The organism is Bifidobacterium sp. LH_417 (assembly GCF_056357035.1).
In genome coordinates, this window is the sequence record NZ_JBKEVI010000015.1 from 1 (window position 1) to 57,671 (window position 57,671).

At 65.3% G+C, this 57,671-nt stretch carries 42 protein-coding genes, 1 tRNA gene and 1 pseudogene (1 of these 44 running past the window's edge); 19 read left to right on the forward strand and 25 right to left on the reverse strand.

Translation table 11 applies throughout. The features are described from left to right. Nucleotides 1-180: 180 nt before the first annotated feature. A complete protein-coding gene (locus AC1AYR_RS08770; protein WP_476512299.1) occupies nucleotides 181-1,863 on the reverse strand; it encodes a beta strand repeat-containing protein in 1,683 nt (560 codons plus the stop codon). A gap of 919 nt (nucleotides 1,864-2,782) precedes the next feature. Here AC1AYR_RS08770 and AC1AYR_RS08775 point away from each other — a divergent pair. Further along, entirely contained in the window at nucleotides 2,783-4,048 is a 1,266-nt protein-coding gene (locus AC1AYR_RS08775; RefSeq protein ID WP_476512300.1) for a putative ABC transporter permease, read from the forward strand. 50 nt (nucleotides 4,049-4,098) lie between these two features. On the opposite strand, the gene AC1AYR_RS08780 is transcribed toward AC1AYR_RS08775, so the two are convergent. Together AC1AYR_RS08780 and AC1AYR_RS08785 are read right to left on the reverse strand one after the other, a co-directional pair. Further along, nucleotides 4,099-5,289 carry a pyridoxal phosphate-dependent aminotransferase gene (locus AC1AYR_RS08780; RefSeq protein WP_476512301.1) on the reverse strand — a complete coding sequence of 397 codons (1,191 nt, stop codon included), beginning with the start codon at nucleotides 5,287-5,289 and terminating at the stop codon, nucleotides 4,099-4,101. Nucleotides 5,290-5,322: 33 nt separating this feature from the next. Beyond that, nucleotides 5,323-6,693 carry an ATP-binding protein gene (locus AC1AYR_RS08785; RefSeq protein WP_476512302.1) on the reverse strand — a complete coding sequence of 457 codons (1,371 nt, stop codon included), beginning with the start codon at nucleotides 6,691-6,693 and terminating at the stop codon, nucleotides 5,323-5,325. Between the two features lie 311 nt (nucleotides 6,694-7,004). Here AC1AYR_RS08785 and AC1AYR_RS08790 point away from each other — a divergent pair, with 311 nt between their 5' ends. Both AC1AYR_RS08790 and AC1AYR_RS08795 read left to right on the forward strand, forming a co-directional pair. After that, nucleotides 7,005-7,643, forward strand: coding sequence for a hypothetical protein (locus tag AC1AYR_RS08790; RefSeq protein WP_476512303.1), 639 nt, complete (start codon nucleotides 7,005-7,007; stop codon nucleotides 7,641-7,643). 5 nt (nucleotides 7,644-7,648) lie between these two features. Then, on the forward strand, nucleotides 7,649-7,978 hold the full coding sequence (locus AC1AYR_RS08795) for a transcriptional regulator (protein ID WP_476512304.1): 330 nt from the start codon (nucleotides 7,649-7,651) through the stop codon (nucleotides 7,976-7,978). Between the two features lie 169 nt (nucleotides 7,979-8,147). On the opposite strand, the gene nrdF is transcribed toward AC1AYR_RS08795, so the two are convergent. The 4 genes from nrdF to AC1AYR_RS08815 form a co-directional block, all read right to left on the reverse strand. Continuing rightward, on the reverse strand, nucleotides 8,148-9,140 hold the full coding sequence (nrdF, locus tag AC1AYR_RS08800; RefSeq protein ID WP_476512305.1) for a class 1b ribonucleoside-diphosphate reductase subunit beta: 993 nt from the start codon (nucleotides 9,138-9,140) through the stop codon (nucleotides 8,148-8,150). A 254-nt stretch (nucleotides 9,141-9,394) separates the two neighbouring features. Continuing rightward, nucleotides 9,395-11,638 carry a class 1b ribonucleoside-diphosphate reductase subunit alpha gene (nrdE, locus tag AC1AYR_RS08805; protein WP_476512306.1) on the reverse strand — a complete coding sequence of 748 codons (2,244 nt, stop codon included), beginning with the start codon at nucleotides 11,636-11,638 and terminating at the stop codon, nucleotides 9,395-9,397. 288 nt (nucleotides 11,639-11,926) lie between these two features. Continuing rightward, entirely contained in the window at nucleotides 11,927-12,418 is a 492-nt protein-coding gene (nrdI, locus tag AC1AYR_RS08810; protein ID WP_476512343.1) for a class Ib ribonucleoside-diphosphate reductase assembly flavoprotein NrdI, read from the reverse strand. Nucleotides 12,419-12,639: 221 nt separating this feature from the next. Next, on the reverse strand, nucleotides 12,640-12,876 hold the full coding sequence (locus AC1AYR_RS08815; RefSeq protein WP_476512307.1) for a glutaredoxin family protein: 237 nt from the start codon (nucleotides 12,874-12,876) through the stop codon (nucleotides 12,640-12,642). A 489-nt stretch (nucleotides 12,877-13,365) separates the two neighbouring features. On the opposite strand from AC1AYR_RS08815, the gene gndA reads away from it, so the two are divergent. The 3 genes from gndA to AC1AYR_RS08830 all read left to right on the forward strand — a co-directional run bounded on the left by gndA (nucleotide 13,366) and on the right by AC1AYR_RS08830 (nucleotide 17,253). Beyond that, a complete protein-coding gene (gene gndA / locus AC1AYR_RS08820) occupies nucleotides 13,366-14,823 on the forward strand; it encodes an NADP-dependent phosphogluconate dehydrogenase (RefSeq protein ID WP_476512308.1) in 1,458 nt (485 codons plus the stop codon). 532 nt (nucleotides 14,824-15,355) lie between these two features. Next, nucleotides 15,356-15,808 (forward strand): hypothetical protein, encoded by a 453-nt coding sequence (locus AC1AYR_RS08825; RefSeq protein ID WP_476512309.1) that lies wholly within the window; start codon nucleotides 15,356-15,358, stop codon nucleotides 15,806-15,808. 44 nt (nucleotides 15,809-15,852) lie between these two features. Then, nucleotides 15,853-17,253: a hypothetical protein gene (locus AC1AYR_RS08830; RefSeq protein WP_476512310.1), complete on the forward strand. Its 1,401-nt coding sequence runs from the start codon at nucleotides 15,853-15,855 to the stop codon at nucleotides 17,251-17,253. Nucleotides 17,254-17,328: 75 nt separating this feature from the next. On the opposite strand, the gene AC1AYR_RS08835 is transcribed toward AC1AYR_RS08830, so the two are convergent. The 9 genes from AC1AYR_RS08835 to AC1AYR_RS08875 all read right to left on the reverse strand — a co-directional run bounded on the left by AC1AYR_RS08835 (nucleotide 17,329) and on the right by AC1AYR_RS08875 (nucleotide 28,714). Next, nucleotides 17,329-18,225 (reverse strand): 6-phosphogluconolactonase, encoded by an 897-nt coding sequence (locus AC1AYR_RS08835; RefSeq protein ID WP_476512311.1) that lies wholly within the window; start codon nucleotides 18,223-18,225, stop codon nucleotides 17,329-17,331. Between the two features lie 66 nt (nucleotides 18,226-18,291). Beyond that, the gene (locus tag AC1AYR_RS08840) at nucleotides 18,292-19,287 is read right to left on the reverse strand and encodes a glucose-6-phosphate dehydrogenase assembly protein OpcA (RefSeq protein ID WP_476512312.1); all 996 of its coding nucleotides are present in this window, start codon (nucleotides 19,285-19,287) and stop codon (nucleotides 18,292-18,294) included. Then, complete coding sequence (gene zwf / locus AC1AYR_RS08845; protein WP_476512313.1) at nucleotides 19,284-20,822, reverse strand: glucose-6-phosphate dehydrogenase; 1,539 nt, start codon at nucleotides 20,820-20,822, stop codon at nucleotides 19,284-19,286. Before zwf ends, AC1AYR_RS08840 begins: the two co-directional genes overlap by 4 nt. Before the next feature lie 155 nt (nucleotides 20,823-20,977). Next, nucleotides 20,978-21,721, reverse strand: a complete 744-nt coding sequence (locus AC1AYR_RS08850) for an amino acid ABC transporter ATP-binding protein (protein ID WP_476512314.1) — start codon at nucleotides 21,719-21,721, stop codon at nucleotides 20,978-20,980. Then, nucleotides 21,721-23,295, reverse strand: coding sequence for an amino acid ABC transporter substrate-binding protein/permease (locus AC1AYR_RS08855; protein WP_476512315.1), 1,575 nt, complete (start codon nucleotides 23,293-23,295; stop codon nucleotides 21,721-21,723). Before AC1AYR_RS08855 ends, AC1AYR_RS08850 begins: the two co-directional genes overlap by 1 nt. 151 nt (nucleotides 23,296-23,446) lie before the next feature. Then, nucleotides 23,447-25,228 carry a C69 family dipeptidase gene (locus AC1AYR_RS08860; RefSeq protein ID WP_476512316.1) on the reverse strand — a complete coding sequence of 594 codons (1,782 nt, stop codon included), beginning with the start codon at nucleotides 25,226-25,228 and terminating at the stop codon, nucleotides 23,447-23,449. Nucleotides 25,229-25,582: 354 nt separating this feature from the next. Beyond that, nucleotides 25,583-25,658: transfer RNA gene (locus AC1AYR_RS08865), tRNA-Lys, on the reverse strand. Nucleotides 25,659-26,692: 1,034 nt separating this feature from the next. After that, nucleotides 26,693-27,814 (reverse strand): glycosyltransferase family 2 protein, encoded by a 1,122-nt coding sequence (locus AC1AYR_RS08870; RefSeq protein ID WP_476512317.1) that lies wholly within the window; start codon nucleotides 27,812-27,814, stop codon nucleotides 26,693-26,695. A 192-nt stretch (nucleotides 27,815-28,006) separates the two neighbouring features. Further along, nucleotides 28,007-28,714, reverse strand: coding sequence for a TetR/AcrR family transcriptional regulator (locus AC1AYR_RS08875; protein ID WP_476512344.1), 708 nt, complete (start codon nucleotides 28,712-28,714; stop codon nucleotides 28,007-28,009). A 188-nt stretch (nucleotides 28,715-28,902) separates the two neighbouring features. On the opposite strand from AC1AYR_RS08875, the gene AC1AYR_RS08880 reads away from it, so the two are divergent. From AC1AYR_RS08880 to AC1AYR_RS08925, 10 genes are all read left to right on the forward strand, one after another. Continuing rightward, a complete protein-coding gene (locus AC1AYR_RS08880) occupies nucleotides 28,903-29,970 on the forward strand; it encodes a LacI family DNA-binding transcriptional regulator (RefSeq protein WP_476512318.1) in 1,068 nt (355 codons plus the stop codon). A 467-nt stretch (nucleotides 29,971-30,437) separates the two neighbouring features. Beyond that, nucleotides 30,438-31,940, forward strand: coding sequence for a sugar ABC transporter ATP-binding protein (locus AC1AYR_RS08885; RefSeq protein WP_476512319.1), 1,503 nt, complete (start codon nucleotides 30,438-30,440; stop codon nucleotides 31,938-31,940). A 124-nt stretch (nucleotides 31,941-32,064) separates the two neighbouring features. After that, nucleotides 32,065-33,054, forward strand: a complete 990-nt coding sequence (locus AC1AYR_RS08890) for an ABC transporter permease (protein ID WP_476512320.1) — start codon at nucleotides 32,065-32,067, stop codon at nucleotides 33,052-33,054. 271 nt (nucleotides 33,055-33,325) lie between these two features. Next, on the forward strand, nucleotides 33,326-34,207 hold the full coding sequence (locus tag AC1AYR_RS08895; protein WP_476512345.1) for a D-ribose ABC transporter substrate-binding protein: 882 nt from the start codon (nucleotides 33,326-33,328) through the stop codon (nucleotides 34,205-34,207). A 144-nt stretch (nucleotides 34,208-34,351) separates the two neighbouring features. Further along, entirely contained in the window at nucleotides 34,352-34,747 is a 396-nt protein-coding gene (gene rbsD / locus AC1AYR_RS08900) for a D-ribose pyranase (protein ID WP_476512321.1), read from the forward strand. A gap of 43 nt (nucleotides 34,748-34,790) precedes the next feature. Then, entirely contained in the window at nucleotides 34,791-35,795 is a 1,005-nt protein-coding gene (locus AC1AYR_RS08905) for a ribokinase (RefSeq protein WP_476512322.1), read from the forward strand. A 230-nt stretch (nucleotides 35,796-36,025) separates the two neighbouring features. Next, complete coding sequence (gene ftsY, locus AC1AYR_RS08910; protein WP_476512323.1) at nucleotides 36,026-37,435, forward strand: signal recognition particle-docking protein FtsY; 1,410 nt, start codon at nucleotides 36,026-36,028, stop codon at nucleotides 37,433-37,435. Nucleotides 37,436-37,824: 389 nt separating this feature from the next. Further along, nucleotides 37,825-39,111, forward strand: a complete 1,287-nt coding sequence (locus AC1AYR_RS08915; protein WP_476512324.1) for an ammonium transporter — start codon at nucleotides 37,825-37,827, stop codon at nucleotides 39,109-39,111. A 1-nt stretch (nucleotide 39,112) separates the two neighbouring features. Beyond that, entirely contained in the window at nucleotides 39,113-39,451 is a 339-nt protein-coding gene (locus AC1AYR_RS08920) for a P-II family nitrogen regulator (protein ID WP_101622482.1), read from the forward strand. Between the two features lie 275 nt (nucleotides 39,452-39,726). Further along, entirely contained in the window at nucleotides 39,727-41,703 is a 1,977-nt protein-coding gene (locus AC1AYR_RS08925; RefSeq protein ID WP_476512325.1) for a [protein-PII] uridylyltransferase family protein, read from the forward strand. 117 nt (nucleotides 41,704-41,820) lie between these two features. Here the strand turns inward: AC1AYR_RS08925 and AC1AYR_RS08930 are convergent, their stop codons facing one another. Continuing rightward, nucleotides 41,821-43,239 carry an MATE family efflux transporter gene (locus tag AC1AYR_RS08930; protein WP_476512326.1) on the reverse strand — a complete coding sequence of 473 codons (1,419 nt, stop codon included), beginning with the start codon at nucleotides 43,237-43,239 and terminating at the stop codon, nucleotides 41,821-41,823. A 488-nt stretch (nucleotides 43,240-43,727) separates the two neighbouring features. Between AC1AYR_RS08930 and AC1AYR_RS08935 the strand changes: the two genes are divergently transcribed. Then, nucleotides 43,728-44,492 (forward strand): aspartate kinase, encoded by a 765-nt coding sequence (locus AC1AYR_RS08935; RefSeq protein ID WP_476512327.1) that lies wholly within the window; start codon nucleotides 43,728-43,730, stop codon nucleotides 44,490-44,492. An 88-nt stretch (nucleotides 44,493-44,580) separates the two neighbouring features. Next, nucleotides 44,581-45,150: an ACT domain-containing protein gene (locus AC1AYR_RS08940; protein WP_476512328.1), complete on the forward strand. Its 570-nt coding sequence runs from the start codon at nucleotides 44,581-44,583 to the stop codon at nucleotides 45,148-45,150. A gap of 796 nt (nucleotides 45,151-45,946) precedes the next feature. Here the strand turns inward: AC1AYR_RS08940 and asd are convergent. Both asd and AC1AYR_RS08950 read right to left on the reverse strand, forming a co-directional pair. After that, nucleotides 45,947-47,041 (reverse strand): aspartate-semialdehyde dehydrogenase, encoded by a 1,095-nt coding sequence (gene asd, locus AC1AYR_RS08945; protein ID WP_476512329.1) that lies wholly within the window; start codon nucleotides 47,039-47,041, stop codon nucleotides 45,947-45,949. 240 nt (nucleotides 47,042-47,281) lie between these two features. Next, the gene (locus tag AC1AYR_RS08950; RefSeq protein WP_476512330.1) at nucleotides 47,282-48,322 is read right to left on the reverse strand and encodes a GmrSD restriction endonuclease domain-containing protein; all 1,041 of its coding nucleotides are present in this window, start codon (nucleotides 48,320-48,322) and stop codon (nucleotides 47,282-47,284) included. A 335-nt stretch (nucleotides 48,323-48,657) separates the two neighbouring features. Between AC1AYR_RS08950 and AC1AYR_RS08955 the strand changes: the two genes are divergently transcribed. After that, a complete protein-coding gene (locus AC1AYR_RS08955) occupies nucleotides 48,658-48,879 on the forward strand; it encodes a hypothetical protein (protein ID WP_476512331.1) in 222 nt (73 codons plus the stop codon). 349 nt (nucleotides 48,880-49,228) lie between these two features. Here the strand turns inward: AC1AYR_RS08955 and AC1AYR_RS08960 are convergent, their stop codons facing one another. The 6 genes and pseudogenes from AC1AYR_RS08960 to AC1AYR_RS08985 form a co-directional block, all read right to left on the reverse strand. Continuing rightward, entirely contained in the window at nucleotides 49,229-49,852 is a 624-nt protein-coding gene (locus tag AC1AYR_RS08960; protein WP_476512346.1) for a hypothetical protein, read from the reverse strand. Between the two features lie 142 nt (nucleotides 49,853-49,994). Beyond that, the gene (locus AC1AYR_RS08965) at nucleotides 49,995-51,176 is read right to left on the reverse strand and encodes an NUDIX hydrolase (protein WP_476512347.1); all 1,182 of its coding nucleotides are present in this window, start codon (nucleotides 51,174-51,176) and stop codon (nucleotides 49,995-49,997) included. 223 nt (nucleotides 51,177-51,399) lie between these two features. Continuing rightward, complete coding sequence (locus tag AC1AYR_RS08970; RefSeq protein ID WP_476512332.1) at nucleotides 51,400-53,637, reverse strand: RNA degradosome polyphosphate kinase; 2,238 nt, start codon at nucleotides 53,635-53,637, stop codon at nucleotides 51,400-51,402. A gap of 207 nt (nucleotides 53,638-53,844) precedes the next feature. Next, the gene (locus tag AC1AYR_RS08975; protein WP_476512333.1) at nucleotides 53,845-55,050 is read right to left on the reverse strand and encodes a type II secretion system F family protein; all 1,206 of its coding nucleotides are present in this window, start codon (nucleotides 55,048-55,050) and stop codon (nucleotides 53,845-53,847) included. Nucleotides 55,051-55,652: 602 nt separating this feature from the next. Further along, a pseudogene (locus AC1AYR_RS08980) lies at nucleotides 55,653-56,543 on the reverse strand (CpaF family protein); the annotation flags it as partial. 272 nt (nucleotides 56,544-56,815) lie between these two features. Then, nucleotides 56,816-57,671 carry the 3' portion of a CpaE-like family protein gene (locus AC1AYR_RS08985; protein ID WP_476512334.1) on the reverse strand. It continues 314 nt past the right edge of the window, so the window shows 856 of its 1,170 coding nt (coding positions 315-1,170); its start codon lies off the right edge, out of view; it ends in the stop codon at nucleotides 56,816-56,818.

Below are 57,671 nucleotides of genomic sequence, written 5' to 3' on the forward strand. Positions count from 1 at the left end.
CGCGTCCATGCGGCCGGCCTGGTTCCTATCAGCGGTCTGCGGACGCCCCCGCTCCCGGCGACAACACCCCCCGGATCATCAACGACAGGGCAGGAAAGTCATACCAGGACCGGCGACCCGGCCCCGACCATCGAGGCCTACCAAACATGGTAATGGGCGAGGCGCATTACTCGGGTGAGGTCAGCTCATCGTCCAGGTGGTGGAGGTGCCGAACTGGTCGTCGTAGTCGGAGCGGTCGATCAGGTCGGTGGCGAGCGTGGTGCCGTCGCCGGTGGCGGTGTCGGGCAAGGTTGTCGCGTAGTCGCCGGTCACGGTGACCGTCACGTCGGAATCGCCCTTCACGACGGTCTTGCCGTTCGCCTTGATCGTCACCGTGTTCCCGTCGGCGTCGACGACCTTGCCGCCGTTCGCGACGTTCAATGCGGAGACGGTCGTGCTGTCGGTCACGACCCACGTGGAGGAATCGTCCACGTTCACCGTGATCGGCGCGTCGCTCGTGGAGCCGTCGGTCGCGCTCGCGTTCTCGGTGATGCTCGCGGCGCCGGTCCACGTCGACCCGTCGAGCAGATTCAGCGTGACCGACGAGATCGTGTCCGCGCTGACCGTGCCGTTGAGCGTCTGCCCGCGTCCGGTGAACGTGACGGTCGCGCCGTTCGAGCCGGCGGACCCCCAGTTGTTCGCGTCGTTGCCGGCCGCGGTGATGAGCGCCGCCTTCGACGAGTCGAAGTCGAGCGTCGTGTTCGTGAGGACCACGTCGGCGGTGGTGTTCGTGAAGTAGAACATCGAACCGGATTCGATCGACGATTTCAGCGTCGAATCGGCTGCTTGGAACGTCGCGTGCTCGCCGGTCGCGGCTTCGGCGTCGCCGGAGGTCGACTGGTAGATGATCACGCCGTTGGCGACCGGGTCGCTCGCCGTCTTGCCGGTGATGGTGCTCGTCAGCGTCGAATCCTTGATGAGGATCGTGTTGAGGCCCTCCATGCCGGCGATCTGCGAGCCGGTGGACGTGCCGGTCACGTTCGTCACCTGCACGTCGCCGGTCGAGTACAGCAGCGGCGAGCCGGAGCCGGCGGTCGCGAGGTTCGCCTCGTTGAGCGAGATCGAGCCGCCGCCGCGGTCGGTGGCGACGGTCGCGCTGTGGTCGCCCTGCGTGTCAGCGGTGACTTCACCGGCGAGGATCGTGCCGGAGTAGGTCGCGTCGAGCGCGCGCGAGTTGTCGCCGGTCGTGGCGATTTCGGTGTCGTGGACGAGCGCGGTGCCCGAATCGGTCGCGAACACGGCGTTCGAGCCGGACGAGTCGGCGGTGAGCTTCGAGGAGTCGATGACGGTCTTCGAACTCTTGCCGACGGTCAGCGAGATGGAGTTCGTGCCGTAGAAGTTGTTGTTGTCGGCGTTGTCGGAGTCGCCGGATTTCGTGAGCGTCGCGCCGGTGAGCGTGAGTGTGCCGCCGTTCTGCGCGAGCGCCGCGTTCTGGTCGGCATCGGTCGCGGCGGTGGTCTCGCCGTCCGACGTGACCTCCTTGCCGTCGGCGGTGAGCGCCGCCGTGTACGTGCCGGAGTAGTCGTAGGTCATCGTGTTCGCGCCGCCCATGCCGCCCATCTGACCGGCGGTGATCGTGTTGCCGCCATTGCCGATGATGTTGTGCAGGATCGCCGTGCCGGCCGCACCGCCGCCGAATCCGACGATGAGGGCTGCGCCAGCGGTGATCGCGGCGAGCTTGCCGGTCGTGACCTGCGCGGCGCGGGCACCGCGGTTGCTGCGGGAGCGACGTGTGCCGCGGTCCGTGGCCGGTTCGTGGGATGCGCGGAAGCTCGTGGAGGTGGTGTCGCCCCGCCGCTTGCCCGAGGTGTGCCTGATGCTCATGGTCGTGCCTTTCGTCATGCTGGTCATGCCCGCCGCGATGCTTGCGGTGGCGGACTGTCGTGCTTGTTGGTTGCAACTGGTATCAGTACACCGCCGGTTCCGGGGAAGGGGCTTGCGTGAACGTGCGGGTCGTCTGCGACCTTGCGAAACAGGTTCTGGATGATTCTTGACCGTTTCCTGAAAGCGCCATCTTCTCTGGTCTTCCTTTGGGGGTGGCCGTCTTCTTTCGCTCACCCCTTGGAGCCTCACCATCTTTGCCATTACCCTCTGGAGGGGTCGTCCGCACGGCGGACTGGGGGAGGCCCGGAAATCCCGAAACCCACGGGCGAACCCCCCTCTGGGGGTAGTCATTTTCTCTCACCCCCTCTGGGGTAGCCATTTTTCTCTCTGGCCCTCCTTGGAGCCTCATCATCTTCGCCCATTACCCCCTGGTGGGCTGTCCGTGAATCGGACTGGGGGTCGTGTGATGTTGTCATCTTCTTTCGCTCACCCCTTGGAGCCTCACCATCTTTGCCATTACCCTCTGGAGGGGTCGTCCGCACGGCGGATTGGGGGTGTGTGATGTTGTCATCTTCTCTCGCCCCCTCTGGAGGGGGCTGTCCGTGAATCGGACTGGGGGAGGCCCGGAAATCCCGAAACCCACGGGCGAACCCCCGGACGAAACCCCCGATATCTTCGAAGTACAGCGTCAAATGGACGTTTTACCCCATCACAACGTCCCATTTGACGCTGTAGATTCGCGAAAACGGGGGTTTGGTCCGGGGCATTGGTGTGTCTAGTCCGGTGTCTAGTCCGGGGCATTGGCGGGATGTTAGCCTGTTGGCATCGGAATTAGAGACGGATCGGCGACTGGCCGACGATGGAATCCGCGGAAGGTGGGGATATGGATCGACGGATATCGACGTTGCCGGGCGACGGAATGCCGGAGTCATCGCGAACCGAATCGTCACGCACGGCGGCGGGCGAGGAGTCGGCGGCCGCCGCCGACCTCGTCGCCGCCGAACTCGACGAACAACGCCGCATCGATGCGCGACGGCTTCCGTGGCTCATCCGCGCATACGGTCTGCTGGTGCTGCTCGACGGTCTCGTCACCTTGCCGATCGTCGTGTTCGCATCCGTCAATGCCGTACAGGCGATCATGCGCGGCGAACTCACGTTCCACGCGGCCAGTCTGACCGCCATTCTCACCGGACTGCAGGCGCTCGTGCTCATCGTCAACGCCGCCGCGCTCGTCGTGTTCGGCGTGCTGCTGTTGTGCAACCGGCGACGCTACGCGGCCCGATGGGCGTACGTGCTCATGCCGGTCACGCTCGCCGAAGGCATGCTGTCGCTCGCGCTCGACGGCCTCGGTGCGAACCTCGTCGCGCCGGCCGTGCGCATGGCGATCCTCGTGGCCGTGTCCATCGCATGCGATCCCGGATTGGCGGAGGAGCGACGCCTGCAGCGCGCGCTCAAACGCATGGACGACCGCGACGCCTACGACCGTGCCGTCGCCGAAGGCATGCTCGGTCGTGACCCGTCCGGCAAAGGGTACATCGCGCTCGACTTCTTCAACATCTTCTGGCTGTTCGCCGTGGCGTGCGTGTTCGGCCTCGCCGTCGAGACCGTGTACCACTTCGTCATGTACCACGGTGAGATTCAGGATCGCGCGGGACTGCTGTGGGGGCCGTTCTCGCCGATCTACGGGTGCGGCGCGGTGCTCGTCACCGTGGCGCTCAACCGGTTGTGGAAGTCGAACCCGTTCCTGATCTTCTGCGCGTCCGCGGTGATCGGCGGCACGTTCGAATACGCGACCAGCTGGTTCATGGAGGTGGCGTTCGGCATCACCGCATGGGACTACACCGGCCAGTGGCTGTCGATCGACGGGCGCACATCCGGCAAATACATGGTCTTCTGGGGACTGATCGGCGTGGTATGGGTGCACTGGATCCTGCCGCGGCTGCTGCGCCTCATCAATCGGATTCCGTGGAAGGTGCGCTACTCGCTCACCGCCGTATGCGCCGTGCTCATGCTCGTCGACATCGTGTTCACGCTGATGGCGCTCGACTGCTGGTACGGCCGCATGGCCGGCCTGCCGCAGGACTCGCCCGTCACCCGATGGTTCGCCATGCACTTCGGCGACGACTACATGGCGAACCGCTTCCAGACGATGAGCATCGACCCCGCGAAGGCCGGCAGAGCATGATCTGATTACCGGTCGGTCACAGGACGGTAATCAGATCACACATAGGCCGGTCACAAGCCGTACTGTTCGTGGGCGAACTTCTCGAGCGCGGGGATCGAGCGCTTGACCTTCTCCGTGTCGATGCAGTAGGCCATGCGGAAGTATCCGGGCACGCCGAAGCTCTCCGACGGCACGAGGATCAGGTCGTACTCCTTCGCCTTGAGGCAGAACGCGGTCGCGTCCTCCTCGAGCGCCTTCGGGAAGATGTAGAACGTGCCGCCGGGGCGCACCACATCGAAACCGATCGAGGTGAGCGCGTCGTACAGCAGGTTCATGTTCGTCTCGTACACGCTCAGGTCGCTCGTCTCGTCGAGTACCTTCGCGACGCCCAGCTGGATCGAGCTTGGCGGGCAGTTGTGGCCGGTGCCGCGCGAGATCTGGCCCATCATCGGCACGAGCAGGTCGGCGTCCGTGGCGGCCGGGTTCACCGCCACGTAGCCGATGCGCTCGCCCGGCAGGCTCAGCGACTTCGACCACGAGTAGCAGGTGAGCGTGTTCGCGTAGAAGTTCGCCGGGTACGGCTGCGTGCCGCCGTCGAACACGATCTCGCGGTACGGTTCGTCGCTGATGAGGAAGATGTCGTGACCGTATTCGGCCTGCTTGGCGTCGAGGATCGCGGCGAGACGCTTGAGCGTCTCGGCCGAGTAGACCGCGCCGGACGGGTTGTTCGGCGTGTTGATGAGCACGGCCTGCACGTTCGGGTTGAGCGCCGCCTCGAACGCGTCGAAGTTGATCTGGAAGTTCGCGGTGTCCGCGGGGATGACGGTCAGGTGTGCGCCCGTGCCGTCCACGTACGGCTGGTACTCGGGGAAGTATGGCGCGAACGTGATGATCTCGTCGCCGGGCTTGGTGACGGCGCGCATCGCGTGCGCGAGGGCGCCGGCCGCGCCGGTCGTCGGGAAGATGTGGTTGCCGGTGTAGCTGGTGCCGAAGCGGCGGTTGAGGGAATCGGCGATCGCCTCCTTGACGGACGGGATGCCGAGCGACGGGGAGTAGCCGTGGATCGCGACCGGGTCGCCGTGCTCGTACAGGTCGACCATCGTCTTCGCGAAGTCCGGCGGGGCGGGCACGCTCGGATTGCCGAGCGAGTAGTCGAACACGTTCTCATAGCCGATCTGCTTGCCGCGGGCGGTCGCGTACTCGCTCAGCTCGCGGATGACGGACTTGCCGCCCAGCATCGCCTTGTATTCCTCGTTGATCATGGACCACTCCTTGCTATGCGTCTTGGTCTACCCCTATTCAACCACCGTTGTGTCCGGTTCGCGGTGCTCTCTCCACGTATCAGCATGCCGCGTGATGAATCGGTCGAGCCCGCCGATGGCCCACAGGGGCAGGTTGACGACCCATGACTCATCTCGGTAGCCGGCGAGGCTGGTTCGGATGGCGTGGGTGATTGGGAATCGCGCGTATGCCACTTTCAGGCTCCTGGCCCGCAGATTCTGTTCCGCCTTCACCTCGATGGGGTACACGACGCCGTCCTTCTCGATGGAGAAGTCGATTTCCGCATGCCCTTGCGGGTTCGACCAGTAGGTCGGCGCATGTCCTTGAGCCACCAGCTGCTGGCAGACGTATTGCTCGGTCAGAGCCCCCTTGAACTCGGTGAACACGCGGCGGTCGTCGGTGACGATGGCCGGATCGAGGTTGGACAGGGCTCCGAGGAGGCCGGTGTCGGATGCGAACATCTTGAACGCCGAGACGTCGATGTAACTGTTCAACGGCTCGCGCAGCGCCGTGACGCAATGCGCCTGTCGGATGACGCCGTAATCCTTCAGCCACATGATGCTTTCCTCGAAGTCGCGCGCGCGTGCTCCGGGGCGTACCACGCCGTAAACGAACTTGCGGTTTTCCTTGGCGAGTTGGGTCGGCAGGGTGCGCCATACCAATCGAATTCGTTCCAGCATCCGTGATGGTGCGTGCTTGGAGAAATCCAGATCGTATGCATCGAGGATGTCCCGCTGTATGGATCGGACCTCCTGCATCGACGAACCTCCCAAATGGGCGGATACGGCGGCTGGCATGCCTCCGACTACCATGTAGCGCTTCAACAGGTCGATCAGGCGCGTCGCGAACGTTGGATTGATACGCTCGGGTTCCCCGTTCCTGATCAGCTCCGCCAGTCTTTCCTGCCTGGCATTGTCCAGATACTCAAGAAAGGACAGCGGGTGCAAGGTCATCATGTTGACCTTGCCTACGGGAAACGATGCGTTCGGATGCTTGGACACCCCCATGTAGGAGCCGGTTGCGATGATGTGTTGTTCCGGGGCCTCCTCGCTCAGGTATTTCAACGCGGTGAGCGCTTTCGGGCATTCCTGGATTTCGTCAAGGAAGATCAGGGTCTTGCCCGGTTCGATGTCCGTTGCGGCATAGATGGAGAGGTTGTCGAGGATGGCATGGGGGTCGAGGCTGTGGTCGAACAGGCCGATGGCGTCCGGGTCTCGCATGAAGTCGATGCGCAGTACATCATCGTAGGCTCGTCTGCCGAATTCGCTGACGAGCCATGTCTTTCCGGCCTGACGGGCTCCTCGGAGCAGTAGGGGCTTGCGATTCGGTTGCTGCTTCCACGCCGACAGGTCGTCCATCAGGTCTCTGCTGAGTTGCTCGCCCAAGATTATCCTCCTGAAATGTGGCTATCTCACACATTTTATCATCTGAAAACGTGTGAGATGTTCACCTTTATGCGGATGACTTCACTGGTGGATGCTTCCCGGTTGTGTCCGTAAGCCTGAGGATTGTGAACATGAACAGTATCCAGCGGATATCACTTTACTTTCATGCAAGTAAAGTGATATACTGGTGTCGTCGACAACGCCTTCTCCTCCCGGTCGAATTCCCATTCGCTCGCGCAACCGCACCAACCATCAGCCGGACGTTTCGCATGCCACCGCCGGCATGCCGCATCACTGCAAGGAGAACCATCATGGCCACGACACCTCTTGACACGGTCGGAACCGTCATTCCCCCGAACCGGACCGACGCCCGGCCGGCCGCGCCGCCTCGGACCGACGTCCCATCGCCCGCCATCGACCCGGCCGCCGCCGCGGCGGCGCTGGACCAGCTCGCCGCCGATCGTGACGGCAACGCCGAACGATTGATGGCGCCGAAATGGTGGTATCCGCTCAACGGGCTGATTGCCGGATGCCTGTCCCTGCTGTTCGCGTATGTGTTCCCGCAGTTCGTCTTCGAGATTCATGCGGGAGGCTGGGCCGTCGATGTCCGGTATCCGTTGCTCGAATCGGCGGCGGTCATCACCATATCCGGCGTGCTGTGCTACATGGTGTTTGCGCTGGGGGAATGGCGTAAACGACAGGTCGGCTCCGACTACAACGTGATGCTGGGCGGATTGCTTCCCCGGAACGCGTTCCTGTGGGGGCTGGCGATCGTGCAGGTCGTCGTCTTCCTCACCCTGTTCGTCCCGTTGGTCTGGTGGACGTTCCATCCCGCCGTGGTGCCCGAAACCCCGTTGCTTGTCGCGGTCGCGGTGGGCGTGGTGGTCGCCTGCGGCGACTACTGGTACGAGCGTTGCTTCGTCGTGATGGTCAAGAAGGAGGGGCGGTGAGCTCAATGGGCGGCCATACGGGCAAGGGCGGCGGTATCGAGCCCCGGTTCGACGCCGTCATCCACGAGCCGACGCGTCTGCGCATCTGCGGGCTGCTCTCCTCGGTCAGGGAGATGCGTTTCGCCGACATCCGCGAGGCGCTCGGACTGAGCGATGCGATGTGCTCCCGCCACCTCAACACGCTCGCCGGCGACGGGTATATCGCCTTGGTCAAACGGCCGGGCGAATCGAGCCGCCACATGGTCACCTGGGCGTCCATCACGACGGAGGGACGCCGGGCGCTCGCCGGTCATCTGGCTGCGTTGCAGGCCATCGCCGCAGGGGCCGTGCTATAGGGTCTCCGGTTCACGATTCCGTCGTCGCGGGAATCGTGAACCGGAATTGCCCATTATCGAACATCGGAATCGTTGGTGATTGGCGGAATGGCGCAGTTCCGCATGTTCATATGAACATGCCTCCGGTTCACGATTCGATGGGCGTGAAAATCGTGAACCAGAACATTCGTCAAAAGTCCCAATCGTCGTCGTCGGTCTCCTCGGCCTTGCCCATCACGTACGACGAACCGGAACCGGAGAAGAAATCATGGTTCTCGTCCGCGTTGGGCGACAGGGACGCGATGATCGCCGGGTTCACGTCGCAGATCTCCGCCGGGAACAGCGCCGGGTAGCCGAGGTTCATCAGCGCCTTGTTGCCGTTGTAGCGCAGGAACTTCTCCACGTCGTCGACGAGGCCCACGCCGCCGTACAGCGACTCGGTGTACTCCACCTCGTTGTCGTACAACTCGTTCAGGAGATCATACGTGTACTCGCGCAGCTCCTCGCGCTTCGCCTCACTCGCGCGCTCCAGGCCCTTCTGGTACTTGTAGCCGATGTAGTAGCCGTGCACGGCCTCGTCGCGGATGATGAGGCGGATCACGTCGGCCGTGTTCGTGAGCTTCGCATGGCTCGAGAAGTACATCGGCAGGTAGAAGCCCGAGTAGAAGAGGAACGATTCGAGCAGCGTCGAGGCGACCTTGCGCTTCAACGGGCTGTCGCCCTCGTAGTAGTCGAGCACGATCTGCGCCTTCTTCTGCAGGTACTCGTTCTCCTCGCTCCACGCGAACGCGGCGTCGATCTGCTCGGTCGAGCACAGGGTGGAGAAGATCGACGAATACGACTTCGCATGCACGGACTCCATGAACGCGATGTTCGTATACACGGCCTCCTCGTGCGGGGTGAGCGCGTCCGGGATGAGCGAGACCGCGCCGACCGTGCCCTGGATCGTGTCGAGCAGGGTGAGACCGGTGAACACGCGCATCGTGAGCGTGTGCTCTTCCTCGCTCATCGCCTGCCACGAGGGGATGTCGTTCGAGACCGGCACCTTCTCCGGCAGCCAGAAGTTGCCGGTCAGACGGTCCCACACCTCGAGATCCTTCTCGTCCTCAAGACGATTCCAGTTGATCGCGGAGACGCGGTCGATGAGCTTCAGCGGCTTGCGCGGTACGGAAATCGGTGCCATGGTGTGCTCCTGTTTAATCTGTCTATTCGTTCTTGTCGTCGCCACGGTCCGGTGCGTCCTGGAACTCCTCGGGCGCGGTGAGCCGCAGAATCATGCGGTATACGGTCTTCGACATATGGTTCCCCTTCGGATGATGATGGATGAGCGTGGGTGGGTCGTAAGTCTTGTGGCAGCTTGGGTGCCACCCTCAGTCGCGCTTCGCGCGCCAGCTCCCGCCGGCGGGAGCGAAGGGTGGGGGAGATGACGACGCACCATCAGAGCATGCAGGAGACGCAGCCTTGAACCTCGGTGCCTTCAAGCGCCTGCTGGCGGATGCGGATGTAGTAGAGCGTCTTGATGCCCTTGCGCCAGGCGTAGATCTGGGCCTTGTTCACGTCGCGCGTGGTGGCGGTGTCCGGGAAGAACAGCGTGAGCGAGAGTCCCTGGTCGACGTGGCGCGTGGCGGCCGCATACGTGTCGACGATCGCCTGCCACCCGATTTCGTAGGCGTCCTGGAAGTATTCCAGGTTGTCGTTGGTCATGTACGGGGCCGGGTAGTACATGCGGCCGATCTTGCCTTCCTTGCGGATCTCGATCTTCGAGGCGATCGGGTGGATCGACGACGTGGAGTGGTTGATGTACGAAATCGAGCCGGTGGGCGGCACGGCCTGCAGGTTCTGGTTGTAGAGGCCATCGGCGAGGATCGCGTCGCGCAGCGCCGCCCAATCGGCGACGGTCGGTACCGCGACGCCGTACCGTGCGAACAGCTCGCGCACGCGTTCGGTGCGAGGCGCGGCGGGCGCGCTGCCGTCCGTGTACTTGTCGAAGTAGTTGCCGGCGCCGGCCGGCTTCGCGTAATCGGAACGCTCGAAGCCGACGAACGCCTTGCCGTGTTCGACCGCCAGATCGTGCGACGCGCGGTAGGCGTGGTAGGCGACGGTCATGAAGTACATGTCGGTGAAGTCGAGCGCCTCGTCGGATCCGTAGCGCAGGCCCTCGCGCGCGAGGAAGCCGTGCAGGTTCATCTGGCCGAGGCCGATCGCATGGCCCTCGTCGTTCGCGCGCCGAATCGACGGCACCGCGTCGATCGATGTGTGCTCGGCGACCGCGGTCAGCGCGCGGATCGCCGTCTCGACCGTGCCGGCGAGACCGCCGTCCATCGCCTTCGCGATATTGAGCGAGCCGAGGTTGCAGGACACGTCGCGGCCCACATGCTCGTAGGAGAGATCGTCCCGGTAGACGCTCGCCTCCTGCACCTGCAGAATCTCCGAGCACAGGTTCGACATCGTCACACGGCCGTCGATCGGGTTCGCGCGGTTGACCGTGTCCTCGAAGACGAGATACGGGTAGCCGGATTCGAACTGGAGCTCGGCGAGCGTCGTGAAGAATTTGCGCGCGTCGATATACGTCTTTCGGATGCGGTCGTCGGCCGCCATCTCGTCGTACTTCTCGGTGACGGAGATGTCGGCGAACGGCTTGCCGTACACGCGTTCCACATCGTACGGGCTGAACAGCGCCATCTTCTCCTTGCGCTTGGCGAGCTCGAACGTGATGTCCGGCACGACCACGCCCAGCGCGAGCGACTTGATGCGGATCTTCTCGTCCGCGTTTTCACGCTTCGTATCGAGGAACCGCATGATGTCCGGATGATGCGCGTTGAGGTACACGGCGCCCGCGCCCTGGCGCGCGCCCAGCTGGTTCGCGTACGAGAACGAGTCCTCGAGCAGCTTCATGACCGGCACGACGCCGCTCGACTGGTTCTCGATGTGCTTGATTGGCGCGCCGAGTTCCCTGAGATTGGACAGCAGCAGTGCCACGCCACCGCCGCGCTTCGACAACTGCAAGGCCGCGTTGATGCCGCGCGAGATCGACTCCATGTTGTCCTCGATGCGCACGAGGAAGCAGCTCACCGGCTCGCCGCGCTGCGCCTTGCCGAGATTCAGGAACGTCGGCGTGGCCGGCTGGAAACGCCCGGCGAGCATCTCGTCGAGGTAGGAGGTGGCGGCGGATTCGTCGCCGGCGGCCAGATCGAGGGCGACCGCCGCGCAGCGCTGCGGGAAATCCTCGAGATACGTCTTGCCGTCGAACGACTTCAACGCGTAGGAGCGGAAGAATTTGAACGCGCCGAGGAACGTTTCGAACTCGAAGTTCGCCGCCGCGGCGTGCGCGTAGAACTCCTCGAGGAAATCGGCGCTGTAGCGGGCGAACACGTCGCCGTCGTAGTAGTCGTGGTCGATGAGCCAGCGCAGGCGCTCGCCGGCCGTGACGAAGCGCTTCGTGTTCGGCTCGATCTCGCTGGCGACGTAGGCGCGTTCGGCCTCCTTGTCCTTGTCGAACTGGATGAGGCCGTGCTCGTCGTACAGGTTGAGCATCGCGTTCAGTGCATGGTAGTCGGTGGCCGGATCGTAGGAGGTGGCGGTGGTTGTGGTGGACGTGGTTGTGGTGGACGTGGTTGTGGCGGCTGTGGATGTGGTGGTGGTGGCCGTTGCGGCGCTTGCCGGGGTCTGGGCGGTGGTCATGGGATGTCGGGCCTTTCGGTCGATTGTTGGTTCGGCGGGATGGTCGGGGTCGCCGGGCTCGGCCGTCGCGTCGGGGTCGGCGGGTTCGGACGTCGCGTCTGGGGCCGGCTATGCAGGCGGGTAATCAGCTGTATCGGCCGAGGTGATCGGCTGCCTCGGCGGGCGACTAGCTGCCTCGGCGGGCGACTAGCTGCCTCAGCTGGTTGGCCGGGGTCGCCGGGTTCGGCTGTCGTGTCTGGTGCGGCTATGCCGGTGGGTGACCAGCCGCCTCGGCGTGTGGGTGTCCGGCTATCGCGTAAAGAATTTGATGAGGCCGTCGCGCACCTTGCGTGAATCCTCGCGCGTACCCATCAACTCGAAGCGGTACAGGTACGGGACGCGGCATTTCGCGGCGATGATGTCGCCTGCCGCGCCGTAAGCCCTGCCGAAGTTCGTGTTGCCGGAGGCGATCACGCCGCGGATCCACGCGCGGTTGCCCGCGTGGTTGAGGAACCGTTTCACTTGCGGCGGCACGGCCTTGCGCGCGTCGCCGCCGCCATACGTCGGCACCATGATGACGTACGGTTCGCGCACGTTGAGCACCGGGGCGCCTGGTTTCAGCGGAATCCGGTACACGTTGATGCCCGCCTCGCCGAGTTTCAGCCCGGCGACGAACCGGGCCGTGTTCTCCGATGCGGAGGAGAAGTACACGAGCGCACCGATCGCCTTGGCGCGCCCCTGCGTGGCCGCCGTCTCCGGCGTGCCGGACGTGGAGTCGTCGTGTTCCGGTGTTTCGCTCATTCCGTGCAGGGCGATGGGCGCGCTGCGATGGTGCGTCGCGGCGGAGTCGCCGGAGCGACGTTCCGCGGCGACGGCTGCGTCGTGACGTCGGACGACCGGGGCGGTGCCGGTCAGTCCGGACAGGTTGCGCGCGCCGTCCGCGCCCTGCGCGCGGCGGACGGGCATTGCGCCGGTCAGTCCGGACATGTCGCCCATGCCGCCGCTCACCTTCGGTGCGGCGCTCATGCGGCGACGGCCTGCGTAAGTTCGCGGATCAGGTCCGGGCGGTATCCGGCCCACGAGCTGTCCGGCGTGATGACGACCGGTGCCTGCCGGAATCCCGCCTGCTGCAGCTGTTCCAGCGTGGACGGGTTCTCCGTCAGGTCGACCGTCTCGAACGGGATGCCGAGCTTGTCGAGCTGGCGTTTGGTGGCGTCGCACTGCGGGCAGCGCGGTTTGGTGAACACGGTGACGGTCATGGTGGTCTCCGATCGGTCTGGGCGGTGGACGGGAGACAGCCTATCGGTGATTGATTCCTAAGTAAACACTATCTGTAGTGGCGTGTCGTCGGTGATTTCGCTAGATGTAGTGTCTTGGTAAAACGTTGGAATCCCGGCGGACACGCCGTTGGCGGCGGAGCCGGGTTGGGTGCCCGGATTGGTGGGAATGTCGTTTTCATCACATCTCCGGTTCACGATTTCGCTGTCACGGAAATCGTGAACTGGAAACGCACATCATCGCACATCGCCTCCGTGGAGAAACCGCGGAACATCACCGTTGGCCATGTTCATACGCACATCCCTCCGGTTCACGATTCCGTCGTCGCGGGAATCGTGAACCGGATAAGACAGCACTCGCGCGTTGCCGCGCGTCGGGATAGACTTTTGCCCGGGAAAACATGCCCGCGACGCAGGACGCCGGAACCGGCGGCCGCGCGCCCGGGCGACGTCGACTGAAAGGCAAGGCAAATGGCCGAAGCTACGGCAAACATCGGTGTTATCGGACTTGCGGCGATGGGTTCCAACCTGGCCCGCAACCTCGCGCACCATGGCAACACGGTGGCGCTGTTCAACCGCCACTACTCGCGTACCGAGAAGCTCATGGAGGAGCACGGCTCCGAGGGCGCGTTCGTCCCGGCCGAGACGCTGGAGGAGTTCGCCGCGTCCCTGAAGCGCCCGCGCACCGCGATCATCATGGTCAAGGCCGGCGGCCCGACCGATGCGGTCATCGAGCAGCTCGAGGAGGTGTTCGAGCCGGGCGACATCATCGTCGACGGCGGCAACTCGTTCTTCAAGGACACCATCCGTCGTGAGAAGGAAGTGCGCGCCAAGGGCTTCCACTTCGTGGGCTGCGGCGTGTCCGGCGGCGAGGAGGGCGCGCTCAACGGCCCGTCCCTGATGCCCGGCGGCACCGCGGAATCCTGGAAGACGCTCGGCCCGATCCTCGAGTCGATCGCCGCGAAGGTGAACGGCGAGCCGTGCGTGACGCACATCGGCACCGACGGCGCCGGCCACTTCGTGAAGATGGTCCACAACGGCATCGAGTACGCGGACATGCAGGTGATCGGCGAGGCGTACGACATCCTGCGTCGTGGCCTCGGGATGGACGCCGAGGAGATCGCCGGCGTGTTCGACGAGTGGAACAAGGGCGATCTCGACTCCTACCTGATCGAGATCACCGCCGAAGTGCTGCACCACAAGGACGCCGAGACCGGCAAGCCGTTCGTGGATGTGGTCGTCGACCATGCCGGCATGAAGGGCACCGGCACGTGGACGGTCCAGACCGGCCTCGAGTTCGGTTCGGCCGTGCCGGCAATCGGCGAGGCCGTGTTCGCGCGTGCGCTCTCCTCCCACGGCGAGCTTCGCGAGGCCGCCCAGCAGGAGAACCTGGCCGGCCCGAACAAGACCATCGACCTGGACGGCGAGGAGAAGGCCGCGTTCATCGAGGATGTGCGCCGTGCGCTGTTCGCCTCCAAGGTCGTCGCCTACGCGCAGGGCCTCAACGAGATCCAGGATGGCGCGAAGCAGTACGGCTGGGACATCGACCTGTCCGAGGTGGCCCGCATTTGGCGCGGCGGCTGCATCATCCGCGCCCAGTTCCTGCTCGACCGCATCACCGAGGCGTTCAAGGGCGACAACCCGCCGGCCTCGCTGCTGTTCGACCCGTACTTCGAGAAGATCATCGGCGAATCGCAGGACGCGTGGCGCCGCGTGATCGTCAAGGCCGTCGAGGCGGGCATCCCGACCCCGGTGTTCTCCAGCTCCTTGGCCTACTACGACGGTCTGCGCTCCAAGCGCCTGCCCACCGCCCTCACCCAGTCCCAGCGCGACCTGTTCGGCGCCCACACCTACGGCCGCGTCGACAAGCCCGGCGTGTTCCACACGTTGTGGGCTGAGCCGGGTCAGCCTGAAGAGCAGCAGAGCTGATCTTCAGGCTGTTGGGCAGTCCAGTGGACTGTCCAACCGGCTCAGGTTCGGCGATAGCCGAGCTGACGGGATGAAGCCCGAGATCGAGGAGTGAAACTCCTCTATCTCGGGCTTAGGAGAGCCCTGTGGGCTCTCCGGCCCTCTTCGGGTCCGGCGATAGCCGGACAAGATGGGACGAAGCCGGGGAAATCGAGGCGTAGCCTCGCTCTCCAGCCCTCTTTGGGTCCGGTGCAGCCAGACAACTCAACGCGCACTTTCCAAAAGAGCCTAGTTGGTTGATTGGGTAGCACGATCAACGGCCCTGCGGTCACGCCCGCAGGGCCGTTTTTCAATCCCGCCACAAGCAAACCAACCCCCAACCCCGCGGATTCCCCGTCATTTCCGACCGCAGCGCCATGTCATGGAGACGACCGAGTCCTCCTCATCGTGCCTGTCTCCTATAATGGCCGTCATTCCGTTATTTCCACCAACAAGCCCATGCGCATGGCCATGCGGCCTGCCCGCGCATCGGGAACTCTGAAGGAAGGATGCGATGGCGACCGGAAAACCGAAGACGAACGGCGCAGTCGGGAAAGGCGTTTTCAAGGCGGAGGTCGCCGGTGCGGCCGCCAACATGGTGGTGAGACTCATCGCCAATCCGGAGAATCTGGGCAAGCTCATCGGTTGGGTCGGCGAGCAGCGTTTCCCCGAAAAGATCGCCGATTCCCTGAAGCGGCTCCATCAGATCAATCTCACGGTCGGCGGGAAGGACCCTCTCGCGTTGATCGGCGCGGAGTGCGACACCGTCGAAAGCCTGATCGAGACGAGGTCCGCGGAACTGTCCGATGACGCTCCGATCGTGGCATGGCGCGCGGAACTCGACAAGATCCGCCGAGGGGTGGAGTTCATGGAGCACGCGCCGGTCAAGGATCATAGGAAGATCAGGAATCTGCAGAAGCGTTCGAGGAAGCTGTTCAACAGCGCGTTCAAGGCCGCGGTCGACTGACTCCGGCTCCGGGTGAAATCACATCGGAAAGGACACGATTGAGGATGGATACGAACGACAGCGAACCGCTCGACGACAAGCGATTGAACGCCACTACCACCGACGACAAGGCCATTCACGTCATCGAGGACGAACAGGGTTTGCTGATCCTCGGCGACGACAAGGCGATCGACGAATGGCTCGCCGAGATGGCCGTCCCGAAGAAGAACACCCGCAAGCTGAGGAAGAACCTGTTCAACGGCGCTGGCAAGGCCGCGAAGCTGCTCGGCAATGGGATGGCGAACAACGGACGTTGGGTCAAGATGACCGAGGAATCGGCCAAACTTGTGAAGGAATACGGGTTCAAGGGCTCGGGCGTGGTACGCCAAGGCAACGGCCGGATCGTCGCGCATCTCAAGTTCGAGAACCTCGGCAAGATCGAGGCACTCGCCGGTCCGCAGGCGATGTTCGGCGTCGAGGCCATCATGGCGCAGATGGCGTTAGAACAGGCCGTCGCGGAGATCACCGACTATCTGAAGTCGATCGACAAGAAGATCGACGATCTCCTGCAGGACCAGAAGGACCAGACCGTCGCGAACCTCGTCGGCGTCGCCCGCATGATTGACGAGACGCTGGCGATCCGTGGCAGCGTCGGGAGGATCACACAGACCACGTGGTCGAAGATCGCGGGATGCCCGCAGGACGTGGCGCGCGCCCAGAGCTACGCGCTGCTCAAGATTGAGAACGTCGCCCAAAAGCTCGCCGGGGCGTCGGATGCGTCCGAGGCCGAGTCGATCGCGCGCCAGATGGCCAAGGACGTCGTGGACTGGCTGTCGATTCTGGCGAACGCGGTCCAGCTGCAGGACAAGCTGTCGATTCTCGAAATCGACCGCGTGGTGGCCGAGGAGCCGGAGACCCTGGAACGCTACCGCCGGGGCGTCATTGCTGCGAGGACTCGTCGACTGCGCGACATCGAAGGCAAGCTGCATGCGCTCACCGCGAGCATCCGCGAATCTTCGGAGCGGGTGCGCGCGCAGAAACTGCTGCATCCGATCAGCGTCGACGCCACGTTGGAGACGCTCAACGCGGTGAATGCAAAGCTCACGGGGTTCGCGACCGCGCTGGGATTGAAAAGCGGCAGCGTCGACATCTCGATGGCCGAGCAGTGGCACATCGTCGCCGGCAAGGCAATCTCCGACGGTGCCAATCAGATCGGCGCGGGGCTGGAGATTGGTGTGAAGGCAATCGGCGATGGTGCGAACCAGATCGGTGCGGGATTGGGGGCCGGCGCGAAGGCGCTCGGCGACAGTGCGGCCAAGGTCAACGCGAAGATCGGCCAGAAGGCCAAGCGTCAGCTGGACAACGGTCTGAAACAGGCCGGTGCCGGTGCTCAGCAGGCCGCCAAGGGCGTCGCATCCGGTCTGGGTGATGCCAGCAAGCGTTTGCGTGGCCTGTTCGGCCGTTGACAAGACGACGTGAGGGGCAAGAGGCTGCCCGATGGGGCCACAAAACTCGGGCATCCTCTCCTCGGCCCTTCAGGCCTACAGCTTCGTAACCGTCTCCTCGGTGGTGAACCAGGTGAACTCGTCCGCTCCGCAAGCGAAGGAGGACGGGTATTCCGGATCGCCTGCAGGCACGACGGCGCCGTCCGGCACCTCGCCGCCCGCGGCGAACACGTGCGCCAACGACTCCGCCTTGCCCGCGCCGGCCGCGAAGAACCAGGTATGGCGGGAGCGGGCGATCAACGGGGCGGTCAGGGAGACGCGCAGCGGCGGCATCTTGGGGGAGTGGGTCACGCCGACGGTCAGACGGTCGCGCACCTCGACCTCCGCATGCCCGGAGGACGCCGGGAACAGCGAGGCGTAATGCCCGTCCGGTCCCATGCCGAGAATCATCAGGTCGAACACCGGCTCCGGCCCCATTTCGCGCACGAGCTCGTCCGCATACGTGCGCGCGGCCGCGTCCACGAGCGCCTCGTTCTCCACGTCGGCGGCGGAGCGCACGAACTCGTCGGGGCTGTCCGCGTCACGCGTGACCTTCTCGATCTCCGATGCCGGACGCGTATCCGCCGGCATCTCGTGGATGTTCGCTTCGGGCAGTTTCCCAGCCGAGACGAGTCCGTCCAGCAGCAGACGTCGCGCCTCGACCGCGTTGCGGTCAGGGGAGTCGGCGGCGACGAAGCGTTCGTCGCTGAACCAGAAGTGCACGCGCGACCAGTCGATCGACGCGGCCAGTGCGGCGAGCGAGGCGTCGGTCGCGACCAGCCCGAGCGGCTGCGCGGCCGAGCCGCCGGAGAGCGCCACGTCGATGCGCGTGCGGCGCGAGCCGTCCGGCAGGCGCTCGGACAGTGCGTCCAGCAGCGCCAGGACAAGCCGGGCCGCGCCGGCATGGATCATCACGGATTTGTCAGGATAGACGACGAGTGTGCGGGTTGCCATAGTTGCTCCTTCATTGGCGATGTGAACACGACAGCCCCCTCGTCGGAGGGGGCTGAAGAACATGGACTAGTGGCGGATCAGGTCCCAGCCTTCGTTGATGACGTCGGCGTAGATCTCGTCCGGATCGATGCGGCGCAGCTCTTCGGTCAGGCAGTCCTCGATCGTGCGCGGCGGCACGGAGATCGCCTGCGGCGCCTGCCCCGGCATCGAGATCACGGCCTGGTCCTCGTGCGGACGTTCCAGCGACACGACGCCGTCCGCGCGCGTGAACGCCACGCCGGTCACCGCCGTCGCGCCGTCGACATATTCCACGTCGACCGGCACGTCGAGCGTGAGACGCAGCCACGCGCACAGCAGGTCCATCGGCAGGAACTCGCGCGGGCCGGTCACCTTCACTGCCGTGATCGGCAGGTGCGGCGGCTGGTCGAGCATCGAGGCGAGCAGTCCGCGCCACACGGTCAAGCGCGTCCATGACAGGTCGATGTCCTCCGGCGTCCAGCTGCGGCGCAGGCGTTCGATCGTCGCCTCCGGGTTGTTGGAGCGCAGCGCGTCGGTGATGCGGCTGCGCGCCATCGCGCCCATGAGGTCCTTCGCCGGGTTGGACGGCGGCGTGGTCGGCCACCACGCGACGACCGGCACGTCCGGCACGAGCAGCGGGATAACCAGTGTGTCCGGATGGTTGATGAGTCCGTTGCGGGGGCGCAGGATGATGATCTCGCCCGCGCCGGCGTCCGCGCCGAAGCGCACCTGCGCGTTGAGGTTCGATTCCGCGGGCCCGTCGGTCAGGTCGATGGCTGGGTTGTCGGTCTTTTCCATCGCCTTCGCGCCGCCGTCCGCGCCGTCGTCGCGGTGCGACGTGTCCGGCACGATCGCGATGACACGGCACGGGTGCTCGCGGCTGGCCGCGTTGGCGACTTCGAGCGCGTGCTCGAGTTCGCCTTCATCGGTGGCGATGAGCAGCGTGAGCACGCGGCCAGTCGCCGATTCGCCGCGCTCCTCGTGCAGCTCGTCGATCTTGTGCGCGATCTCGCGCGTGCGGGTGTTCGGCATATCGATGATCATGGCATCCTCCAATGGCGGCCTTCGCGCGCCAGCATCTCATCGGCTTCGGCCGGGCCCCAGGTGCCCGCGCGGTACGGCTGCGGCTGGCCGAGCGTCGACCAGAACTCCTCGATCGGGTCGAGGATCTTCCAGCTCAGGTTCACTTCCTCGGTGGTGGGGAACAGCGGCGGGTCGCCGAGCAGCACGTCGAGGATCAGTCGTTCGTAGGCTTCCGGCGAGTTCTCGGTGAACGAGCGACCGTAGCTGAAGTCCATGTTCACGTCACGGACCTCCATCGTGGTGCCGCCCGGCACCTTCGCGCCGAAGCGCATCGTCACGCCCTCGTCCGGCTGTACGCGGATCACGATCGCGTTCTTGCCGAGTTCGCGCACGGCGGTCTGCTCGAACGGCAGATGCGGCGCGCGCTTGAACACGACGGCGATCTCGGTGACGCGCTTGCCGAGCCGCTTGCCGGTGCGCAAATAGAACGGCACGCCCGCCCAGCGGCGCGTGTCGATGTCGAGACGGATGGCCGCATACGTCTCGGTGATGGACTTCGGGTCGATGCCCTTCTCGTCCAGGTAGCCGACGACCTCGTGCGAGCCCTGCCAGCCCTTCGCGTACTGGCCGCGGGCCGTGTTGGCGGCGAGGTCCTTGGGCAGGCGCACGGCGGAGAGCACCTTGGTCTTCTCGGCCGTCAGATCCTTCGCGGTGAAACTCACCGGCTCCTCCATGGCCGTCAGCGCCATGAGCTGGAGCAGATGGTTCTGGATCACGTCGCGCGCGGCGCCGATGCCGTCGTAGTAGCCGGCGCGGCCGCCGATGCCGATGTCCTCGGCCATCGTGATCTGCACGTGGTCCACGTAGTTCGCGTTCCACACCGGCTCGTACATCGCGTTGGCGAAGCGCAGGGCCAGCAGGTTCTGCACGGTCTCCTTGCCGAGGTAGTGGTCGATGCGGAACACCGAACTCGGGTCGAACACCTCGGAGACGACGCGGTCGAGCTCCTGCGCGCTGGCGAGGTCATGGCCGAACGGCTTCTCGATGATGACGCGTCGCCACGCGCCTTCCGTGGAACGCGACAGCCCGGACGCGGCCAGCTGCTTGGAGACGATCGGGAACGCGCTCGGCGGCACCGACATGTAGAACGCGTGGTTGCCGCGCGTACCGCGGTCGCGGTCGAGCTCCTGCACGGTGGCGCTCAGTCGTTCGAACGCCTCCGGGTCGTCGAACGTGCCCTGCACGAACCGGATGCCGGCCGCCAGGTTGTTCCACGTCGATTCCTTGAACGGCGTACGGCAACGCGCCTTGACGGCAGTCTTGACGAATTCGATGAAATGCTCTTGCGTCCAGTCGCGGCGGGCGAAGCCGGTCAGGCCGAAGCTCGGCGGCAGCAGGCCCCGGTTGGCCAGATCGTAGACGGCGGGCAGCAGCTTCTTCTGCGCCAGATCGCCGGTCACGCCGAAGATGACCAGACTGCACGGGCCCGCGATGCGCGGCAGGCGCAGGTCGCGCGGATCGCGCAACGGATTGGTCCAATTGGTATTCCCACTCATACCTATACAGAGTAATAGCCGCCGGCTTGGTATCGCCGACGGCTAAGTGAATTGTTCGGATAGTGGGCCTGTGAGCCGGCCCACTATCCGGGTGGGCCGGTATGGTCCGCAGCGGATTCGTCCGCGGGGTGCGTCGATTGCGGCTCCGGCGCGGACTACAGCACCTTCGACAGGAACGACCGCAGTCGCTCGCTCTTCGGATGGTTGAAGATCTCGTCGGGCGTGCCCTGCTCGTCGATCACGCCGCCGTGGGTGAACACCACGCGGCTGGAGACCTCGCGCGCGAAGCCCATCTCGTGCGTCACGAGGATCATCGTCATGCCCTCCTCGGCGAGCTCGCGGATCACCTCGAGCACGTCGCCGACCATCTCCGGGTCAAGCGCGCTCGTCGCCTCGTCGAACAGCATGACGTCCGGGTTCATCGCGAGCGCGCGGGCGATGGCCACACGCTGCTTCTGGCCGCCGGACAGGGACGTCGGGCGCGCATCGATTTTCTCCGCGAGGCCGACTCGGGCGAGCAGCTTCGCGGCGAGCGCGCGGGCCTCGTCCTTCGGCATCCCGTGCACGAGCGTCGGCGCGAGCATGATGTTCTCGGCGACGGTCATGTTGGGGAACAGGTTGAAGTGCTGGAACACCATGCCGATCTGTTCGCGCACCTTGTCGATGTTCGTGTCCTTCGCGCCGAGGTCGTGGCCGTTGACGACCACCGTGCCCGACGTGGGCGTCTCCAGTCCGTTCAGGCAGCGCAGCAGCGTGGACTTGCCGGCGCCGGACGGTCCGATGATGCACACGACCTCGCCCTTGCGCACCTGGAAGTCGACGCCCTTGATCACCTCGGTGCCGCCGTAGCTCTTGTGCAGGTCGCGCACGTCGACGATGTATTCATTCGTTTCGGCCATTACTTGTTCAACCTCCTATCGGCGATGTTCGCGAGCCAGGTCAGCAGCGTGATGGCCACGAAGTAGATGACGCCCACCATGAGCAGCGTCTCGGTGACGCGGAAGTTCGCCGCGTACAGCTGCTGCGCCTGGTAAAGCAGATCGGCGAAGCCGATAGTGAGCAGCAGCGAGGAATCCTTGAGCAGGATGACCAGCTGGTTGATGACGGCCGGCGTGCCGATCTTCACGGCCTGCGGCAGGATCACCCTGCGCATCGTCTGCGCGTAGGTGAGGCCGAGCGAGCGCGCGCCCTCCGCCTGACCGGGGTCGACCGACTGGATCGCGCCGCGGATGATCTCCGTCAGGTACGCGCCCGAGTTGAGCGACAGCGTGAGCAGGCCGGAGATCCAGATCCAGTTCGGAATGGCGTGCCCGACGAGCTGCGGGATGCCGAAGTAGAAGAAGAACGCCCACACGAGCACCGGGGTGCCGCGGAACACGGCCACGTAGACGCGGGAGATCCACGCGAGCGCCTTGTTGCGGCCCACGCGCATCAGTCCGAAGCCGAGGCCGAGCAGCAGCGCCACGATGAACGAGAGCGCGGTGATGATCATCGTGTTCTTCAGGCCCAGCATGAGTGCCGGCAGCGACTGCACGGCGAGCTGCCAGAAGCCCACACGCTCCACGGTCTTCACGCTGTTCGTGTCCGCGGAGGCGTCGGAACCCAGGTACTTGGCGAGGATCTTGTCGTATTCGCCGGAGTCCTTGAGCTCCTTCAGGCCGACGTTGAACGCGGCCAGCAGCTCGGCGCTCTGGCCCTTGTTCACGGCGAAGCCGTAGTAGCCCCTCGGCACCTTCGGCGTCACGGTCTTGAGTCCGTTGTTCTGCGAGATGCCGTAGGCGAGCACCGGGTAGTCGTCGAACACGGCGGCCGCGTTGCCGGCCTTCACCATCTCGTACATCGTGGCCGACTGGTCGACCGACTTGACGGTGAAGCCGTACTTCTTCGCGATGGACTTCGCGTAGGCCTCGCCTTCGGCACCGGTCTTCGCGGTGACGGTCTTGCCCTTGAGGTCCTGGTATCCCTTGATGGAGTCGTCGCTCTTCGCGACGGCCATCTGCACGCCGGACTGGAAGTACGGGTCGGAGAAGTCGTAGATCTGCTTGCGTTCGTCGGTGATCGACATGCCGGCGATCACCGCGTCCGCCTGATTCGAGCTCAGCGCCTGCAATGCCGCGTTGAAGCCGAGCGATTGGATGGTGACCTTGAATCCCTGCGATGCGGCGATCTTATCGACCAGATCCATGTCGATGCCCACCATCTTGCCGTTCTCGCGGAATTCGAACGGTGCGAACGTGGTGTCGGTGGCGATTGTGTAGGTCTTGCCCTTCGCCTTCTTGGCGAGCGCGCGTGTCGCGTCGGTCACGGTCGACGTGTTCTTGGTCGCGTCGCCGTCGGCGGTCCCTTCGGCGGCGAGCGCCGGTGCCGCCGACAGTCCCGCGACCACCATGACCGCCGCGAGCAGTGCCGTCAGCAGCCGCAGCCAGGCGCGCATTCCGGCTTTCAGCCCGGAGTCGCTTCGTGCTGTGCGCATGCGTGTCCTCCCTTATCTCATTTCTTCGTTCAACCTATGAACGGTATGGGAGGTCTTTTTCCGGGCTGTTACGGATTCGTGAGGGACGACAGGCGGCGACGGCGGTCTTGCGCCGCGTCGTCGCCCGTCGCGTTGTCGCCCGTCGCGTCCGTCACGCCCAACGGTCGGACATCGCGAACGCGTTGTGCATCAGATTGCTGGACGTGTACAGCACGTCGTCGAGCAGTTTCGTCGTGTGCTCGCGCAGGTAGGCGGCCATCGCGTCGTTCGCCGCTTCCAGCGTCGCCGTGACGCCGTTCGCTGCGACGGTGACACCGCCGATACCGCCGATACCGGTGTCGTCGGCCACGCCGCCGATACCGGCGTCCCCGGTTACGCCGTCATCGTCCGCGTTGTCCGTATCGTCTGCACTGTCTGCACTGTCTGCACCGTCTGCACCGTTCGCGACTTGCGCCGTGACCTGCGCGTCTGTTTCGGCCACCAGCCGGTGGCCGAACGCGCGCACGCCTTCCGCGTATCCTTCTACGAGACTGTTCGTCTCGTAGAAGTGCGCGTCGGCGATCACCGCGATGAGACGGTTCGTCCAGTACAGATTGCCGGTCGAGACGGTCGGTGTCGTGTCGCGCAGGTAGGCGGGCGTGTCGCGCACGTTCGCGTAGAACGGCGCGACCGTTGTGAACGGTCCGGAGCCGAACGACGTCCACATGACGGCGCGCGCCGCGTCCGGCGCATACGGGCGCAACTGGATTGCGACCATGTGGCCGGTGCGGTTGACTCCGATCGGACGGTAGCGGTGACGTGACTCCGGCGTACCGGTCGTGCCGTACGGGTCGTACGGCGTGCCTTCGAAATGCGAGGCGAGGATGCGGTCCACGTCCTCGATCGTGATCTTGTTCTCCGGCACGCGGCACCACGGGATGTCGTCGGATGTGGGCATGTAGCGGGCGGCCGGCGAATCCCAGTCCTCGCTCGGGTTGAGGCAGCGCTGCATGTACCAGGCGCGCGGTGTGTTGTAGATATGGTCCTTCGCCGTGGACGTGCCGAACGCGGTGCGCGGGTTGAAGCGGTCCGGCGTCTCCACCGAACCGTCCGCCGCGAAGCCGACCACGCCGCGCGCCGCGCCGAGGCCCGCGCCCGCGCCGAATCCGGTGCCGCGCATCGAGACGGCGGACGCGTGCGCCGGCATCGTGCGGTCGAGCCGATGCGCGGTCATCCACTCGCGCAGGTCGGCGCTGCACAGGTATTCGCGCTGCGGGCCGAACGCGTCCTTCAGGTCGAAGTCGTCGATACCCAGCTGGTTCGGGATGGTCGCATAGCAGTCGTCGGGCACGCGGCGCGCGACCCAATGATGGCCACCGATCGTCTCCACATACCAGATCTCGTCCACGTCGGAGATGATCACGCCGTTCGACTCGTACGTGCCGTATTCCTCGAGCAGTTTGCCGAGACGCTGTACGCCTTCACGGGCCGTGCTCACATACGGCAGGACGAGCGTGATGATGTCCTCCTCGCCGATGCCGCCCGGCTGCTCGGGGCGGTAAGCGGGGTTGGTCGTGCCGTCCGGATTGGTCGGCACGCCCTGGGCCGGACGCAGTTCGACCAGCGGATCGGCGGCGAGTACGCGCTCGTTCACCGCGATCGTCTCCGTGGCGCTCATCGCCACGTTGCGCTCGCTCGCGCCCGCCTCGGCGAGGATGCCGCGGTTGTCGAGCACGTTCGGGGCGATCGTGTAGCGGCACGGCTCGCCGGCGTCCGTCAGGTCGATCTCGACGTGGGAGAGGACGGAACGGTAGTGGCGCGGCTGGTCCTCGGGGTTGACGGTGACGAGTCGTTTCGGATCGTAGCGGCCCGAACCGGAGTCGTCATCGCGCGCGATGATGGTGGAGCCGTCGATGCTGGCGGCCTTTCCGACAAGCAATGTGGTGCAAGACATGACGCCCACTCTAGTAGGCCGGTATGGGCCGTGGTGGCTGGGATTGGGCGGATGCGGGTGCCGGTGCGGGTGCCGAATCGGCGCCGGGCATCATGCCGCGGTGCAGCTGCCCTCCGACGGGTCGACGCCCACGAAAGCGGGTTCGTCATCGGAAAGGACGGGGCGGACGGCTGGCCTGACCCATGCCGCACCGACGGCGCGCGCGAATAGCCCCCACGTTTCTTTGCTTAACCCGGCTGGTGTTTTGCTATTGAATGTGCTGGGTAAATGCTGGGTTGCGTCCTATTAATCTGATTGCGTAGGAAATGTGAAAGCCCTGAAACCGTTGGAAACATTGGCTTCAGGGCTTGTCGATGGTGCCCCCCGTGGGATTCGAACCCACAACCCACGACTTAAAAGGACGCTGCTCTAACCGTTGAGCTAGAGGGGCAACGTTTCCAAGATACACACGTCGCGTGGACATTGCAAACTGCAGCCCGGTCCCGTGTCCGCGTGGAGCAGGCATCGTGGCAATCGTTCACCGAACCTCGATACGGATACAGCAGGCAAGGAGAACATCGGAAATCCTGAGGGAGCATCCGCGCCGTGTCAGAGTCACGAACCGTGCGCTCGTAGAACGGCGGCGACCGAATCGGCATCGACGCGGCCCTCGCCATCGTCGGCATCGTGAAAATCGTTCACCGAACCTCGATACGGATACAACAGGCAAGGAGAACATCGGAAATCCTGAGGCAACATCCGCACTATGCCAGAGAACTTCCTATAGCCCGCAAAGAGAAAGCCCGGCGGGAACCGGGCTTGAGAGAGAAGAGAGAAGAAGGGATTTAGTTATCGCGGCTTTTCAACCGTGGTTCTTAGTAAACCCCCACCTCTTCAATAGGCCATGTGCAAACGCTGGGAAAACCATGGGAATTCTGTGGCGTTCCGGTATGCCTGAGTTCGTCGCATCATGACGATCCCAGCCTGATGCGTTCCGCAGGTGGCGTTCCATGAGGCGAGCGGAACGAATTGGTTGGTGCGTGTCCATGTTGTTTCGCGGAGGGCCCTGTTTGTGAAGCAGCATGGGTACCGGGTGTCCGTCATGCTTCGCTGGGGTCCTTGTGTGAAGCGACCTGGCCTCATACGATCCGATTCGTTTCGCGGGGAAGGCCGTCGGAGAGGCGAATCGGATGCGGTGTGCCCGTGTTGTTTCACGGAGGGCCCTGTTTGTGAAGCAACATGGGCACCGGGTGTCCGCCATGCTTCGCCGGGGTCCTTGTGTGAAGCGACCTGGCCTCATGCGATCCGATTCGTTTCGCGGGGAGGGCCGTCGGAGAGGCGGACGGGATGCGGAGTGTCCGTGTTGTTTCACGAATCGACTGCCCGGCTTGCCCTCAGCATGCTCAGCTTGGACGGTCTTCCCTGCCCTGCCCTGCCCGGCCCGACCCGGCCCCTGCCTGCCCGGCCCGGCCGTGTCCGCGATGGTCAGTTGAATCCGACCACGCGCTCCGCCACGCGGTAGCCCCACCGGATCACGAACCGGCCCGCAGACCCGTGCAGGTTCAGCGCCCGCGACATCGGCTTGCGGCGCACGTCATGGTAGATCGACGGCGAATACGCCTTGATGCCCGCCCACATCCGCTTCTTCTTCGCATAGTTCTCCGGATTGCGCGAGAGAATCAGGAACACGCTCGCCACCGAACTTTCGATCGCGAGGAAGTGGATCATGTACTTGTACAGCCCGTCCGGCACGGTCCCGCGCTCCGGCGTCGCCTCGACCATGCACTGGTTGACGTGGATCAGCTGGTCGACTCGGCGGATCATCACGTCGGTCTGCACGCTCTGCCCGTCGCGCCCGATGAAGTAGTGGTAGAACGGCGTGTCCAGGTAGCGCAGCGACTTCACCCACGGGAACGGCTGGTACGCGTAGATGAAATCGACGTAGAACGTGTGCTCGGGCAGCCGCATGCCGGATGCCCGCACCACGGACGTGCGGAAGATCAGCGCGTGCATGAGGATGTACTCGGCGAGCCCGAAATGCCCCATGTCGTCCCACGTGAGGCGCTCGCCTGCCTTCATCGCGTGACGGAAGTTGACCACGTGCTTGCGGCGCTTGCCGACCTTGTCGTACACGTAGTTGGTGACGAGCATGTCGACCGGGTCGCCGCCTGCGATCTCGTCGCGCAGCACGGCCATCACCTCTTCGAGCGAGTCGGGGCCCACCCAGTCGTCCGCGTCCACGACCTTCACGTACATGCCGCTTGCCGCCGCGATGCCCGTGTTCACCGCGCCGCCGTGACCCTTGTTCTCCTGGTGGATGGCGCGCACGACGCCGGGGAAGCGGCGCTCGAACGTGCGCGCCACCTCCAGCGTGGAGTCTTTGGACCCGTCGTCGACGATGAGCACTTCGATGTCGTCGTTGCGTCGCGCCGCCGTGAGCGACAGCACGCAGCGCTCCAGATAGTCTTCCATGTTGTAGGCGGGTACCACGAAGGTGAGCGTCTTGCCGGCACCGGTCTGGCCGTGGGTTGCGTTGCGTTGTGCCGCGGACTCCGTCGTGGTGGATTCCACGGGCGTGGAAGCCGTCGTCGATGCCGGTTGCGTCATAGGTCACGATCCTCCGGGTCACATCTGGTCTGTTCGGTTCAACGCCTCACCCTAGCACCGGGCGCACTCGGACGGGACTTATGCGCACATCCTGCACATCCGGTTCATGTTCTGTCGCGCGTCTCGCGCGTGGCGTCGCGGGCCGGCTATGGTCTCGCCGGGAGCGCTCATCGCGCGTCGCGCGCCCGTCGGTCAAACCGCGTCCGTCGCCGTGACGCCGTCGCTCGTCGCCGTGTCCGCGGCATCGGCGGACGGCTCCGGACGCGTCGTCTGCCGCGTCTTGCTTGGTTTCGCGGATTTCCCCTCGAAGACGAGTTTCGGTTTCGAGTCGAGCCGGCTCAGTCCGTGCCATGCGAGGTCGACGATGTACGCGGCGAGCTGCTCCTTGCTGACTTTCGGCCGGTCCGCCCAGTACTGTCCGGTGAACACGGTCATGCCGACGAGCATCTGCGCGTAGTACGGCACGCCTTTGGGGGAGAGCTTCTGCCGTTTGAACGTGGCGATGAGCAGGTCCTCGACGCGCATCGAAATGTCGCCGAGCAGCGAGCTGAACGATCCGGACGGGTCGGTGCTTGGCGAGTCACGTGACAGGACCTGGAATCCTTCCGCGTTCTCCTCGATGTAGGTGAGCAGTGCAAGTGCGGTGCGTTCGACGATCTGGCGCGGATGCATGTCCGGGTCGTCGAGCGCGGCGGTGAGCGTGGAGGTGAGCGCCTGCATCTCGCGGTCGACGATCACCGCGTACAGGCCCTCCTTGCCGCCGAAATGCTCGTAGACGATCGGCTTGGAGACCTTCGCGGTGCTGGCGATCTCCTCGACGCTCACCGATTCGAATCCTTTCGAGGCGAAGAGGGATCGTCCGATGCGGATGAGCTGTTCGCGTCGCTGATACGACGTCATGCGTGAGGAATTGGCCATGTTTCCAGCTTAGCCGCCGCCGTGCGACGTGTCTTCGGTGACTTTGCGGCGGACTCGGCTTAGAATACCCAGTGTGGACAGAAATGTGAGCGCAAACAGCGAGTGTTCGCGTACTGCCATGTAGACTGTGATATAACGTTTTACCAACCTGTCTCGCCGAGGAGGTCAGCATGGCATTCGTGACATTGCGCGACGTGGCGCGCAAGGCCGGCGTCTCCACCGCCGCCGTTTCTCAGATTCTGCACGGCAAAGGCCGTTTCTCCGATGAAACGCGCGAACTCGTGCGCAAGACCGTGCAGGAGATGGGCTACGTGCCCGACCAGCGCGCCCGCTCGATGCGCTCCTCCGGCGCGAAAACCGTCGGACTGCTCGTGCCGGACCTGCGCAACCAGTACTTCGCCGACCTCGTTTCCTCGATGGAGGACGAGCTCTATCGCAACGGCGTCTCCACGCTTATCGGCACGTCGTCGGAAAGCGTGGAGCGGCAGGACGCGTTCATCGAGAACCTGCTTGGCCAGCGTATCGACGGCGCGATCGTCGTGCCGCAGGGCGTCGAATCGCCTGGCGTGAAGTCCCTGATTCGCCGCGACCTGCCGCTCGTATTCGTCGACCGTCGCGTGCAGGGCGTGGAATCCGTGCCGTTCGTCGTCTCGAACCCGTACACCGGCATCCGCGGCGCGATGGAGGATCTCATCGCGCATGGGCACCGCCGCATCGGCTACGTCGCGCATCCGTCGCTCGGCTCGTATTCCGTCAACGAGCGTGAGACCGCGTTCCGTGCGATTGCGGGTGATCTGCTCGGCGCGGTGGTTTCGGGTGGCGACCGCGGCGTGGGCCCTGAGGGCGATGGTGATGCTTCGGGCGGTGTCGGCGTGGTCGTCGCATGCGATTCGACCTATGAGTCGCGCGGCGAAGCGCTCGCGTTGTTGCTGGATGCGCGCGTCACCGCCATCGTGTGCGGCTATTCGCCCGATGCGATCACGATCATCGGACTGATGCATGATCGCGGCGTCGAATTGGGGACTGGTGTCTCGCTTGTTTCGTTCGACGACATCGCCGCGTTCCGCCTGATGACGCCGAACGTCGCCGTGATCTCGCAGCAGCCGGAGCTGATGGGGCGGCGCGGCGTCGGGTTGCTCCTCGAATCGATGAGGGAAGGGTTGTGCGGCGAAGGGCACACGACCAGCGTGCCTACGGTGTATATGCCGCGCAAATCCGTTGCGCAAGTGGCTTCGTAGGGGGTACATTCCCTCTGCTGCGAAGTGGTTTCTGCGATTCGCAGGGGTGATCGAGGCGGGATGATTCGACCATGAGCGCCGTCGCGCCGGTCCGGGCGGGCGTCATATCCGGTTCGAGGTGCCCCTCGTAGGCCGATGGGTGTCTGCAACGGGCCGGATGCGCCCCCTTGCAAAGCCTATAGACGCCTGTCTGGGCGTCAAAGAAGAAGGCCGATTCCAGCGGCGATGGGGTAGGGGAGGCTCGTGGACGGCCGGCCGGTCGGCATCCAGGTCGATTCCTGCGGTGATGGGGTAGGGGGCTGCCGGCGCCTCCGACACGCCGGTTGACCGTGATGATAAAACGTTATATCATCAAGTCACGCAGTTGATAAAACGTTAAATCACCTCAGGGATGAGATGACCACAACGTGGCAGTGAGGATTATCAACCGCCGAAGACGTCGGTTCAAGGAGGAAAGCGAGAGACATATGACGCAACTATCTCTGGTGGGCGTGTCGAAGATATTCGGCGCGGCCAAAGTGGTCGACAGCGTGTCGGTCACCGTGGAACCGGGCAAGGTCCATGTGCTCCTCGGTGAGAACGGCGCTGGCAAGTCGACCGTCATCAAGATGATGAGCGGCATCTACCAGCCTGATGAAGGCCACATCGAGATCGACGGCAAGACCGTGCGCATCCCGAACGTGGACGCCGCCCGCAAGTTCGGCATCGCCGTCATCCACCAGGAACTCAACATGGTCCCTGAACTGTCGATCATGGAGAACCTGTTCCTCGGCGCCCTGCCCACCAAGGCCGGATTCATCGACCGTGCGACCATGCGCAAGAAGGCGCGCGCGGCGCTCGACCTCATCGGTCTCGACGAAGACGTGAACACGCCGATGGGTGAGCTCGGCGTCGCCCGCCAGCAGATGGTCGAGATCGCCAAGGCCCTCATGCAGGACGCTTCGATCCTCATCCTCGACGAGCCCACCGCCGCCCTCACCCGCAAGGAATGCGAGCACCTCTTCACCATCATGGAGGAGCTTAAGGCCAAGGGCGTCGGCATGGTGTTCATCTCCCACCACCTCGACGAGATCGCGCGGGTCGGCGACGTCGTCACCGTGCTGCGTGACGGCAAGTACATCGACACGATCGACGCGCAGGCCCCCGAATCCGAGCTCGTCCGGCTCATGGTCGGCCGCAACATCGAGAACCAGTTCCCGCGCGTCGCGCAGGAGCCCGGCAAGACGCTGCTCAAGGTCGACCACCTGACCCGGGCCGGAGCCATCGACGACGTGTCGTTCGAAGTGCATGCCGGCGAGGTCGTCGGCTTGGCCGGTCTGGTCGGCGCGGGCCGCACCGAGGTGATTCGCGCGATCTTCGGCGCCGACTCCTATGACTCCGGCTCCGTCGCCGTCGACGGCCAGACGCTCCCCAAGGCGGACATCGCGAAGACCATCGCCGCGGGCGTCGGCCTCGTGCCCGAGGACCGCCGCACGCAGGGCCTCATCCTCGAAGCCTCCGTCGCCGAGAACCTCGGTCTCGCCACGATGGTCCCCACCTCGAAGTTCGGATTCGCCGACCTCAAGGGGCAGGCGAAGCGTGAGAACGAGACCGCGAAGAAGCTCCGCATCCGCATGGCGAACGTCGACCAGGCGGCGGGATCGCTGTCCGGCGGCAACCAGCAGAAGATCGTCTTCGGCAAGTGGTCGATGGCGAACGTGAAGGTGCTGCTGCTCGACGAGCCGACCCGTGGCGTCGACGTCGGCGCCCGCGTCGAGATCTACGAGCTCATCAACGAGATCACCGCCAACGGCGGCGCGGTGCTCATGGCCTCCTCCGATCTGCCGGAGGTGCTGGGCATGTCCGATCGCGTGCTCGTGATGAGCAACGGCCGACTCAGCGGCGAAATGCCCGCCAAGGAAGCCACGCAGGAAAAGGTCATGTCGCTCGCCGTCTCCCACATGGAAGAGGAGACCGGCGAAAGCCGCTGAGACGCCGAGGCCGCGACCGCAACCACCGCAACCACAGCCGACCACAGTCGGTCACAGCCGCGGCCCCAGCTCCCATGAAACGTAACGGACGAAGAAGTCGAAACACTACAAGGAGAACACTGCAATGACCGCCAAAGAAGCCAAGCTCGGATATGATTCCGGCAACACCACCGCGATGGACAAGGTGAAGAGGTTCGCCTCCCGCAACGGCGCCCTCATCGGCCTGATCATCCTGTGCGCCGCGCTGTCGATCGCCACCCCGGCGTTCCTCACCGGTTCCAACCTGCTCAACGTGGGCATCCAGGCCGCCACCGTCGCCATCCTCGCGTTCGGTCAGACCTTCGTGATCGTCGAGGCCGGCATCGATCTGTCCGTCGGCTCGGTCGCCGCCGTCTCCAGCATGCTGGTCGCCTACACCGGTGCCTCGATGGGCATGCCGCCGTTCGTGACGATCCTCATCGGTATCGCCACCGGCGCCGTGTTCGGCGCGCTCTCCGGCCTCGCCAACGCGTACCTCAAGCTGCCGGGCTTCATCGCCACGCTCGCCATGATGTCCGTCGCGCGAGGCCTGACGCTCGTCATCTCCGACGGCCGCCCGATCTCCACCTCCGGCATGGTCAACTTCTTCGGCTCCACCGTGATCGGCATCCCGATGCCGATCGTGATGATGGCCATCATGGGCGTCATCGCCGCCGTCATCCTCAACTTCACCAGCATCGGCCGCTCCATGTACGCGGTCGGCGGCAACATGGAGGCCTCCCGCCTGTCCGGCATCTCCGTGCACAAGACCCAGATCATGGTGTACGTGCTCTCCGGCGTGTTCGCCGCCGTCGCCGGCCTCGTGATCGCCGGCCGTCTGCACTCCGCCCAGCCGCAGGCCGCCGACGGCTACGAGATGGATGCCATCGCCTCCGTCGTGATCGGCGGTGCGTCGCTCTCCGGCGGCAAGGGCAAGATCTCCGGCACGTTCGTCGGCGCGATCCTCCTCGCCGTGATCCGCAACGGCCTCAACATCCTCAACGTGTCCTCCTTCTGGCAGCAGGTCGTCATCGGTCTCGTCATCGCCTTCGCGGTGAGCTTCGACACCCTGCGCCGCAAGGTCGACACCCACTGATCGGTTCTCCGCCGGTCGGTTCCTCGAACTTCCCTTTTCCTTCCTTCCTCGCCGGTAACGGCGGCCGCGGACCGGGCCATCCGCCCGTTCGCAGCCGCCGCCACCGGACCGACACAACCAACGCGTCCAACGCAACCACAACGCAACCGCAACGAAGCAGTAACCAACCCAACCACCCCAATCCAAGAGAAAGAAGACAATGATGTTCACCTCCAACCCCGCCTTCAAGAAGACCGTCCGCGCCGCGCTCGCCATCGTCTGCGCCGGCACCATGATGGTCGGCGCCGCGGCCTGCGGCGGCTCGTCCTCCGCCGGCGGCGACAAGGTCGCCCTGCTCGTCTCCACGCTGAACAACCCGTTCTTCGTCGACCTGCGCGACGGCGCCCAGGAAGCCGCCAAGGACCTCGGCGTCGAGCTTATGGTCTCCGACGCGCAGAACGATTCCGCCACTCAGCAGAACCAGGCGCAGAACGCGCAGTCGCAGGGCGCGAAGGCCGTCATCATCAACCCGGTCGACTCCGACGCCGCCTCCCCGGCCGTCGCCCCGCTGCTCAGCTCCAACCTGCCCGTCATCTCCGTCGACCGTTCCGTCACCGGCGAGGACGTGACCAGCCACATCGCCTCCGACAACGTGGCCGGCGGCGCCCAGGCCGCCGACGAGCTCGCCAAGTCGATCGGCGAGAAGGGCAAGGTCATCATCCTGCAAGGCACTCCGGGTGCCGCCTCCACCCGTGACCGCGGCGACGGCTTCAAGAAGCAAATCAAGAAGTATTCCGGCATCAAGGTCGTGGCCGAGCAGACCGCGAACTTCGACCGCGCCGAAGCCCTCGATGTGACCACCAACCTCATGCAGTCCAACCCGGACGTGGTCGGCATCTACGCGGAGAACGACGAGATGGCGCTCGGCGCCGTCCAGTCCCTCGGCTCCAAGGCCGGCAAGGACGTCAAGATCTTCGGCTTCGACGGCACCGAGGACGGCCTCAAGGCCGTGAGCTCCGGCACCATGGTCGGCACGATCGCCCAGCAGCCGAAGGAACTCGGCAAGAAGGCCGTCGAGGCCGCGGTCAAGGCCATCAAGGGCGAAAGCGTCGAGAAGACCGAGTCCATCGAGGTGAAGACCGTCACCAAGGAGAACGTCGCCGACTTCCAGTGACGATTCCGGACGGCCCATCATCCCCGGCGGTGATGGGCCGTCCCCCTACCCACGCCCTTGCCGCCATCCCACTCAACAACACACATCCCACGTCCCAAGTCCCACATCAATCCATCACGTTCGAGGAAGAACAGGAGAACCACCATGCTCACCCACGGCATCATCAACGCCCAGCTCGCCCACGCGCTCGCAGGCCTTCGCCATAAGGATCGTTTCGTCATCTCCGACGCTGGCTTGCCCGTCCAGCCGGGCATCGAGGTCATCGACCTCGCCGTCGTGCTCGGCGTGCCCAGGTTCGAGCAGGTGCTCGACGCGCTCAAAAGCGAGCTTGTGCTTGAAGAGGGCCTCATGGCCGAGGAGGCGCGCGGCACCGTCGCCGAACAGTGGGTCAAGGATTGTTTCGAGGTGCCGCTCAGCTATGTGCCCCACGATGGCGATGAAGGGTTCAAGGCAAACGTCGAAGGAGTGCGGTTCGTGATCCGCACCGGCGAGACCACGCCCTACGCGAACGTGATTTTCCGTTGCGGCGTCCCGTTCTGACCGACGGCAGTCACGACGCATGCGAGAAGGAAAGGATGACGACATGACCGACAACACGACGACTCCAAGCGCGGCGACCTCCGCCGACGCGCTCGACCTGTTCTACGACATCGCCGCATCGAAGGCGCTGATCTCCGTGATCGGGTCGATGAACGTCGACTACACGGTGACCACGCAGCGCCTGCCGCAGCCCGGCGAGACCGTCAACGGTGGCCCGCTCACGCTCCTGCCCGGCGGCAAGTCCGCGAATCAGGCGGCCGCCGCCGCGCGCATCGGCGCGAACGTGCGCATGTTCGGCGCGGTCGGCGACGACGCGAACGCCGACTTCCTGCTGACGCATCTGGGCGAGGCGGGCGTCGACACGGCGCACGTCGCGCACGTGCCGGGCCCGTCCGGAACCACGGTGATCGCCGTGGACGCGGATGGCGAGAACACGATCATCTACTCGGCCGGTTCCAACGGCAAGGTGACGCCTACATACGTCGCGGATTCCGCCGCCGCGCTCACCGAGGCGAAAGTGCTCGGCCTGTGCCTCGAAGCGCCGATGGAGACCGTCACCGCATGTGCGAAGCTCTGCCATGACGCGGGACTCAAGGTGCTGCTCAACGATTCGCCGTTCGTGCCCGAACTGCCCGCCGAGCTCATCGCCGCCAGCGACATCCTGCTCGTCAACGAGCATGAGATGGCGCAGCTGATCGGTGTCGACGAGCCGGAGGACGGCGACTGGGACGGCGTCGACTGGAATGCAATCGCCGCGCGCATGCACGGATTCGGTTTCGAGCAGGCGGTCGTCACGCTGGGTGGCGACGGTTCGGTCGTCATCGACGGCGACGACGTGCACCGCATCGCGCCGGTGAAGGTAGACGCGGTCGACACGACCGGCTGCGGTGATTCGTTCATGGGCACGATTCTGGCGGGACTGGCAGCCGGTCACTCGCTGCCGGACAGCGCGCGCCTCGCCTCCTACGTGTCCGCATACGCGGCGACCGGACTGGGGGCGCAGGCGTCCTACGGCACCGCCGAGCAGATCCGCGCCCGCTTCGCGTAAGGGGCGGGTCAGGCTCCACGCACGTGGGGTCGCCCGGGGTTGTGTCGGGGTTGTCACGGTTCCCTCCTTGGTTGGTATTGGAAAACCGATACCAACCAAGGAGGGAACCGTGTTGTTCGGGGAAGGATGCGTGACGGACGGGGAGTGAGACTGATGATTGGGGGACGAGTGTCATGGTCGGGGAGTGCAGTGAGGTGGCTTGGGTGACGGCCGTCGTTACACTGGGGGTCATGGATAGCAATACATTGGCCATGGTCGGCGTCGCCGTAGTCGCGATCGTCCTGATTCTGTTGGCGGTCTGGTTCTCCAAGTCACGCAAGCGTGATCTTGACAAGACGATCGAGGAGCGCGAGGCGCGTCGTGATGTGCCGGAGGCTCCGAAGCCCGAGCCGGCGGCGGAAGCCGGGCCGGAGACCCCCTCCGACGCGGGGCGTCACCTCCCCCTGAAGGGGGAGGAAGAGGTCTCGCCCGAATCTGAACCCGCGCTAGCGCCCGAGCCGGGGACCCCCTCCGACGCGGGGCGTCACCTCCCCCTGAAGGGGGAGGAAGAGGTCTTGCCTGAATCTGAACCGGCGGCGGAATCCGGGCCGGAGGCCCCCTCCGACGCGGGGCGTCACCTCCCCCTGAAGGGGGAGGAAGAGGTTCCGTCCGAACCTGAACCCGCGGCGGCACCTGAACCGGCGGCGGCACCCGCGCCGAAGGCGGAGAAGCCGGAATCGGTGGGCGGGCGTCTCGAACGCCTCAAGGCGAAGCTCGCCAAGTCGAGCAACCCGTTCGGCAAGGCGCTGTTCAACATCCTCGCGAAGGACAACCTTTCCGAATCTGACTGGGAGGACGTCGAGGACACGCTCCTGCTTGCCGACGTCGGCGCCGAAGCCTCCGAACAGCTCGTCGACGAACTGCGCACCGACGCGCGCGTCACCGGCAAGGCCGATGCGGCCGAGGTGCGTGCCGCTCTCAAGGAGAAGCTGCTCGATCAGGTCGGCCGCGACGCGGATCGCACCCTCAACGCGGACAAGCCGGGCGCGAACCGTCCGAGCGTCATCATCATGGTGGGCGTCAACGGCACCGGCAAGACCACGACCGCCGGCAAGCTCGCCCGCCTGTTCGTCTCGGAAGGCAAGAAGGTCGTCATGGGCGCGGCCGACACGTTCCGCGCCGCCGCCGCCGATCAGCTGGAGACGTGGGGCGCGAAGGTGGACGTGCCCGTCGTCCGCTCCGACAAGGACGGCGCCGACCCGGCGTCCGTCGCGTTCGAGGCGAGCGCCAAGGCCAAGGAACTGGATGCCGACGTGCTCATCATCGACACGGCCGGACGCCTTCAGAACAAGGCGAACCTCATGGACGAGCTCGGCAAGATCCGCCGCGTCACCGAGAAGAACCTGCCGGTCGACGAGGTGCTGCTCGTGCTCGACGCCACCACCGGCCAGAACGGCATGACCCAGGCGAAGGTGTTCGCCGAGGCGATCGGCATCACCGGCGTCGTGCTTTCCAAGCTTGACGGTTCCGCGAAGGGCGGCATCGTGATTTCCGTGCAGAAGGAGCTTGGCGTGCCGGTCAAGCTCGTCGGCCTCGGCGAAGGTCCCGACGACCTCGCCCCGTTCGACCCGGAGGGCTTCGTCGACGGCATCCTCGCGTAGCCGCCCGGTATCGCGGTGTTGCCATAGCCGGCCGGTGCCGGCCGTGGCCGTCGGTGCCGGCCGGTGCCGCCCGAGACGGCACCACGGAACCGTATCGAGTCCGTATCGTGAACCCGGACGACTCGTCTCACATCCGTGAACAGGTCCCGAATCATGCTGGAAACATGATTCGGGACCTTCGCGTTTTCGGCGGAAAACCGCCGCGCGCCGTCGCCCGTGGAGCCCGCGAGACCGCATCATCGATTAACAATCGCGTAACCTGCCGTAACGAAACGAAAACCATCCGGGCGTTCACTATCGAACCGTTAGCCCCCAAGAGGGGGACGACGAGAACGAACTACACCCCGCCTGCGCGACGGGGCCGAGATGTGAAAGAGAGGGAGGTAGACATGGATTCCGGAAATACCGCATGGATTTTGACTTCCGCGTCCCTGGTTTTCCTCATGACGCCCGGTGTGGCGTTCTTCTACGGTGGCATGGTCCGTGCGAAGGCCGTGCTGAACATGTTCATGCTTGAGGCGGCCGCGCTGTCGGTCACCATGATCATCTGGACCCTGTGGGGCTGGTCGATCGCCTACGCCGGCTCCGATGTCGCGGGCATCTTCGGCGATCCGGCCTCCGGCTTCCTGCTGAAGGATTCGATGGTCGCCAAGGACGGCGTGTTCACCACGACCGGCCTGAACGCCAACAACTACCCGGTGTCCGTGGACGTCGCCTTCCAGGTCGCGTTCGCGATGATCACCGTCGGCCTGATCTGCGGCGCCATCGCCGAGCGTGTCAAGTACAGCACGTGGATGATCTTCGTCGCCCTGTGGGTCACGTTCGACTACGCTCCGATGGCCCACATGGTCTGGAACGGTGGTCTGCTGTCCGGTTCCGGCGCGATCTCCACCGCCATCGGCGCCGCCGCCCACGATTTCGCAGGTGGTACCGTCGTCCACATCAACGCCGCAGTCGCCGCCCTGGTGATCGTCCTCATCATCGGCAAGCGCAAGGGCTTCGGCACGCAGCCGTTCCGCCCGCACAACGTCCCGTTCGTGATGCTCGGCGCCTTCCTGCTGTGGTTCGGCTGGTTCGGCTTCAACGCCGGTTCCGCGTTCGCCGCGAACGGCACCGCCGGCTACGCCTGGGTGTCCACATCCGCCGCGACCGCCGCCGCCATGCTCTCCTGGGGCTTCACCGAGAAGATCCGCTCCGGTCACTACACCGCGATGGGCGCCGCCTCCGGTATGGTCGCCGGCCTGGTCGCCATCACCCCGGCCGCCGATGTCGTCTCCCCGCTGTGGGCCATCGTCCTCGGCGCGATCGCCGGCGTGCTCACCTGCCTCGCCTGCGGTCTGAAGTTCAAGCTCGGCTACGATGACTCCCTCGATGTCGTCGGCGTCCACGGCGTGGGTGGTTTCACCGGCACCGTCCTCATCGGCTTCTTCGGCGAGGGCACCGGCCTGTTCGCTGGCGGCGACTGGAAGCAGCTCGTCGTCCAGGTTCTCATCGCGCTGTGCGCCATCGTCTACTCCGCCGTGATCACCGGCATCATCGCCTTCGCGCTGGAGAAGACCATCGGCTGGCGCGTCACCGAAGCTCAGGAAGTCGGCGGCATCGACCTTGCCGACCAGGGCGAACGTGCTTACGATTTTGCTGGTACTGCCAGCTCCGTCCTCAAGGAGGTGAGGTGAGATGAAGCTCATCACCGCAATCATTCAGCCCCATAAGCTCGACGACGTCAAGGAGGCCCTCGCGGCCGCCGGCGTGCACGGTCTGACCGTCTCCGAGGCGAACGGCTACGGCCGCCAGCGCGGACACACCGAGGTCTACCGCGGTGCCGAATACACCGTCGATCTGATTCCGAAGATTCGCGTCGAGGTCCTGGCCGATGACGCCGATGCGGAGACGCTGGTCGGCGTGATCGTCAAGGCCGCCGGCACCGGCACCATCGGCGACGGCAAGGTCTGGGTCGCTCCGCTCGACTCGGTGACGCGCGTGCGCACCGGCGAGTCCGGTTCCGCCGCGATCTGACCGGAACCGATAACAGACGTCCTTCTCTTCTCGGCTTGTATCGTTCACTGACTGCCGGGAGGGGTTGGGCCATCAAATAGACAAAGATCCCCGCACGCCGCTCCAAAGCCGTGCGGGGATCTTGTCATATGCACGCTCAATCCCTGACTCCCACTGAAGAGGGGCTCCCGGCGGAGTCGGGTGAAAGTGAGGGAGAGAACGCCGTGGAGCCCCGCAGTCCCGCGGCAACTCGGCGCACGGCAACACGGCGTACTGCGACACGTAAGGAGCGATCAATGACATCGGCGGTCGATGGTCTGAAGAAACGGTTCATGGAGATGAGCCAGCCGGACGCGGACGGCGTCTACCGTGACGGCGCGGCCAAACGCAAGGCCCGCACCGCACTGGCGGTGGACTGCCTCACCCGTCTGTGGCAGGAGGCGAAGGACGGCGTCGATTTCACCGTGCCCGACCACGGCGTCGGCCTGGCGGCGGTCGGCTCGCTCGCCCGCGGCCAGATCGGCCCCAGCTCCGACCTCGATCTCGTGCTCATCTACGACTCCCACGCGTTGAACGACGCGCAACTCAACGCGTTCGCCAACAAACTCTGGTATCCGCTGTGGGATTCCGGTCTCGACCTCGACCATTCGGTGCGCACCCGTCAGCAGTGCGAATCCGTGACCGACCATGATCTTCCCGCCGCGATGGGATGGCTCGACGTGGAGCCCATCGCCGGCGACACGGACCTCATCAGGACCACCGCCGATTCGATTCTCGAACGCTGGCGTAAGGCCGCGCGCAAGCGCCTGCCCGAACTGCTCGCCTCCGCCACGAGCCGGCTCGACGAGTTCGGCCGTCTGCAATACATCAACCAGCCGGACATCAAGGAGGCGCGCGGCGGACTGCGCGACTCGGTACTCGTCTCCGCGCTCGCCGTCTCCTGGCTCGCCGACCGCCCGCACGGCGCCTACGACGACGCGGTCGACCGGCTGCTCGACGTGCGCGACTGTCTCCACCTCGTCGCGAACAAGGATACGAACCTGCTGCTCGTGCGCTATCAGGACAAGGTCGCCGCGATGCTCGGCCTCGCCGATCCGACCCTGCCGGCCGGCGGCGAGCGCGAGGCGAAGTCGATCGACGACATGCAGACGCTGCTCGCGCGCATCGGCCGTCGCATCGCGTTCTCGCTCGACTCGACCGCCTCCCGCGCCGAGCATTCGCTCACGCATGAGAAGCCGCGGTTCGCGTTCTTCCAGATGATGTCGCAGCGTGCGGGAGGTCACCGCGAGGCGCCGAAGTTCGAGAACGTCGCGCCCGGCGTGGCCGTTCACGAGCATGAGATCGTGCTCGCGCCCGGTGCCGATCCGTCGCGCGACGCGTCGCTCGCGCTGCGCGTCGCGCTTGCTTCGGCGCGCCGCAAGCTGCCGATCAATCCGGGCACGTTGGAGAATCTGCGCCGATGCCCGATCCACAGCAACCAATGGGATGACGTGACGCGCGACCTGTTCGTGCAGCTGCTCGCGTCCGGCCCGGAGCTGATCCGCGTGTGGGAGGAGATCGATTTCGCCGATATTCCGGGCAAGTGGATGCCGGAATGGCTGGGTATTCGTAATCGTCCGTCGGTCTCGGCGGCGCACCGCTACACGATCGACCGTCATTCCGTGGAGGTCACGTCGCGTCTCACGCGTGAGATCGGTTTCCCGTCGCGCGCCGACCGCGACGGCAGGTCCACGGGCGTCGTCATGGGTGCCGGCGCGGATGCGGGTGGTTCCGGTGCGACTTCCGGCGCGAACGGTGTGGGAGGTGCGAACGTCGCGGGAGGTGCGAACGGCGCGAACGCTGCCGGTACGCCGCGCTACGACGACCGGCACTATACCGCGCTGCTGCTCGCCGGCATCCTGCATGACATCGGCAAGCGTCCCGGCGTCGCCGATCATGCGGCGGAGGGCGCGCGTCACGCGCCGGTGATCTTGAAGCGCATGGGCTACGACGCGGACACGATACGCATGGTGACGCTGCTGGTGCGTGAGCATCTCACGTTGAGCGAGTTCGCGACCGGGCGTAATCCGAACGATCCGAACACGGGTTCCGACCTGGCGAACCGTCTGCGCCACGATCCGATGCTGCTCGACATGCTCTATGATCTGACGCGAGCCGACGGTTCCTCGCTCGGCGCGACCTCCGAGGAGGCGATCACGAAGAAGTACGGCTGGAGCTCGTGGCGCGAGACCCTCGTCAGGCAGATGGTCGCCGCCACCCGTTATCACCTGTAGGCTTCGTTGCATCCCGACTGGTCACGGTTCGCTCCTTGATATGTCACGGTATTCCGTTGCCAGCCAAGGAGCGAACCGTGCAGCCCAAGGAACGAACGCAGGTGGATGGCTCGGTCCCTACGCTATCCACGCGTCCCCGTGCGCGCGAATCCCGTTGAACAACGCACGCAATCCGATGAACACGACGTTCAGCACGGTCCACAACGCGATCATGCGCATGGTCGGCGTGGCGAGCGCCGTCGTGCCGGCGAGCGCGCCGACGCCGGCGAGCGCGCCGACGCCGGCGAGCGCGAGCAGGTACGCGCACGCGACCATGCCGCACGTCGCCGCGAGATAGCGGTAGTCGCCGGCGCCGATGAGGATGCCGTCGAGTGCCCACATCCATCCGCACAACGGCAGGAACACGCCTTGCGTGACCATGCCGACGATGATCAGCGACTGGACGGCCGCGTTCGGCGAGAACAGGGGAGCGGCGGCGAATCCGACCGCGATCATGCCGGCGCCGATCGCCACGCCCGCCACGGCGCCGGCGCGCGCGGCCGCCGCGGTCGTCGCGCGTGCGCCGCGGCGGCGGCCCGCGCCGAGCTCCGCGGCGGCGAGCGCCTGCCCGGCGATGCCGATCGCGTCGAGCATGTTGAGGACGAAATTCCATGTCGCGTTCACTGCCTGGTATGCGGCGAGCACGGTCACGCCCATGCGCGCGGCGAGCATGACGGTCGCGACGAGACAGGCGCGCAGGGCGAGCGTGCGCAGGAACAGCGGCACGCCGTCGCCCGCGCTCTGCGCGATGCCGGCGAGCCGCGGCCGCGCGGACGCGCCTTCCGCACGCGCCCACAGGACCGCGGGCACGGTGAGGAAGACGCCCATGAACCATTGCGCGATGAGCGTGGCGGCGCCGGAACCGGCGATGCCCCAGTCGAAGCCGAATACGAACAGGATGTCGAGCAGCGTGTTGACGATCGCGCCTGAGACGGCGGCGATCAGGGTGATGCGCACCTTCTGCAGTCCGCGGAAGATGCCGTTCGCCGCATAGACGAGCAGCATGCCCGGCAGGCCGAAGACGATCGCGTCGAGATAGCGTTGCGCCTGATCGAGGACGGGACCGCTCGCGCCGAGCGCCGCGCACAGCGGACGGCTGAAGGCGAACAGGATGATGGAGACGATCGCGCCGATGCCGAGCGCCAGCCACATGCCGTCGATGCCGGCTTCGAGGCCTTCGCGCCGACGACCCGCGCCGATGAGACGGGCCACCTGCGAGGTGGTGCCGTAGGCAAGGAACACGCACAGTCCGACGGTGGTGAGGATGATCGTCGATCCGATGGACAGGCCGGCGAGGGACGATTCGCCGAGATGGCCGACGATCGCCGTGTCGATGAGGATGAACGCGGGTTCGGCGATGAGCTGGCCGAACGTGGGAATCGCCAGGGCGGCGATATGGGCGTAGGTATGGCTATGGCTGGCCGATGCCGGCGAGGTACCGGTGGTTGTGGTGTCGGTCGGGGCCGACTGGTGGCCGCTGTCCGTGTCGCTGGTCATCTCACATGTTCCTTTCTTCTTCCTCTTGTTCACCATGCATTCAGATGCGGTTACCACTGTGTTACGAATTACGCAAGTCGGTGTCCATGGGTGAACAAGTAATCCACACGTTATCCCCAAGTTATCCACCAAGTTATCCCCATAGTGTGGATAACTTGGTGGATTTCCACCGCCAAAACGACCTGAAAATGTGGATAACTTTTTCTTATCCACAATGCAGTTCGGCGTGTCGTGGCTGATTGGCGGGGTGGCTGTGGATAACCCGGTGGATAACCGCGCATATCGGCATATGTAGTTGTGGACAACCCGATCGGCCAATAGATATGTGGTGGATAACTGCGGCAGGGCGTCTCCGCATGTCCGCATGGTGGCGAGGGTTCGCGGGGGTCGCACGCCTCTCCTTATAATCATTGCGTTTACGTAGCATATGCGGCAAACGCTCCCGTCCCGCGAGAGGACGGGAGGCAGCGGAAGAAGATTGGATAGCAGTGGCTCTCATCGTGCAGAAGTACGGCGGCTCGTCGGTCGCCGATACCGATTCGATCAAACGTGTGGCCAAGCGCGTCGTCGAAACGAAGAAAAAAGGCAACAAGGTCGCCGTGGTCGTCTCCGCGATGGGCGACACCACCGACGATCTCATCGACCAGGCCCTGAGCATCGACTCCAACCCGCCCGAGCGCGAGATGGACATGCTCATGACCGCCGGCGAACGCATCTCCATGAGCCTGCTCGCCATGGCCATCCACGCGGAAGGCAGCCGCGCCCACTCGTTCACCGGACAACAGGCCGGATTCTTCACCGACGCCCGCTACGGTGCCGCACACATCAAGGCCGTCAAGCCGGACCGCGTCAAGAACGCGCTCTCCCTCGGCGACGTCGCCATCGTCGCCGGCTTCCAGGGCATCAACGCGAAGGGCGACGCGACCACGCTCGGCCGCGGCGGCTCCGACACGTCCGCCGTCGCGCTCGCCGTCGCGCTCGGCGCCGACATCTGCGAGATCTACACCGACGTGGACGGCATCTTCACCGCCGACCCGCGCATCGTGCCCACCGCGAAGCGCATCCCGTACGCCGGCTACGACGCGATCCTCGAAATGGCGTCGTGCGGCTCCAAGGTGCTCGCGCTGCGCTGCGTCGAATACGCGCAGCGATTCAACATGCCGCTGCACGTGCGCTCCTCCTTCTCGCACCGTCCCGGCACGCTCGTCGTGCCCGAAGGCGTCGACCCGCGCAGCCTGCCGAACATCGACTGAACGGCACAGGGCGAACATCACCGACCGAACGTCACACCGAACGTCACAGACCGAACCGCAACGAAACCGAAAGCGATACGAAACCATCATGAGCGACAACAACGAAACCAAGTCCATGGGCGACCTGTTCCCCGACCTCGGCCCCGAAGCGCCGGTCATCTCCGGCATCGCGCACGACCGCAGCGAAGCGCTCGCCACCGTGCGCGGCGTGCCGAACGAGCCGGGCATGGCCGCGAAGGTGTTCACCGAACTGGCCGCCGCCGGCATCAACGTCGACATGATCGTGCAGGCCGGCTCCTCCGCCGGCACCGCCGACATCTCCTTCACCGTGCCGGAAGCCTCCGTCAAGGCCGTCGAGAACGCGCTGCTCGACGCGCACGAGGCGCTCGACTACAAGTCCTTCGACGTCGATACGAACGTCGGCAAGGTCGCGGTCGTCGGCGTCGGCATGAAGACCCACTCCGGTCTCGCCGCCAAGTTCTTCCAGGCGCTGAGCGAGAAGGGCATCAACGTGCTCATGATCTCCACCTCCGAGATCCGCATCGCCGCGCTCGTGCCGCTCGACCAGCTCAACGAGGCCGTCAAGGCCCTCCACACCGCCTACGGCCTCGACGCCGACAAGGTGGAGGCCGTCGTCTACGGCGGCACCGGCCGCTGATCGCCTCTTCCGGGTTTGCAGGCCCCTTTCGCACGGTTGCTCATCGTGTGGAAGGGGCTTTTCGCTATGCTCACAGGGATTTCTTCTTGTATGGAAGAAGAAATCCCCGAACATGGCTCGAATTTCTTCCATGGAAGAAGAAACCTTGAAAAACGGCCTTGATTTCTTCCATGGAAGAAGAATTCTCGTGGCCATTTTCGGAGGCCACGTGTTTCGGTGCCGGGGCGTCCCCGCACTCCATACGTTGTGTGGATTCGTATCGTGGGCGGTGCTCCACAACGGCGTGCGGGGATGGTGTTGTGGAGCGGCGGCGTGCCACAACACGGTTGTGGGAGGCGGTTCGTGGGAATTGTGGCGCGTTATGGGGCCTTGTCTGCTCCACGACATGCGATGGGAGCGATACCGCCGGCTGTTGTGGAGCAGGCTTGCTCCACAACAGGAGCCGAAGCCGGGATTCCGGGGAGTCGTGGCGCACTTTACGGGCCGGGAACACTGAAAACAGGGGTTTGCCCGGGGGTTGCTGCGGTATGCCGTTCCACAACAGGCTCTCCGGCATGTATCGTGGCGCAGCCCGTCGGTACGGGGCCGTGCGCGCCCCCTCCCGCCAGCGGGAGGAATACGGGAGGAATATGAGAATCACCGCGCATGGCCTTATGCACACCACAATGCGAGGAGCCGCTGTGGTCTGCCTCTATCCGCGGATGCGGCCCTTCTCTGATGGCGCCACAATATGAGAAGTCCCGGAGGAATCGCGTTCCTCCGGGAACTCTTGAGCCCTATACCGTCAGATTCTCCGCTACTTCTTCGTGATGTAGCCGAGCGCCTTGAGCATCTCGGCGCATTCGAGCGCGCCGCCGGCAGCACCGCGCAGCGTGTTGTGCGCGAGTCCCACGAACTTCCAGTCGAAGATCGAATCCTCGCGCAGGCGGCCGATCGAGACGCCCATGCCGCCCTCGTAGTCCACGTCGAGCTTCACCTGCGGGCGATCATCCTCGGTGAGGTACTGGATGAAGTGCTTCGGCGCGTGCGGCAGACCGAGTTTCGCGGCCTCGGACGTGTAGTTCACGAGACGGTCGACGAGCTCCTCCTTCGTGGCCTTCTTACCGAAGTTGATGAACACGGTTGCGGTGTGGCCGTCGAGCACGGGCACGCGGATGCACTGCGACGTGATGCGCAGCGGGCCGTCGAACGGCACGATCTCGCCCTTATCGGCGTCCACGTGACCGAATACCTTGAGCGGTTCCTTCTCGCTCTTCGCCTCCTCGCCGGAGATGAACGGGATGATGTTGCCCACCATCTCAGGCCAGTCCTTGAACGTCTTGCCCGCGCCGGAAATCGCCTGGTAGGTGCTCACGACCACCTCGTGCGGCTCGAATTCCTTCCACGCGGCCAGCGCCGGCGTGTACGCCTGGATCGAGCAGTTCGGCTTGACGGCGATGAAGCCGCGCGTCGTGCCGAGGCGCTTGCGCTGGTGTTCGATCACGGCGAAATGCTCCGGGTTGATCTCCGGCACGACCATCGGCACGTCCGGGGTCCAACGGTGCGCGCTGTTGTTCGACACGACAGGTGTCTCCGTCTTCGCGTAGCGTTCCTCGATTGCGCGGATCTGGTCTTTCGGCATGTTCACCGCGGAGAACATGAAGTCCACGCCCGCGGCGACCTTCTCGGCGTCGTCGCCGTCGACCACCGTCATGTGCTTGACGTATTCGGGCATCGGCGCTTCCATCTTCCAACGGTCGCCGACCGCCTCCTCATACGTCTTGCCGGCGGAATGCGCGGACGCGGCGAGCGTCGTCACCTCGAACCACGGGTGGTTCTCCAGCAGCGTGATGAAACGCTGGCCGACCATGCCGGTCGCACCGAGCACGCCGACCTTCAGTTTTTCGGACATATCAACCTCGTTGGGATAGATGGGCGGAACTACACACGTGATGTTCAATCCTACGGAACCGTCCGTGCGGCGACGCGCCGACTTCCATATGATGACCGGCCGCCGCGGCCGCGGTGGCCGTGGGCGCGACTGGCGCGGTGGGCGCGACCGCGTCCCGCCATGCGGGAGCCCGGGTCGGGCCACCGTCGTGCGGCTTCGACCGGGGGCTACCCGCCGCGCCCGCCGCTGCGTGGCGGGGCGTTACTCGCAGGCCACGCCGTCGCGATCGCGGTCGAGTTTGGTGGAGTATCCGGGCTGACCCTGGTACAGCGGGGCCTTGCCGGCGGCGCGCACGGCCGAACAGTTCGGATAGTAGACATTCGCATCCTGCTGCGCCTGCTGGGCTTGTGCTTCAGCCTGAGCCTGCTGTTGCGCCTGCGCTTCCGCTTGCGCCTGCGCTTCCGCTTGGGCCTGCGCCTCGGCTTGCGCCTGTGCGGCGGCCTCCTGCTGCGCCTGCTGCTGCGCCGCGGCGTCGGTCGCCGCCTGCGCCTCGTCGTTCAACGGCACGGTCTGCGTCGGGCAGGTGGCGAGGACCTTCGTCATCGCCTTGCGTTCCGCCTTGGTGACCCACAGCGAATACTTCGCCTTCACGCCGATCTGACGCGCCACGTATTCGCAGCGGAACGACTTGTTCTTCGGCAGCCAGGTGGCCGCGTCGCCGTCGCTCTTCTGCTGGTTGGCGGGGCCGTCGACGGCGAGCAGGTTGTACGGGTCGTTGGCGAGTTGCTTGCGCTGCGACTTGGACAGCTTCTGCGCGCCCTTCTGCCACGCGTCGGACAGGGCGACCACATGGTCGATCTGCACGGCGCTGCTCGTCTTGTTGCCGCGCGTGAAGCTGATCGTCTTGCCCGTGTACGGGTCGGCGAGCGTGCCCGACATGACGATGCAGTCATGTGTGCCAGCCTTGAACGTCACGTCGGTCATGTCGCGCTTGAGGATGTCGTTGCGCGTGTCGCAGCCGTTGTGGTCGACGTCCGCCCACGCCGCGCCGAACTGCGTGCGCGCGTAGCCGGTCTTCGGTGCGCGGCCCTTGGTCTTCAGCGTCGCCAGCACTTCCGTCGCGGTCTTGCCTTCGAAGTCCGCGGTCGAAGTGGTGCTCGCGGTCGCGCCGTCCGCGGCGAGCGCGGGCGACGGCGCGACCAGCATCGTAGCCGTCAGCGCGACGGTCGCCACGGCGGCGAGCGTCGCTGCGGCGGCGCGCGGCATCGCCGTGACTATGCCGTGATGATGGTCTCCGAACATGATTGATCCTTTCTCCTCTTTGACTCGCCTGTGACTCGCTTCGGCGTTGACCAAGCGTTCGGGCGATTTGCTGCTTTGCGTGATGCCGTCACGCTATGCCGTGCCGATGCGGGTATCGGTTTCTCTGCCTTGATTCGTTGCATGAGCCATTATGCCCGATTCGGGTTGTTGCGGGTACGTCGGCTTTCAAGCGCGTGTTGGAGCCCCGTCCTCCTCAGCGCCGCCCGTCGTGGATCTGGTCGACCTGAGGCATGATGCGTCGCACGAATTCAGCCATCCGGGGCACGGAGAACGCGACCTGCCCGTATCCGGACGCGTAGATGAGGCCAAGTTCGATGAGTGAGGCACGGGCGCTCGCCTCCGAGCCTGTATTAGCGAACCGCTTCCGCACATCCGCGGTGCGTACCGGACCGTCCGACAACACCAGATCCCGCAGTCTCGCGGTCTACCGCGGCAAATACGAGCCGGCCGAAGCGATCCGACTGTCCACCAAGAACTTCGATACTGAAAACGGCGTCCGCAGCATACCGCTGTATGCCGCCTTCTGCATCAAATGAGCAGCGCTTGGCGATTCGCATGATACGCGTGTCGCGATGTATCGCTGATTCCCGAGGCGGTCGGCGCGATTGTGGGTTGTGTGGCGGGTTGTTGTGCCGTGTAATGCTGTGGACGGGTGGGGTTGGGGTTGTGTGGCGGGTTGTTGTGCCGTGTAATGCCGTGGATGGGTGGTTTGGGGGTTGTGCGGCAGGTTGTTGTGCCGTGTAATGCTGAGGACGGGTGGTTTGGGGTTGTGCGGCAGGTTGTTGTGCCGCACAACCCCAAACCACCATTATTTGAGAATGAAGTGGCTGCTGGGGCGTGACGCATCCTGCAGAGCGGCGCGCTGCAGGATGCGTCACGCGCGCGCTACTCCAGTTTGCCGCGCCGCCAGAGGTTCGCGGCGTGGTGGAAGTCCTTGGCGGTGACGAACAGGTTCGCTGCCGTGTGCATGAGCCGTGCGGCCTTGTCGGCGTTCGACTTGGTGTCGCTCGACGCGGTGCTCGACGTGGCGCCCAACGCGGCGGCCTGTCCGGCGAGATGCTTCGCTTCGATGCGCAATCCCAAGGCGACCACGTCGGTGAAGGCGGACGCGCGTTCCATCGCGACGGCGAAGTCGCCGGTGAACGCGCCGGACAGGATCGAATCGGCGAGGCGTGCGATGTCGTCCTCCGTCGGAGCCTGATCGACGCCGGCGATCGCGGAGGCGGACGTCGCAACCGGTTCCCCGACGCGCCACAGCCGCGCGATCGCGTCACGGTGCGTGCGCATCCACGTGCGCAGCATGTACAGTCGCCACAGCACACCGGGCAGCGTATCCGCCGGCGAGGAGCTCCACAGTTCGGCGATGTCGTCGACGCCTTCGCGTTCGACGACGGTGAGCACGCGCGCGACCACCGACGGATCCTCGCTGTGACGCACGCGGTCGAGCAGGGCGGATGCGGAGGAGTGCGCGATCTCGTTGACGACGCCCGGATCGCTGCCTCCCGACATCTGCTCGAGCAGGGCGGGGGCGAGTTGGCCGGGGCGCGACGGGCGCGGCGCGGAGCCGGGCGTGGGCACGAAGCCGGAACGGGAGGCGAGCACGGACCCGTTGCCCGTGTTGCCGGTGGTTCCGGCGCTTGCGGTGGGGAAGCTAGTAGACAAGCGGATTGACCTTCTGGATATCGATGATGCGGTGTCCTTGCGGCGTGGCGACGGCGAACAGCGCGAGCGCACTGCCGGTGGGCATGTAGGGCGACTTGGCGATCAGCCGTTTCGTGAGCGAATCGGAGACGCACAGGGCGCGCAGATGGTCGAATATACCACCGATCACGGGCCGGTGCATGCAGATCGCGACCGGGCTGCGGTGCCTGAGTGCATAGTCGATTTCGGAGGCGAAGCACTCCCATGCGGCCTGCGGGTCGGCGGCGAACGCGTCCTCGGTGAGCGGGTCGAGCTTGATCATGTCACGACCGGTCTGCCAGGAGAATGTCTCCAGTGTCTCCATGCAGCGAATCCACGGCGAGGTGGCGAGGCGCACCGGGTTGAAGCAGGCGAGTTCGTGGCTTAGAGCGAATGCGGCGGCGGCGCCCCGCGGCGTGATCGGACGGTTCGCATCGGTGCCCTTCCAGGACTTGCGCGCCTCCGCCTTGCCGTGCCTCACGAGGATGACCGGCACCGCGTCGGCCGCGCCTTCCTGCAGTCGGTCGATGAACAGGGCGAGGATTTCCTTGTCCGTGGAGTGGGTGAGCTTCTTGCGCGCCTTGTCCGGGGTGAGCCAGATCACCTCGTCGATCTCGCCGACGTCGGCGCGGTGTACGGGGCCGAGCGCGGCGGTGCGTTTGAGACTGTCGACGGGGGAGACGGCGGTGGCCATCCAGAAGCGGATGTGTTTCGTGTTCACGTCGGGCGCGTAGTTCTTCGTGTGGCGCTTCTTGCTGCCCTCTTCGGATTGTGGGTATTCGATGTCGCCGAGGTAGGGGCCGAGCGCGACCGGCAGTCCGGTCTCCTCGCCGATTTCGCGCACGGCCGCGTGCATATGCGATTCGTTCGGGTCGACTTTGCCTTTCGGCCAGCTCCAATCGTCGTATTTCGGGCGATGGACGAGACAGACTTCGATGTCGTCGAAACGCGGGGTGCCGAATGCGGACGCGGTGATTGCGCTTGTGATGCCGGTTGCGTCGGTTACGCCGGTTGCCGCAGTCGTCGCGGATGTCGCGGATGCCGCGGATGTGATTACGGAGGAGCCTTCGTCGGCGCGTCGTCGCGCAACGTCGTCAGGGAGCCGACGACGTCTGTAGAGGATGCCGCCCGCCGCTTCCACGATCTTGCTCATTTTCTTGTTCACCCTTCGATTGTACGCAGGGTCGCGTGCGGGGGCTCGCGTGGGTTTCTACGTAGTTTTCCCGCCGCAACGACGAAGGCCGACCCGTGGTGGGTCGGCCTTCGTCTGCGTTAACGTTCACAAATTCCGGAGTTCATCATACGCCCTGTCAAGGCGATCCGTCGCGCCGGTGGACAACAGTTCCACCAGTGCGACCGGCATGTGAACGGGTGCCTCAGCTGTGGTTGCCGCGGCGGCGCGTGTGCCTGCGGATCAGGTACTCCTGGCAGTCCACCAGCGGACGGCCTTCCTCATCCTTCGAGTGGCGCTCGTAGGAACCATCGGGCAGCATGTGCCAGCTGGAGGTCGAATCGGCCATCTGCAGGTCGATGTAGTCCAGCAGTTCCTGAATCTGCTCGGGCGCGGTGATGCGCACCAGCGCCTCGACACGACGGTCGAGGTTGCGGTGCATCAGATCGGCGGAACCGATCCACACCTCCGGGCCGGACAGCGGGCCTTCGCCGATCTGCGGGCCGTCCGCGTTGCAGAACGCGTAGATGCGGCTGTGCTCGAGGAAGCGGCCGAGAATCGAACGCACGCGGATGTTCTCGGACAGGCCGGGAACGCCGGGCTTGAGCGAGCAGATGCCGCGCTCGACGATGTCGATCTTCACACCCGCCTGCGAGGCGCGGTACAGGGCGTCGATGGTCTTCTCGTCCACCACGGAGTTGACCTTGATCTTGATCCACGCCTCCTTGCCGGCGCGGGCGGCATCCTCCTCGCGGCGGATGCGCTGGATGAGGCCGGTGCGGATGGTGCGCGGCGCGACGAGCAGACGATGGAAGCTCGACTTCGGCGCGTAGCCGGACAGCTGGTTGAACAGGCGGGTGAGATCCTGTCCGACCACCGGATCGCAGGTGAGCAGGCCCAGATCGGTGTAGATGCGGGCCGTCTTCGGGTTGTAGTTGCCGGTGCCCACATGGCAGTAGCGGCGCAGGCCGTCGGCCTCCTGGCGCACCACCTCGATGAGCTTGCAGTGGGTCTTGAGGCCCACGATGCCGTACACGACGTGCACGCCGGCGCGTTCCAGCTTGCGCGCCCACGCGATGTTCGCGTCCTCGTCGAAGCGGGCCTTGATCTCGACCAGCGCCAGCACCTGCTTGCCGGCGTGCGCCGCGTCGACCAGCGCGTCGATGATCGGCGAATTGGAGCTGGTACGGTACAGCGTCTGCTTGATGGCCAGAACCTTGGGATCGGCGGCCGCCTGCGCGAGGAACGCCTGCACGGACGTGGAGAACGAGTCATAGGGGTGGTGCAGCAGGATGTCGCGCTCGCGGATGGCGGCGAAGATGTCCTGCGCACGGCTCGACTCGACCTCGGCGATCTGACGGTTCGTGGTCGGGATGAACGGGCGGTTCTTCAGATCCGGACGGTCGATGCCGCCGAGCTCGAACAGCACGGTCATGTCGAGCGGCGCCGGCAGACGGTACACCTCCTCCGGATTGACGCCGAGCTGGTCGGCGAGCAGCTGGGAGAGGAACGGGCTGGTCTGGTCGGAGATCTCCAGACGGATCGGCGGTCCGAAGCGGCGGCGCAGCAGTTCCTTCTCCATCGCGTTGAGGAGGTTCTCGGCGTCATCCTCTTCGACGTCGATGTCCTCGTTGCGGGTGACGCGGAAGGAACGCGCCTCCTTGATGATCATGCCCGGGAACAGGGATTCCAGATGGGCGATGATGAGGTTCTCCATCGTGATGAAGCCGTAGCGCTCCTCCTTGGACTCCTCGTCGGTCATGTCGTCGACCGGCACGAGTCGGTTGAGGTTGCCCGGGATCTTCACGCGCGCGAAGTGGGACTTGCCGGAGGCCGGGTTCTCGACGATCACGGCGAGGTTGATGGAGCCGCCGGAGATGTACGGGAACGGGTGGGCCGGGTCCACCGCGAGCGGGGTGAGCACGGGGAACACCTGCTGACGGTAGTAGCGGGAGAGGCGCTCCTGCTCGGCGGTGGTGAGCTTGTCCCAGCTGAGCAGCACGATGTGCTGTTCAGCGAGGGCGGGGAACAGCTTGTCGATCACGTAGTGGGCGTGCTCGTTCTGCAGCGCGTGCGCCTGCTCGCTGATCGAGCGCAGCAGCTGGCGCGGGCTCAGACCGGCGGCCGAGGGAACGGCGATGCCGGAGTCGATGCGGCGCTTGAGACCGGCCACACGGACCATGAAGAACTCGTCGAGGTTGTTGGCGAAGATCGCCGCGAAGCTGGTACGCTCCAGCAGCGGCTGATCCGGGTCTTCGGCGAGTTCGAGGACGCGCTTGTTGAACTTGAGCCAGCTCAGCTCGCGGTCGAAGAAGCGATCGGTCGGCAGCGGGGCCTCTCCTTCGAGGGTCTCGCGCCGATCGTTCTTGTCGGTTTCAGCGATGTGCTCTGCGATTTGGCTTCGCAGAATCGCTTTCGATGGTGCGTCAAAAATCTGTGCCATGATTGTCATCCTATGCCTTGAAACGCTTGGGGTGGAAGTGTACGCGCGAAAGTTCAACGCGAGTTCACATTTTGGGCGTTGCGCGACGTATGGACGCCGGTGCTGTGAGCGATAACGTGTTGTCGTGCGCCGTCGGCCGCATGGTGGACACAAGCCACCGCACACGGCGAGCACCCGGATACGGAACGGCTCACATCACGGAACGGCTCACATGACGAACGAGACGATGGCCGGAATCACGCCGATGAGCACGAACGACGGCAGGAAGCACAGTCCGGTGGGTGCGAGCAGGCGCACCGAGAGACCGGCCGCCGCCCGTTCGATGGCGGCGGTCTCATCCTGGCCATACCGTTCGATGGCGAGTTCCAGCCGCGCCGTCGGCGAGACGCCATGCGTCCACGCCTCGCCGAGGCACTCGCGGATCGATTCGAGTGGCTTGCCTCCCGCGCCCGCACCGATCCACGCCTCATGCCAGGTCGCGCCGCGCGTGAGCGCATACCCGGCCGCGCGCAGACACGTGCACAGGTTCCATGCGAGCCGGTTTCCTCTCATTCCGATGCGTGGCGCGGCGTGTGACTTCCGCTCCGGTTTCCCGCTTCGGCTCGGTCCGCCATGTGCCGGTGCCGGTCCGTCAACCCCCGGTCTGTGGTGTATCGATCCGTCCAATCCTGCCTTGTCGGATTCCGGTTCGTCGAGCGCCTCGCCCACGGCGATCAGCGCGCCGGGAATGGAGGCACCTTGGCCGAGTGCGGCCCGCAGCATCGCCAACGTGATCGGCAGGTCCACGAAGGGATCAGCCGTGCCCGAGGTGGCGCCCGAAGTGGCGCTTGGGTTCGCGCCCGTGCCCGTAGACAATCCCGCATCATCGAATGTCGTCAGCAATCGTCGCGTCCACATCATGCCGCACGCATACCACAGGACGCCCAATCCCAGACACGACAGTCCCTGCGGCGAACCGAACAGGAACGCGACCGGACGTGCGCCCAACAGTTCGCCGAGCGCGACCGTCACCAAGGGAAGCGCGGACAACAGGCGTATCGTCGCTTTCGGCATCGCGAACGTCTGCCGTCGCAACTCGGCTGCACGCCGCACGCGACGCTGGTCGTCGGCCACCGCCTCCAGACAGCGCGACAGCTCGCATCCCGTGCGCTCGCTCAGTCGGCACGCGGCGGTGAGATGCCGGGCCGCCGTCGCGATGTCCGCCTCGGACTCATCGTCCTTGGCGCGACGGCGCAGCACGGTCGCGGCGCGCGCGACGGTCACGCGCGGCGTCGCGAACCGTATGCCGCCTTGCTCCTCGAATGCTTCGACGGCGTCGCCGCCGCTTTTCACGCGCGCGATGATCGCGGCGATCGTCGCGTCCACGCCGATGCGCGGCGGCGGGGACGAGTCGGGAGAGAAGCCGTCTCGCAATCCGCGCGCGCCGTCGCGTTGTCTGTAGCGCGATCCGCCGCGTATTCCGTCTCGCGTTCCGTAGTTTATTTCGTCTCGCGTTCCGTAGTGTATTTCGCCACGCGTGCCGTCGCGCGTGACACCATACGCGGCCTCATGTGCCACTCCGCGGAGGCCGCGGCATACTCCGCGGCGTCCTGCGTTCCGCTGTCGCGTCCTCCCGACGTTCCGTTCGATGATGGGCGCAAGCGCCGGTATGAGCATCGCCGCGACCGCCAACAGCGCGGCAAGCGCGACGAGCGGACCGAAGTCGCTCGGCTGGATGCCGTAGAGCGTCCGAGTCATCGTGATCGTCGTCATAGCAGCCTCCAACGGTCGGCGAAATATGGCCATTGCTGCGCGTATGACGGTCTTCCGGAACCCGTCCACACGGCCAGCGGCAGTCCGGTCAGCGACCCTGCCGGCGACGTTGCTGGTGACGCTGTCTGCAACGTTGTCGGTGACGTTGTCGGCGATACTGCCGGTGAACTTACTGTCGGCGATACTGCCGGCGAACCTACTGTCGGGCCGTTCGCCAGATTCCCTGCCGGGGCCAGTGCCGGGGCGCTTGCCGAACCGTTCGGCGCGACGGTCAACAAACCGATCTGCGCGATACGCCGTTTCCCGCCGTCCCGCTCCAGATGCAGGACCGCGTCGAACGCGTCGCAGGCGAGCATGGCCGTCGCCGCCGGCGCGAGTCCCGCGAGCAGGCCGAGCGCGACGAGCCGCGACGGCACGCGCGAGACGCCATCCGCGTGCAGCGTCGTCATGCCGCCATGATGACCGGAATTGTAGGCACGCAGCAGATCGGCGATCTCCTCGCCGCGGCATTCGCCCAACACCACGCGGTCAGGGCGCATGCGCAGCGTCGCCTTCACCAGATCCGGCAAGCCGACCGCGCCCGCGCCCTCCACATTCGCCTCGCGCGTGACCATCGACACGTGGTCGTCGATCGGCAGCGCGCCCAATTCACGCACCTCCTCCACGGTGACGACGCGCTCCGTCGGCGCACATTCGGCGAGCAGCGCCTTGAGCAGCGTCGTCTTGCCCGCGCCAGTGCCACCGGTGACGAGCAGTGTGGCACGTCGCGCGACCAGTCCGCGCAACACCGGCATCCACTCAGCGGGAAACAGGCCACGACGGCACAGTTCCGGCAACGTGGCGACGGTACGGTCCGGCAGACGGATCGACAAGGACGCGCCATACGGCACGATCGGAGCGATTACCGCGTGCACACGGACGCCGTTTCCGCTGGACGCGTCGGCGATGGGACGCGCGTCGTCAAGACGCCGTCCGAGTTGCGCGCACAGTCGCACCGCATAGTCGCGCACGGTCTGCGCGTCACGGAACGGTATGCGCGGACGTCGCTCGCGCATACCGTTTCCGTCGTCCGCCCAGACGCGTCCGTCGCAGGTCACCGCCACGTCGGTGACGCGCGGGTCGCGCACGATGGTGTCGAGCGGACCGAACGCGATCGGCTCGAGCGCGATCGGCTCAAACGCGGGGACGACGGGAGATGCGGTGCGTGCCGGGATGGTGCCGGCTGGGATCGCGCCGGATGGTGCCGTGACGGATGGTGCCGTGACGGATGGTGCCGTGACGGATGGAGCCGTGACGGATGGTGCCGTGACGGATAGTGCGCGTGTGGCCGGTTCGCGTGTGGCCGAGGCGCGTGCGGATGGTGCGCGTGCCGCCGGGGTGCGCGTGATCGACGTGCCAGTCGCACGTCGGGTGTCGCGATTGCGGATCATGACCGTCTCCTTCCGCTCGGCGCTCGAATCCCCACGCCTTCGAGAATGCCGTCGCCCAGCGCGTCGACCACGCGGCGATTGCGTTTCGGTACCGCGCGGATGCCCAATCCCGCAAGCACGTCCGCGCACAACGACGGCATGCAGCGCAACGGTCCGAGCACGTCTTCGCCGAGATACGCGACGGCCTCCTCGACCGCGACCGACGATGCTGACGATTTCCGCGCCACGCCCCGCGGCTCAACGCCGATCATGATCGGAGGATCCTCGATATCCGTGATATCAGCCCGATCATGCCCATGCCGGCGATCACGAAGGAGGCCGTGCGCGGCGCTATGTGGAGTGCTGCGTGGATCGCCGCGCAAGGCATTCCGCACGGTACCGAGTGCGGCGTCACGCATCCGGTCGAGCGTGGCGATGTGCGATTTCGCGCGCGCCATGCCCAACACGGACAGATCGACGACCACCACCTGATGGGTGGCGGCGAACCGGGGCATGTGGGCGAGAATCGTGCCACGGCCCACATCCGCCAATACGATGTCGTTCGCCTCGGCCAGCGCATCCGCGGCAGCCTCCAGCTCCCACCATTGCGGGTTCGAGCCGCGCCACGGCGTGTGGGCGAGCACACGCATCCCCTCCCACTCGGGGACCTCCCGGTTCAGCGCCGTGCCATCGATGTGGCCGAGCGGCGCATCGAGATCCTGCAGGGAGAGGCCGGGCTCATGTTCGATGCCGAGCAGCACGTCGAGTCCGCCGCCGTCCAGATCAGCGTCAAGCAGTGCGCACTCGACGCCTCTGGAGGTCAGGGACAACCCCGTCAGCGCCATCAACGTGCTCGTGCCGATGCCGCCGCTG

Excerpts from the sequence above, each read along its gene's own strand:
- AC1AYR_RS08770 (WP_476512299.1), bottom strand. The coding sequence starts at position 1,863 with ATGAGCATCAGGCACACCTCGGGCAAGCGGCGGGGCGACACCACCTCC.
- AC1AYR_RS08775 (WP_476512300.1), top strand. The coding sequence starts at position 2,783 with ATGCCGGAGTCATCGCGAACCGAATCGTCACGCACGGCGGCGGGCGAG.
- AC1AYR_RS08780 (WP_476512301.1), bottom strand. The coding sequence starts at position 5,289 with ATGATCAACGAGGAATACAAGGCGATGCTGGGCGGCAAGTCCGTCATC.
- AC1AYR_RS08790 (WP_476512303.1), top strand. The coding sequence starts at position 7,005 with ATGGCCACGACACCTCTTGACACGGTCGGAACCGTCATTCCCCCGAAC.
- AC1AYR_RS08795 (WP_476512304.1), top strand. The coding sequence starts at position 7,649 with ATGGGCGGCCATACGGGCAAGGGCGGCGGTATCGAGCCCCGGTTCGAC.
- nrdF (WP_476512305.1), bottom strand. The coding sequence starts at position 9,140 with ATGGCACCGATTTCCGTACCGCGCAAGCCGCTGAAGCTCATCGACCGC.
- nrdE (WP_476512306.1), bottom strand. The coding sequence starts at position 11,638 with ATGACCACCGCCCAGACCCCGGCAAGCGCCGCAACGGCCACCACCACC.
- nrdI (WP_476512343.1), bottom strand. The coding sequence starts at position 12,418 with ATGAGCGAAACACCGGAACACGACGACTCCACGTCCGGCACGCCGGAG.
- AC1AYR_RS08815 (WP_476512307.1), bottom strand. The coding sequence starts at position 12,876 with ATGACCGTCACCGTGTTCACCAAACCGCGCTGCCCGCAGTGCGACGCC.
- gndA (WP_476512308.1), top strand. The coding sequence starts at position 13,366 with ATGGCCGAAGCTACGGCAAACATCGGTGTTATCGGACTTGCGGCGATG.
- AC1AYR_RS08825 (WP_476512309.1), top strand. The coding sequence starts at position 15,356 with ATGGCGACCGGAAAACCGAAGACGAACGGCGCAGTCGGGAAAGGCGTT.
- AC1AYR_RS08830 (WP_476512310.1), top strand. The coding sequence starts at position 15,853 with ATGGATACGAACGACAGCGAACCGCTCGACGACAAGCGATTGAACGCC.
- AC1AYR_RS08835 (WP_476512311.1), bottom strand. The coding sequence starts at position 18,225 with ATGGCAACCCGCACACTCGTCGTCTATCCTGACAAATCCGTGATGATC.
- AC1AYR_RS08840 (WP_476512312.1), bottom strand. The coding sequence starts at position 19,287 with ATGATCATCGATATGCCGAACACCCGCACGCGCGAGATCGCGCACAAG.
- zwf (WP_476512313.1), bottom strand. The coding sequence starts at position 20,822 with ATGAGTGGGAATACCAATTGGACCAATCCGTTGCGCGATCCGCGCGAC.
- AC1AYR_RS08850 (WP_476512314.1), bottom strand. The coding sequence starts at position 21,721 with ATGGCCGAAACGAATGAATACATCGTCGACGTGCGCGACCTGCACAAG.
- AC1AYR_RS08855 (WP_476512315.1), bottom strand. The coding sequence starts at position 23,295 with ATGCGCACAGCACGAAGCGACTCCGGGCTGAAAGCCGGAATGCGCGCC.
- AC1AYR_RS08860 (WP_476512316.1), bottom strand. The coding sequence starts at position 25,228 with ATGTCTTGCACCACATTGCTTGTCGGAAAGGCCGCCAGCATCGACGGC.
- AC1AYR_RS08870 (WP_476512317.1), bottom strand. The coding sequence starts at position 27,814 with ATGACGCAACCGGCATCGACGACGGCTTCCACGCCCGTGGAATCCACC.
- AC1AYR_RS08875 (WP_476512344.1), bottom strand. The coding sequence starts at position 28,714 with ATGACGTCGTATCAGCGACGCGAACAGCTCATCCGCATCGGACGATCC.
- AC1AYR_RS08880 (WP_476512318.1), top strand. The coding sequence starts at position 28,903 with ATGGCATTCGTGACATTGCGCGACGTGGCGCGCAAGGCCGGCGTCTCC.
- AC1AYR_RS08885 (WP_476512319.1), top strand. The coding sequence starts at position 30,438 with ATGACGCAACTATCTCTGGTGGGCGTGTCGAAGATATTCGGCGCGGCC.
- AC1AYR_RS08890 (WP_476512320.1), top strand. The coding sequence starts at position 32,065 with ATGACCGCCAAAGAAGCCAAGCTCGGATATGATTCCGGCAACACCACC.
- AC1AYR_RS08895 (WP_476512345.1), top strand. The coding sequence starts at position 33,326 with ATGATGGTCGGCGCCGCGGCCTGCGGCGGCTCGTCCTCCGCCGGCGGC.
- rbsD (WP_476512321.1), top strand. The coding sequence starts at position 34,352 with ATGCTCACCCACGGCATCATCAACGCCCAGCTCGCCCACGCGCTCGCA.
- AC1AYR_RS08905 (WP_476512322.1), top strand. The coding sequence starts at position 34,791 with ATGACCGACAACACGACGACTCCAAGCGCGGCGACCTCCGCCGACGCG.
- ftsY (WP_476512323.1), top strand. The coding sequence starts at position 36,026 with ATGGATAGCAATACATTGGCCATGGTCGGCGTCGCCGTAGTCGCGATC.
- AC1AYR_RS08915 (WP_476512324.1), top strand. The coding sequence starts at position 37,825 with ATGGATTCCGGAAATACCGCATGGATTTTGACTTCCGCGTCCCTGGTT.
- AC1AYR_RS08920 (WP_101622482.1), top strand. The coding sequence starts at position 39,113 with ATGAAGCTCATCACCGCAATCATTCAGCCCCATAAGCTCGACGACGTC.
- AC1AYR_RS08925 (WP_476512325.1), top strand. The coding sequence starts at position 39,727 with ATGACATCGGCGGTCGATGGTCTGAAGAAACGGTTCATGGAGATGAGC.
- AC1AYR_RS08930 (WP_476512326.1), bottom strand. The coding sequence starts at position 43,239 with ATGACCAGCGACACGGACAGCGGCCACCAGTCGGCCCCGACCGACACC.
- AC1AYR_RS08940 (WP_476512328.1), top strand. The coding sequence starts at position 44,581 with ATGAGCGACAACAACGAAACCAAGTCCATGGGCGACCTGTTCCCCGAC.
- asd (WP_476512329.1), bottom strand. The coding sequence starts at position 47,041 with ATGTCCGAAAAACTGAAGGTCGGCGTGCTCGGTGCGACCGGCATGGTC.
- AC1AYR_RS08950 (WP_476512330.1), bottom strand. The coding sequence starts at position 48,322 with ATGTTCGGAGACCATCATCACGGCATAGTCACGGCGATGCCGCGCGCC.
- AC1AYR_RS08955 (WP_476512331.1), top strand. The coding sequence starts at position 48,658 with ATGAGTGAGGCACGGGCGCTCGCCTCCGAGCCTGTATTAGCGAACCGC.
- AC1AYR_RS08960 (WP_476512346.1), bottom strand. The coding sequence starts at position 49,852 with ATGTCGGGAGGCAGCGATCCGGGCGTCGTCAACGAGATCGCGCACTCC.
- AC1AYR_RS08965 (WP_476512347.1), bottom strand. The coding sequence starts at position 51,176 with ATGAGCAAGATCGTGGAAGCGGCGGGCGGCATCCTCTACAGACGTCGT.
- AC1AYR_RS08970 (WP_476512332.1), bottom strand. The coding sequence starts at position 53,637 with ATGGCACAGATTTTTGACGCACCATCGAAAGCGATTCTGCGAAGCCAA.